Raw genomic sequence first — 57,671 nt, forward strand, 5'->3', positions numbered from 1 at the left:
GCGGCAAGGAGACCCGGGAAGTTCGCGGTTTTTCATCTCACTGGAAGACGATTTGATGCGCCTATTTGGATCCGAGCGCATCGCCCGCGTCATGGACCGTCTGGGCGCCGAAGAAGGCGAAGTAATCGAACACAGTTGGGTGACAAAGTCCATTGAAACCGCGCAAAAACGGGTTGAAGCGCGCAATTTTGAATTTCGAAAACAGGTGCTGGATTACGACGACGTCATGAATCAACAGCGCGAAGTGATTTACGACAGACGCAGACACGCGCTGGAAGAAGAAGATATATCGGCGATGATCAGCGAAATGATCGACGAAACCATCGATGCACTACTCGATATTCATATACCGCCCGACGCACATCCCGAAGACTGGAATTTCGACGGCTTGATGGAAGATTTGCGCAATGTATTTTTGCAAGCCCCCATCATACCCGATGAAGACCTGCCCCAATTGCGCGAAGCGGGTTTGCGAGATCGCGTATTGCGCGGAATTCGCGAGGCCTATGATCGCCGTGAACGGGTCCTTGGGGAAGACCGCATGCGCCAGATAGAGCGCATGATTTACCTGAGCGTCTTTGATGAGAAGTGGAAAGAACACCTCCGCGAGATGGACGATCTGAAAGAGGGCATTGGCCTTCGCGGTTATGGACAAAAAAATCCATTGATCGAATACAAGCGCGAAGGTTATGAAATGTTTGTGGCACTGCTCGAAGACATCAACCGCGAAACCCTGCGCTTGTTATTCCGCATTTCCGTCGAAGAAACACCCGCACAACCGCGCACCCAACAGCCCGCACGCCTGTCATTGGAACACCGCGATGCCACGGGAATGGGCTTTGCCGGCATGCCCGAACCCGGTCAAGATGAATTGACCGCCAATTCTACAGAAGGCGATGCGCCGAAAAAACAGCCCGTGCGCGTTGAAAAAAAGGTAGGGCGAAACGCGCCGTGTCCGTGTGGAAGTGGAAAAAAGTACAAACACTGCCATGGAAGAGCTTAAGCAATGAGGAGATAACCGTATGAAGTCGCGTGAAAATTTGCTGGATGATGCGCGTCAAAATATTCCGGAAATGACAGTACAGGAAGTACACGCGTATTTGAACGAGGGCAAGAATCCCGTATTACTCGACGTGCGAGGACTCGATGAATGGGAGCGCGGGCACCTGAAAGGATCTGTACACATACCCCGCGGAGAATTGGAATACCAGGCAGAAGCGACAATGCCCGACAAATCGCGTGAAGTCATCGTAATCTGCGCAGGCGGCGTGCGATCCCTCCTCGCTGGCGAAACCCTGCAAGCCCTGGGATACGAAAAAGTGATCTCGATGGACGGCGGATACGGGGATTGGGAAGATGCGCATCTGCCAGCTGAAATACCACCGCCACCGGAAGAAACAGGCGCGCCAGAAACCCCTGAACGACTCAAAGAGCAAATTGATCATCTGGAAAAAGTATTGGCCCAGAAAAAAACGAAGTTGGCTGATATGTAGCCCTTTTCACTTGCAAAAATATTAGCGCACTTGTATATTTTCCCGCCTTAGCACTCAAAAGGACGAATTGCTAATAATACATAAACAATTAAATTTATTACACTTAACTGTTTTTCAAGGAGGGCTTCATGAATGTCCGTCCGCTTTCCGATCGCATTCTGGTGCGACGGGTGGATGCTGATGAGCAGATGAAGGGGGGCATAATCATCCCCGATACTGCGAAGGAAACGCCTCAGGAGGCAGAAGTCATAGCCGTTGGACCGGGCAAACGGAATAAAAACGGCGATGTGATTGCGCCAGGAGTAAAATCTGGGGAAAAAATTTTAATTGGCAAATACGCCGGCACAGAAATTGAAGTTGACGGCGATGAGTACGTAATCGTAAACGAAGACGACGTATTGGGCATTATTCAATAACGCGAGGAGATTGATGTTATGGCAAAGCAGATTGCCTATGGAATAGATGCTCGAGAGCGTATTCTCGACGGTGTAACGCTCTTGAGCAAGGCCGTGAAAGCCACGTTGGGACCTGCTGGAAGAAATGTGGTTGTCGCCAAATCCTGGGGATCCCCCACCGTGACAAAAGACGGCGTGACCGTAGCAAAAGAAATTGAACTCGAAGACGCTTACGAAAACATGGGCGTACAGATGGTCAAAGAAGTCGCCTCCAAGACTTCTGACATTGCAGGCGACGGCACAACCACAGCGACCGTACTCGCCGAAGCGATTTTCCGTGAAGGCTTGCGCAATGTGACTGCCGGAGCCAACCCGATGGACCTCAAACGCGGCATCGACGCGGCTGTCGGAACCGTGGTCAAAGCACTGGGAGACCAGAGCCAGCCGGTAAAAGACCGCAACTCAATTGCACAGGTAGGGACAATTTCCGCCAACAGTGACAGCAGCATCGGCGAAATTATAGCCGATGCAATGGACAAAGTCGGCAAAGACGGCACAATCACAGTCGAAGAGGCCAAAAGCATCGAGACGACGCTGGATGTGGTTGAAGGGATGCAGTTTGACCGCGGTTATCTATCGCCCTATTTTGTGACCGATCAGGAAAACATGGAAGCCATACTGGAAGACGCGCTGATCCTTATTCACGAGGCAAAATTGTCAAACATGAACGACCTGTTGCCTCTCCTCGAAAAAGTCGCCGGTGCAGGCAAGCCGCTTCTGGTAATCGCCGAAGACGTCGAAGGTGAAGCCCTCGCCACTTTTGTCGTCAACAAAGTGCGCGGCACCCTCGCCGCCTGTGCGGTAAAAGCACCGGGATATGGCGACCGCCGCAAAGAAATGCTGGGTGATATCGCCGTCCTGACAGGTGGGCGCGTGATAACGGAAGACCTCGGCATAAAACTCGAAAACGTCGAAATTAGCGACCTCGGGCAGGCCAAGCGCGTGGTAATCGACAAAGACAACACCACAATCGTAGAAGGCGTGGGATCCGTAGCTGATATTCAAGGGCGGACGAGTCAGATTCGTCGGCAGATAGAAGAGACCACCTCTGACTATGACCGCGAAAAACTCGAAGAGCGATTGGCAAAATTGGCCGGCGGTGTGGCCGTCATCAACGTTGGTGCGGCAACCGAAACAGAAATGAAAGAAAAGAAAGCCCGCGTCGAAGACGCACTTCACTCCGTGCGCGCGGCTGTTGAAGAAGGCATCGTACCTGGCGGCGGAGTCGCTCTCCTGCGCAGCCTTGGCGCATTAGACGAAACGGACGTGCAGGGCGACCAGAGCACAGGTGTGGATATCGTGCGTCGCGCACTGCAAGCCCCCCTGCGTCAAATCGCCGATAATGCCGGCATAGAAGGCAGCCTCGTCGTGCAAAAAGTGAACGAAGGCGAAGGCGCTTACGGGTTTAATGCACGCACCGAGCAATACGAAGACCTTGTAGATTCCGGTGTAATTGACCCCACAAAAGTGGTGCGCACTGCGATGGAAAATGCAGCGTCCATCGCGGGATTGTTATTGACAACCGAAGCCCTGGTGACAGATATCCCAGAAGAAAACGAAGGTGCAGCGCCCGCCCACGACCCCCATCACGGGCACATGCACTAAATCGAGCTGTCAAAATATGCTCAACCTCCACAAAAGGCTGACTAATGGTCAGCCTTTTTTTTGTGTTTGGTTGAATTTGTGGGCAGTTTTATCTATATTATGCAAAGACTTAAACCAAATTTGACGAAAGGAAATTATGGCAAAAGCGAAAACACAGACTGAAGAACCTCGGGAAACTGAAGGCGCGACATCCACAGCAAAAAAGGCAAAACGTCCGTCAAAAAAGCAGGCAACCAAAAAAACAGCCAAAAAGCCAGCAAAGAAAGCGAACACCAGGTCTTCTACACCGCGTGTAACAAAAAAGCGATCGTCCAAAAAACCTGCGAAAAAGCAGCCATCTAAAAAAACAGCCAAAAAGCAAAAAGCAAAAAAACCTGTGCAAAAAGCAAAAAAACCTGCGAAAAAGGTCGAAAGGCCTGCCGCGCAGGAAGAGCGCACGGTAATCTCATCGCCGCCATCCAGACGGCGTAGAGAAGAGGAAAAGGCCGAAGCAAAAATTGTTGATCAAAATCAAAAAGCTGTAGAAGCCGCGCAAACGCCTCAAGAGACCCCAGAGAATGTGCAAACAGAAGAAATGCAATGGGGGCGTCGAACAAGGCGGTCGGCTCCAATTGGCTGGGAAGATCACGCAGGCGTAAGCACACCTGCTCAACCCACGCGACGGCAGGACGCGAATGCAGAAAGCCAACCCGTTGAAGCATCTGCGGAGCCAGAAACACCACCGCAAGCGCGAACTGAAACGCCTGCTCAGAACAAGCGCGAAGAACCCAAAAAAGAAGACACACGCAATGTGCAAGATACCCGCAAAGTGTCTCGTCCTCCTAAAGGACGCAATCAGAGCGACCAGAACAAACAGCGATCTTCAAAGCGCACAAGCGATCGCGGTCGCAATCGCAGCCAGAAACCCGATCAACCATCGAACAGATTGACACAAATATTGGCACAATCGTGGACCGAAGACAAAACCCGGCAATTTATCAGCGAAGGTTTCCTCGGCAGTTTATCCCCCGAATTGGTCAACAATGGAACACGAGAACCCTTCCCGGACGCCGACGCGCTCAAAGAACCCCTGAAAATGATCCGCAAGATTCTGGCCGATGAGTGTATGGTTGCCGACGATATCACAGATTTGATGTTGCTCGACGTAGTCATGAATGCCCTGTCAGACCGCATTGACGTGTGTCGCCTACAGGCCGAGTCCAACGCACTATCGGATATAGACGCGATCTTAGAGTTGCGCTACAAAGCCGATCGGCGATTGATAGAAGCGGTAAATGCCCTGAAGAACGCCTGAAGCATATACCCGCCAATATTGAAAGCCCCGTCTGACAAAGGTCAAACGGGGCTTTTGTGTGAAGGAACGCAACGATGACTTCAATAATTCGGGCAATTGAGAACAGTCTCAAGCCACTCGCCGCACGGGCGCTACTCACCTATGAACGCCTCGAATCGGGCGTTGCCTACCACCCCGGATCCGACGAAGTTCTCGCCTATCCGTACGACCTGTACGAACAATTGCGTCACAAAGACCCAATTCACCGCATGAGACTGATCGATTCATGGGCGATAAGCAGCTATCGGGACGTGGATGCCATTTTGCGGGATCACGCGCGTTTTTCCAACCAGGGACTGCCCACCGATACCTATGTCCGCATCGGCCCTCTGGGCATGCTCGCCCTCGATCCCCCCGACCACACCCGGCTGCGCGCCCTGGTCTCCAGGGCATTCACCCCCAAATCCGTCGCAGCTCTTCAGCCCAAAGTCGAACAAATCGCCGACGACCTCCTGCACGCCATCGAAGGACAAACCCGCTTCGACCTGATGAACGCCTTCGCATTTCCCCTGCCGGTTATTGTCATCGCCCAAATGCTGGGGGTCCACACCGAGGACCTGAGCCGGTTCAAAGCGTGGTCAAATCTGATTTCACTCAGCATCGAACCGATCCTCGACGACGAAAACATCAAACGGGCGCGACAGGCCCGGGTGGAGTTGGAAGCGTACTTCGAGGAAATCATAGCGCAACGGCGGCGCAAACCACAGGCCGACCTGACCAGTGACCTCGTAGCCGCAGAAGAAGCGGGCGACCGCTTGACGCACGCAGAACTGGTGACAACCCTGATCCTCTTGCTCGTGGCCGGCAACGAAACAACGCGCAACCTGATCGGCAACGGCATGCTCGCCCTCCTGAAAAACCCCGACCAATTCCAGCGTCTCCGCCGCCAGCCCGCCTTGCTGGACCTGGCAATACACGAGTTCCTCAGATACGACCCACCCGTTCAGATGGACCGGCGCATCGCGCTTGAAGATGTGGAAATCCGCAACAAGCGAATCCGCGCAGGCCAACCCGTCATCTCCCTGATCGGCGCTGCAAACCGCGACCCCGCCGTGTTTTCCAATCCCAATACCCTGGACATAGGTCGAAAGAAAACGAGCCACCTCTCCTTCGGACGCGGCATCCATTACTGCCTGGGCGCGTCGCTTGCCGTAATGGAAGCCAAAGTAGCCTTTGCCGCCCTGCTAAAGCGATACGCCTCAATTCGACTAAGCGCCGAACCCGTGCGCCGGCACCAGATCACCTTGCGTGGGCTAAACGAATTGTGGGTGGAGGTGGAAAAAAGTTAAAAGTAAGAAGGAAGAAGTTAGAAGGCCACCCAACCCCCAAAAGGCTGGTACTTCATCTCACACTTCATACTGATTGGATTAAAATAAACGCAAAACAGGTGCATCCTGGCGGATGCAGTGCATCCCAGCGGATGCACTTTTCTTATCTTCCTATAAATCAAATATTTATTTTGATTTCACGTAAATAAGCGGTTATAGGTGCATCCTGGCGGATGCACTTGCGCCAGAATCTCGTAGGCGTAGCACAAATAATTCTTAAATTTTATCTCATTATTTTTCAAGCACTTGAGCACATTCAAGTGCTTTTTTTTGTTTGAAAACGATTGTTGGCACGCATTTTGCATATAAAAGGGTTAAGACAAGTGACCGCATTAAAATTTTCACATTGTAAGGAGAGTAATATGCCGAACCTGCAATCCGTATTGTATTCCATAGCCATAAGTGTTATCCTGGTCTCTGGACATGTTTCTGCCCAATCCCCGTCTGCTCCTGCTGCGGTGACAAACCTCGCTGCGGTAGCAGGGGATCAACAGGTGACGCTGAGTTGGGATAACCCGAATAATGAGAGCATCACCACATATCAGTATCGGCAGAGCACAGATGGCGGCAGCAATTGGTCACCGGACTGGACAAATATTGCCAATAGCAATAAGAACACAACCAGTCACACGGTAGAGAACCTGATAAATGACACCGCGTACACCTTTGAGGTGCGTGCGGTGAATGCGACTGGAAATGGCACGTCCGTCAGCGTGAGTGCCACGCCGACACTGCCGCCATTGACAGTAACGTGGCCTGAAGATATAAAGGGCACAGAAGACAGTTCCATCTGGACCTCATTAACATCTACGCCACCTCAGATAAGTGTATCCGGAGGCCGACCCTCCTATACGTATGAAATAGAAACAGATGAAATAGAAACAGAGGGAGCACCTGATGGTCTTTCTATTGATTCATCGGGAACCCTCACAGGCACACCTACAGAGAATGGGACTTTCACAGTAAGAGTCGTAGTGCGGGATAAAGCAGATCAGAGTATGAGTCAGGACCTGAATATAACGATTCGTCCAGCACTGAACGTCTCACCCATAGCGTATAAAACTGTCGAGCAGGACAGCTCGATTACCCCGATTCATTTATCCGCATCCGGAGGTTGGGAACCCTATACGTATTCTATATCTGGCGCACCTTCAGGTATCTCTTTGTCAGATGATAATCGCATCACAGGCAGCCCCTCACAGGCCGGGACTTCTACAATTACTGTGACGGTGACTGATACGCGTGGTAGCACAGGGGAGCATAGTTTCAAGATGAGCGTTTATTCGATAGAACTTGCCGAGAAATTTTCTCCGATTTTAATTTTGACAGAACATCCAACGCGCAAAAACCGCATCGTGCTCTTTCCCGAACCTGTGGAGATCATGGGTGCAGAGTCTGTTGATAATTTATGGTTTCATTTTGCGGATGCAGCAGGACACAGACTGAATAGCCTTGATTTCTCTTATGACGCCCTAAAATCAGAAATGGCACTGCCGGGTATACCGCAACCACTTACTGCTCTGATTAATGCTTATCAGAATCAATATCTTGATATTGATTTTTCACAGAATCAGTTTGCATCTATACCTGAAGAGTTATATTTGACCTCGCCAATTATAATAGGGATTGTTAGTACATCAAGAGTTTATGCACATTTTGAATATCCCGGTAACGACAAAGTAAGCTGGAACAACACATATACTGGCTCTGGGGCTAAACGTGGGGATAATTCTGAGTTTTCCAACACAGCTTATGTGCATATTTTTGAATCTGGTAGTAATGTCGTCATACAGTATTATTACTTTTATCCCTTTAATGATTTTCAAAACAACCACGAAGGGGACTGGCAACATATTAATGTTATTGTAACATCTCATGAACCAGATATGGCAGAACTCGTTGGAATTGACTACAAATTTCATAACAACGGTCTAACCTATAACAGCATTGGTGGAAGGGTGTTTGACCCTCAGGTAGATTTTGCCCCAGCAGAAGGCGGAACCCATCCAGTTGTGTATATAGGGGCAGGTTCCCATGGTGGTTATCCTACAGGGGGCTCTTATCCGGATCCTGGCAAGCCCGGGCTCTCGCTGGTTGGAGATGAAGATATGACAAAGAGTGGTATTGTCCTGAGTACCAATATTGAGGACACAAATCGTGAGGATGCACAATCTTATGATTTAATATTTCTGCCTAATCCCGACCCTAATCAACCCAATAAGGGTTTGCCACCTGAAATGAGTTGGTTAGGTACTGGAGCAAGGTGGGGAACCTTGGACGTTCCATCCTCTGGCTCTGCGGAAAGGTATGATGAATCTCCTATAGGGCCAACACATAAGGATAGTTGGGGTATGTCGGATAGTGAAAATAGTTATCCACATACTAATGTTCCTTATGGTCAAGTAGTTTCAATAACGGGACCAATTTTACGACATGATGAAAACAGTGAACGGTGGTTCCAACAATTCCCAATTGTGCAAAACGTTACCTGGCAGGATACGATAAAGCTGATTGGTGATATTGTGATCTACCCTGGCGCAACTCTGACGATTCAGGCTGGCACAACGATCAAAGCCTATCCTAATCGAGATATTCACGACAGGCAAGATGCAAATCGCGTCGATATTATTAACTATGGAAAGATAACCGCCAATGGAACAAGCGACCAGCGAGTTGTATTTCGTTCCGACAGTGCAACCCCCGCGTCTGGTGACTGGTATGGCATCCGCAATTACGGCACTTTGACCATGATGAACTGTGATATTCAACATGCGGTGGCCGGTTTAAAACGGCAAGGCACGGATACATTGGTTGATGTGGTTGTGACGAACAGCGAAAACAATACCTCATCGTTCACAGTCGCATCCATAGATGATAAAACTGAAAAGCAATATAAGGGGATTACCCCTATTCAGGTCAATGCCTCTGGTGGGTGGGAACCCTATACTTATTCCCTATCCGGCGCGCCACAAATTATCACGATTTCAGACAGTGGTCTCATCACTGGCACACCCACCCTGAGTGGCACGTTTACCTTAAACGTGAAGGTAGAAAGCCATGACAGCCAAAGTGAGTCGATCTCGTTTCAAATATCTGTTTCCCAGGGCCTAAATGTTGCGCCAATATCAGATGTCACCGTGAAACAGGATCACGCGATTACTGCCATCCAGGTCTCTGTGTCTGGCGGTTCAGGGACATATCGGTATTCTATATCCGGTGCGCCCTCAGGTATCAGTATCGATTCCTCAACTGGTCGCATCACAGGTACACCCACAGAAAGTGGCGCGTTCACCATTGGCGTGCATGTGCAAGAGACGCCAGGTGGAGGGGCAGGAGGTACTGCGGCCCCCATCACGGGTAGCCGTTCTTTCACTATGACGGTAAATGCGCCTGCTTCCAAGCCCGTTTCGTCGGCACTGACAGTCGCAGAGACAGATGATATAACAGTCAAGATCAGTGCTGTGACCAACAGTGCTATTACCCCTATTCAGGTCTCAGCGTCAGGAGGTCAGACGCCATACACGTATGCCCTGTCCAGCAACCCTGCCACAGGTGCCGGTCTTACTATCAATTCGAGCAGCGGACAAATCACTGGCACACCCACACAGACAGGAACTTTCACACTTACTGTGACTGTGACCGATCATGCCAACAAGACTGCAACTGATAGTTTCAGTATGGCTGTCAGTCTGATGGGTGATTTTAACGGTGATGGTGCAGTCAATACGTCAGATCATTTACTTTTTGTAGCCGCATTTGGTCTATCCGAAGGTGAGGATGGTTTTAATAGTGAGATGGATCTGAATGGTGATGGAACCATTGATATTGCCGATTTTCTGATATTTTCAAGTCACTTTCCCAATGCTAATTGACTTTCTTGGTCAGGAGACAGCTTATTGACTTTTGAGCGGAATCAATGAGGTACATTTGTTTCAAAAGGAGAAACTCATGAAAAAATTAGCTGCTGTCTTTATAACCGCGACCCTCTTGCTCAATGTGACTGCTCCCACCCTTGCACATGCAGCCATACACCTGCAAGGCGCAGAGGTCAATGCGAATACGCTGATTCAAGATGCTTATGTTGCTGTCATCTATTGCGATAGCAACGACGAACAGCAAGTGTATAAAGGTTGGATTGATGCCATCGGTGAAACCGCCTTTACCCTTCGTAGCAGAGCCCTTTTCGGCAAGAAGACCATTGCTTATGACAAGGTCCTATCTGTGATCATGAGCGAGGGAGCAACCACACGAGTAAAGCACGAAGTGGACCGACTTATTCCAGAGGTGAGCAAACGCGAAGCAAGAACGCAAGGGATAGCGCAGGCGGTTCAAAGGCTCAATCAAAAGACGGTATGGGTCACGTCAGGGGACCAGATTGATCTATCAGTGATCACAAAGGGAGGGTATGCCCACATCGTCTATACCTCTCAAAGTATCAGAGGAACAGCAACTGGTCGAATTGTCTATAAGGATTCGAGCCGTATCACACTCAGAGATAGGTCTGAGGCCTATAACATCGCCTACAACGACATGGATACCTTGATTGTTGCTAAACAGATGCGAGAGATTGAGCGATACCGAGAAACTGGTGCTCAATACAATGTTCGCGTGCGTGTGCATGCCCCGTCAATTCAGAAGGAACAGATGGTTGGCAGGCTGATTAAAATGATGCAAGACACATTGATTATGCAGGTAGAACCTACAACTTTGCCCCGTCGGATTCGTTCCCAAGGGGATATAGGAGATACAACATTTTATGAAGTACCTATCTCTTCAATTTCTCATATCGAGGTAAGCGTGGGACAGTATAGAAACACTGGCAAGGGCTTTATAATCGGGCTTGGTGCTGGACTTGCCATCTTTACAGTTTCATACGAATATGCGAACAAAGTCGAATCCCATAATCCTGGCAGTATGGATGGTCTGGGCATATTACTATTTGGGGTGGTAGCCGTTCCATCAACCGTTATTATTTCCACGCTGATTGGTGCGAACAAATCAGATAAATGGGTTGAGGTGTCCCCTCAACGCCTCAACCTGAGCCTTGCACCCCTGCCTGCTTGGCCGCGGCAGACAGGCACATCTGCAAAAGGGCTTCGCGCCATACTCACATTCAACTTCTAACGATGCAAATGATTCAAGTATAGAGCCGAAGTGCGTCAAAACAACCCATATCTTTTCATCCTATTCTTCAGAAATATCCTCAAGATATCCAGAAACGCAGTCGTGTGGACCGGGTTTTCCCTATTTATGCAGTGCCCTTTACATTCAGGTGTCAGTATCAGGGGGTCAGACGCCATACACGTATGCCCTGTCCAGCAATCCTGCCACAAGCTCTGGTCTTACTATCAATTCGAGCAGCGGACAAATCACTGGCACACCAACACAGACAGGCACTTTCACACTTACTGTGACTGCGACCGATCATGCCAACAAGACTGCAACTGAAAGTTTCAGTATGGCTGTCAGTCTGATGGGTGATTTTAACGGTGATGGTGCAGTCAATACGTCAGATCATTTACTTTTTGTGGTAGCGTTTGGTCTATCCGAAGGTGAGGATGGTTTTAATAGTGAGATGGATCTGAATGGCGATGGGACCGTTGATACTGCCGATTTTCTGATATTTTCAAGTCACTTTCCCAATGATGGTTGATTTTTTTCGGGCAGGAGACAACTCTTTTTCAGGAGGAATTCACCATGACACATCTAACAGCAATCGTTCTGATTTTGGGACTATGTCTGTCCCAGGTCCTGATAGCAGGAGTGGTTCTTGAAGCTGGTGAAATTGACAGACTTAAAGAGACAATAGATACGCTTTCTGTAAAAAAAGAAAACCAATCTAGACGGATTGTTGGTAAGTTGGCAGGTGGTGTCCTGGGGGGAGCACTTTTCGCTCTTGTGGGAGGCGCAATCGGAATAAATGTCGGGGAGGACGAAACATACGATCCATTCGTAAATTCTTTAATTAGTGGATGGGTTGGCTATCTCGTCGGCGTGCCCGCTGGCATGAGCGTATTTGATCCTTACGATCAATTTAAGTATTCATTGGTAGGTAGCTTGATCGGAGGTGCAGTAAGCCTTCCACTCCTCTACATTGAAGAAGACCTCTGGCCAGCTCTTTTTATTGCCCCTTTTGTCAGCGCGGCGATCATGTCCGAGTTTTCTCGAAAGCCACCGAAGGATCGTAGTGTCTCCATCGGTCTGTTGCCCGGTCCCAATGGCAGAGTATCCGCTGTTGCTACACTTCGATTTTGAGTTAGCTGCCAGTGCATTAGTCTCAAAAGGAAAGACCGCATGAAATTAGCTGCTGTCTTTGTAACGGCGGCCCTCTTGCTCAATGCGATGGCTCCCACACTCGCGTATGCAGCCACATACCTGCAAGGCGCAGAGATCAATGCCAACACACTCATTCAAGATGCCTACGTTGTGGTCACCTATTACGATAGCAAGAATAAACAGCAATGGGAAAAGGGATGGATTGATGCGATTGACGAGACCACATTTCAGATTCGATTCAGAGCACTTTTTGGAAAGAAGACCATTGCTTACAACAAAGTGTTGTCAGTAATCATGAGCGAGGAAGCAACCTCACGAGGAAAACAAATCAATGAGGTGGATCGGTTTATTCAAGAGATGGAAAAACGAATGGAGGACAGCACATCGGTCATCTTTAGTCGCTTTCTTCGAGTGCCTCCAGGTCGGCCAAATCTTTTTGGCGACCAGCAAGACGTTTGTTTTTCACCAGTTGAGGTCGCCCGATATAAAAGACCTCAATGCCGCCATATATTCCCGTTTCCCTGTTTTCTGCTACTTCTTCCCATGAGACACCTGTAATTGACGTAATCAGATCAACACGCACGGGAGGATATCCAAGTTGAATGACATGATCCGGCACGGTAAAGTCTGTCAATGTCAATTCCAGATTTCCGAATCCAAATTCAGATAAAGCATCTAAAATTCGTCGCGCGTTTTCGGTTTCTGCCCGAATCAAAATGTCCAAATCTCCGGTGTATCGCGGTACACCATGATGTGAAAGCGCGTAAGCACCCACGATCACATATTCAACCTCATGCGCGTTTAATAACGCGAGCAACTCTTTGAAGTCTTCCTGTACTTCCATGGTGTTGTCGCCTGAGATATTCTACAGCCAAAACCCGCTCTTCTGCGGGCCGGCTCAGCCAATAGGCCAGATCTTCTTTTGCCTGAGAATGCGTCGTCAGGTTTCGTTTTTGAACGACTTTTTGTATCATGTGCTTTCTCCGGGACCCCATTGCTCTTGTAAAGAAATATAGATTAAATTCCTCAAAAGACAATCATATAAATGAGGAGTGTGCATACTTCCCACCTCACTTCCCCTCACGCCCAACCGTGTACCCCGTGCCCACCCCCGGGGAACCAGATCAAATCCACAACAAACGAAACCAGTACCCCCGTCGCCCTGCCTGCAATAATCCCGAAAAAGAGCGGACGGTATTTTTCATAAAGAGACACACCACCCACCCGAATCACAATAGCTTTAAACAACCAGACAATAATAAGCGACGTAATCTCGTGAAGAATACTCGTCGTAGTAATAATAAAACCCACGGGATGGATGGGCCACCAGGGCAGGCGGTACCGAAGCGCTGTGAGAACCGCAAAAATGAAACCCCCAAAGCCGAACAGCACCATCCGCTCCCATGAAGCCGGCTCGGGAGATTTGATCTTCGTGACAATCGCATCGTAAAGACGGGGCGCGTACCGGGTAAACGGATACTCCGTAAAATTGTACGCCCCGTGTGTATAGCCCAGATAGAGCACCATCGAAATATTGACCACCAGCGCGCCGACCAACCCCAAAAGCAACACCCAGAAAAGCGCGCGCTTATTGCCCGGCACGCGATCAAAAACTTTGGCATTCTGCGACAGAGCCGGCATAAACAGCATCCAGCGCAGCGCGTGAGCCGTAGAACCCACGGCAATCGTCCTCGGATCAATCGTAACCGTACCGATCAATTGAAAACCCATATCCAGAGGCGTCGTGGGAATACCCAGGTACAGCGTACCCGACTCACACACAAAACGGGCAAGCGCAATATAAATAACAATCGCCGCCGGTATCGTAATCATCAAAAGCCCTGGCGCAACCCCCGCCTTCAAAAGATAGGCCACGATATAGGCCACACCCACAATCAAACCAATCACAGCCGTGCGGTAAGAAAGAAGCTCATTCGCATCATCCACACCGGGATCATCATGCCACGCCTTCCTGAAAACCGCCTTCAAATGCCGCCGCGCAGTCCACAGCCCCCAGCCCACAAACACAAAAAGCGCGCCCATACACTGCCACTGCACCAGGGGATCGCCCCATCCACCGCCCTTCTGGTGCATGCGCCCAAACTGAAAACCCGTCTTCCGAATAAGCGCAATCTCGCCCATCAGCAAAAAGTGGAAAAACCAGATCGAAAAAAGAATCTCCAGATTGACAAAATATCCAAAACCAATCGTATAAGTATTAAGATGTGTCAACAGCGGCGGAAAAAGGCGCGCAAAATAAAAAAGCCCGCCATTGGGACTCATGCTAATGCGGGGCACCGTCGTATAAAAATAAGTAATAATATTCCACCCGATAATCCCAAACGCCAGCCCAAAACCAATCCAAAAGAGATACCCCCGAAACAGGATCGGCCAACCGCTTCGACCCGAAGAATCGCGCGTCTCCGCAACCATCTCGAGAACAGGTGCGAGCAGGGGATAATCCAGACGCTCGCTCTCAACCCATTGCTTGCGAAGAATAACCACAATACAAAAACACACCACAAACCCCGCCAAAATCAGCGTAACCCACCAGAAAATCGGACCGACCCAGACCTCCCACGGAATGGACACCCCAGATGGCAAACCCTCGTACAAAAACGTCGTCTGCTGGTGATCATTGGAAGGAAAGAGATACGGCGGAAGAAAGGGCTGAACATTGTCAATCCACCCATTCTCCGGCGTAGCCAGATAATGCGGCGCAGCCATCAGCCCCAGCCAGACACCGGTCAACCCACGCGCGGGAATAATCGCACCGACCAGACCCATCGCAAAAATAACAGCCAGTTCTCGAGGGGCCAGCCCCTGTCTGTCGAACCGAATTTTCAGAAGCGTATTGACAATAAAAACGCACAAAAAAATAGCAAAAATAGAAACCGGCAGATGCGTAATATTAACCGCGGAAGTATTTGCAGCCGTGCGGGAATACGTCACCCATGCACTCGCCAGACAAGAAATCAGAAGCCCCAACGCGACACTGCGAGGCGTAATGCGCGCCGCTCTTCTCTGGGCTTCTTCAGATGTGGGAGACGGGGATTCGGGAAGGGCCATAGTGTTTTAGAAGAATGGGCTTTTCGCATTTGAAGCAAACCCAAATTTTCTTGAATTTGGAAATATGTCATGTAAATTTGCGACCTAATATAGTCACACATAGCGGCAACAAGCCACAAAAATTTATCACTGGTACCCAATAAGGAGCATCGCGATGGGACTGTACACACCCGAAGAAATAAGCAATGCCCGGCGAAACATCCAACGCTACGCCTGGGCAAAAGCTGAGCGAGATGCCACAATCGAAACATGCGCGCCCTGGATCGCGCGAAGCGATGGTGAAATCTGGGACCTGATCACCGGACAATCCATCCCCCGCGGCATCCACGTCAACCCCGACCTCGGCTGTCCCGAATGCGGCAGAGACGTCTATGCATTCGGAAACTACCCCTGGAAAGTATCGTTGGACCGCCCCTACAAATTGGAATGTCCGTCGTGCGGAGAAATCTGGCCCAAAAACGACTTCGAGGCATTTTACAAAAGCGGCCTGGGATCCGGTGGCGTATTCGACCGCAGCCTCGCCGATGAAACCCTGCTATACAACGCCGAACACCCCAACAACCCACACTATGCAGTAGATGACGGCATGGGCTGGATCGACGAATCGGGAAACCGCTGGTGGTTCATCGCTTACTACAGCCATTATTGCACATGGAAGGAACTACCAGCAGCCGCCCTCGCCCTGGGCAAAGCGTATCTCTACACGGGCGACACCACTTATGCCCACAAAGGCGCCATCATCCTGGACCGCATCGCAGACGTCTATCCCGACATGGACTTAACCCCCTACTCGGACCTCGGCCTCTACAACTCCCACGGCGGCACGGGCATGGGCCGCATCACAGGCTGTATATGGGAAAACGGCATGGCCGAGACCCTATCCCTATCCTGCGACATGACCTCCGAAGGAATAGAAGACGACAATGAACTCGTCCAATTCCTATCCGCACAAGCGGAAAAATGGCAGATCGCACAGCCCAAATCGAACATCGCCCACATCCGCAAAAACATCGAACGCGGACTCCTTCGAGAATTCATACGCTCCTGTCGAGACCGGCGCATCCGCGGCAACGAAGGCATGACCCAAACCGCCATGGCCACAGCAGCGGCAGTACTGGACGACCCACGAGAAACGCCCAAAGCACTCGACTGGCTCTTTGAACCCGGAGAATCCAGAGGCACAGGTGGGGGACACATCCCGGCAACCCTGATCGGAGAAGTGGATCGAGACGGCGTTGGCAACGAAGCAGCCCCCGGCTATTGCTTCGGCTGGATGAACGCATTTGCCCGCTGTGCATGGATACTGGATCAATGTCGCAAATACCGGGACTACGATCTATACCGCGACTATCCCCGCCTCAAACGCATGTACAGCGTGCCCTATCGCCTCACCGCACTGGACCGCTACACCCCCCACATCGGCGACACCGGCAACACCGGAGGCGAGGGGATGACAAGCGTAGATCTCGAAACAGTCATCAGTGCCTTCGCCCGACTCGGCGACCCCGACCTCGCGCGCCTCGCGTACAAACTCAACGGAAACAGCGTAGAAGGCCTGCACACCTCCATCTTCGACGCCGATCCCGAAGCAATCCAGAAAACCGTCCTCCACATCGTAAAACAACACGGCGAATTAGAACTCAAAAGCGAAAACCTGAACGGCTATGGACTCACCGTATTCCGGCACGGCAAAGAAAATGACCAGCGAGCGGCCTGGCTGTATTACGGGCGCAACGGCGGACACGGCCACCGAGACCGGTTGAACATTGGAATGTACTACCGCGGAATGGACGTATTACCCGACCTGGGATATCCCGAATACGCCGACAGCAAATGGCCCAAACGGGCAGGGTGGACCACAAACACCATCTCACACAACACAGTAATGGTAAACCAGCAACAGCAAGAAGGGAACTGGATCGGACACTGCCAATATTTTGCCACCTCGCAGGGTGTGGGCGTCGTCGAAATCGCATCCCCCGAAATATACCCTGACGTACAGGACTATCGGCGCACCCTCGCAATGATCGACGTATCCGCCACCGAATCTTACCTCATCGACTTCTTCCGCGTGGATGGCGGAAACGACCACATCATGAGCTTCCACGCCGGAGAAGGCGACGTAAGCACCCGGGGCATTGATCTCACCCCACAGAAAAAGGGAACCTACGCGGGCGAAACCATCTCCTTCGGCACGCACTACGACGGACCACCCGACGGACGCTACCGCGGAAGTGGCTTTGCCTACCTCTACGGCATTCACCGCGCCGAGAACCCCACAGCCGGATGGTCGGCAGACTGGAAACTCGCAGATACCTGGAAAACCCGGCACGGAAAAATCCCATTACACCTCCGCTATCACATCTTATCCAACGCAGAAAACGCGGCCCTTGCATGGGGCGATCCCCCCCAAAACAAACCCGGCAACCCCCGGCGCATCCGCTACGTACTCTTGCACAACACCGGCTCAGACCGAAAAAGCCTCTTCGCCTCCATCATAGAGCCTTACCGCGAGGATCAGCCCCATATAGCAGACGCCACCCGCATCGACCTCGGATTGGAAAAACGCGACCTAACAGCAGCAGCTATAAGAATAACAACCCAAACAGGCCGAACAGATCATATCCTGTCATCTGACGACCCGAACCGCGCATTTCACCTGAGCGAAAACATCGCAGCCGCGGGCCGATTTGCAATCATATCCCAGGAAAACGGACAAACAGCCATCTTCTTAGTCGGCGGAACGCAAGTGAACACCACCTCTGGGACCCTGCGAATCAGCACCCCAGTTCACCGCGGCACCATAACGGACTTCCACCGCGAAGAAACCGGACCCGCCTGGATCGAAATAGAAGGCACTCTCCCCCCGGACAAACGCCTCATCGGCACACAACTTCGGATCTTAAACGACGGCATTCGGGACGCCTGTTACACCATCTCCGACATCGCACCTTTGGAAAAAAACAAAGTGCGCGTAGAAGTGGGCGACACCTCCTTCATCCGGGGACTCGCATCCCGCGAGGATTATACAAAAGGCTTTGTTTATGATATTTCCACAGGCGACCCGTGCGAAATACAAAACGCCGTACACCTTCACATCGCCAATGGCGAAATCGCAACAATGCGCGCAACCGTCGATTATGAATGGACTTGACGCTAAAAGGAGAACCAAATGCTATGCATGACCGACATCACAGACCTGCAGCATCCGCACCTTCCCGACACTGAAAACGAAATGAGTCGCCGTTACCTCCGAATGATCGAACAGTGGATACCAACGGGCATCGCGTACTTTGCCGACTGGCCCGACCGCCCCAACTGCGGGCATTTCTTCGGCGGATGTCACTGGTATGGAATCGAAACCATCAGCTGTGCCGAAACCTTTGCCTACGCCAGTACGTCTCCAGAATACGACGAGACATCCACGGGCGTATCCCGCGACACCCTGCGGGAAATGGCAATCAAAGGCGTGCGCTACCTCTGTTTCACACACGACTCCGGTCCCGAAGACTGCGTGCGTCCCTCAGAAGGACTGGGCCGCCCGGAAAACTGCGGCACCAAATGGGGCGAACGGGGCAAAGGCTTCTTCCGCGAAAGCCAGTGCGGCAGCACCGTTGCGGGCCTGGCGCGCATCTGTCTGCTACTGCGAGAATGGATCGATCGAGAAACCTGGATGATGGTCGCCCGCGTACACGAAGACTACGCCGCGCGATTCGGAAACATGGCACCCAAAAGCGGCGTCTATACAGACACCCAAATGGAAGAAAACGCCTGGACCTCTCACGGGCTCACCTCCTGTTTCCTATTCTTATCCAAACACGCGGACGCCGCAGCCTGGGAAGCAACCGCCCGCAGATGGATGTTCTCCACATGCGCCGCGCCACAAGACGCCAAAGACCTGGGCCTTGTAGGCCGCGAAACCGCGCGAACCCTAACCGCAAAAATATTCACAGCACTACCCGACTACCTCGCGGAAAACCACGGCATGGTCCACCCCAGCTACACGGCCTCGGGCCTCTCTCCCCTCATGAGTGTGGGCTGCCTGTACCGGCTCTGGGGACGCGAACTACCCCCAGAACTCTTCTGGAACAAACAACGCGTGTACGAAAACCTCAAAGCCTTAACCGACGGCGGCGGCTATGCCCAGGCCGTACAGGGCATGGACTGGCATTATCTAAACATATTCGCAACCATAGCCGCACACGCCATAGCCGCCGTATATTTCGACGACCCGGACGCCGCGGCCATGGAACGCCTGGGCCTGGAACATGCCGAACGCCGACAGCGCGGAAATGGAGGACGGATGTACGACCCTCACCTCGCCCAGAAAGCACACGACCAGCAGGACCCCATGATCATGCGCGAAGTCTCGATCTCGGGCGCCGCTGGCCTCTACCTCCTCCATCGCCTCCTTGGACCAGGCCCATCGCCCTCACCCACTGCAGAAATGGAATCTCGTCTCTCGGGCGTACGCCACTTTCCCCACGCGGGATTTGTACACCACAGACACCCACATGGACAAACCTCATTTGCCTGGCGCAACTCCATCATGGCCCTGCCCCTCACGCGGGAAGGCATCTACACCATCGCCCCCTGTTCAGACACATGGCTCGGCACACCCATCGTAAAAAACCGACCCGACAGCCACCGCCTAAAAACCGTGCGCGTAGCCGAATACGACGACAGCTTTGCCGTCGCCCTCGTCATAGACCGCTGCCAGGAATCCCTGCGCCAGCACGTACTCTTTGCCAGCCTGCCAGACGGCCGCATCTTGTCCTTTGAAAAATTCACTGCCCGGGAAGACCTCGTACTGGAAAAACTCAACCAGGGATTCCTGCGCATCACCAACGAACACTTCTCGCACCTGGCCCCCAACTGCCGCGGCGAGCGCGTACTATATCATCCCGACGGCGAAACCCGGTACGCGGGCTGGCACGGCGAATCAGAATCCGATGATATAATCGACAACCTGAGCCATCCCCCCTATCTCAACATAGACAACCGCCTGGGCATACACTTTACCGGAAACGGCGACACAGTCTATCACAACCGGCACTACTTCAACCCCTACCGCGCCATAGCCGACGACCTCACACTATCTTGCCTATCGGACGAAAAACCCCTTCGCGCAGGCGAAGAAGCGGGTCGTCTCACTGCCCTGCTCATCCCCGAACAAACTGCTGCCGACACACCCAACACCCCCTTCGAAATTCTGTCCGCACCGGAAAACAGCGTCGGCCTCATAACCGAAGAATATCTCGCCGCCGCAAACTTTGGTACCGCACAACAAATATGCACATTCACCGCAAACAGAACCGAACAACTCCCCATCTTCCCCGGCACCATCCTCGAAACCCATGGAAACCGTGCCCTCTACCGCATCCCCATCGGCGGCGAATCAGCCTGCCTATTCCGCGCGACCCAAATATTGAACATAGAAGGCGACGTGCGGATAGACGCCATAGCCGACGGGGCACTATACGCCTCCAGTTCCGAACATGCAGAAGTAAAAATCGCAGGAGAAGACGGCACGCACACCATTAGCCGTGGAGAAACCAGACGAATAGCTTGAAGGAGAACACATGCAAAACAAAATAACCATCGCCCCTCGCTACTACCGCTGGCACGTTGACAAAGGCGTCGTCTGGATCGAAAAGAACACGAGCTATGCCCACCTCAACTGGAAAATCCCGATAGCGCAAACAGCACTCGTACTCGTCGATATCTGGTCGCATCACTACCTGAAAGACACCGCGGCCCGATCCGAGGAAATCGTACACAACAACATCGTCCCCCTCCTATACGCCTGTCGAAAAGCGGAAATGCCCATCGTTCACGCCCCGGCACCGCGATTGGCCGAAGCGCATCCATCCTGGGTGAACCTGATCGAAAAAGGAGAAACATCCACCAACGCCAAAAACAACTGGCCTCCCACTGAATTTCGCAACAAAACGGGAATATATAAACAATATGCGAGACCCATAGAACCACGCGAAGAAGAACTCACCAAAATCCGCGCCAGACTCGCAATGCATCCCCTCGTACAGGTCGAGGGACAGGAAGCCGTCATCTCCACAGGAGAAGAACTCCACCGCTGGTGCAAACAACAGGACATACTCTTCCTCTTCTATCTCGGCTTCAACACCAACGCCTGCATCTTGATGAGAGACTACGGAACCCTCGCAATGGGTCGCCGCGGGTATGAAATCATCCTCCTTCGGGACTGCACCACCGGAATGGAATCCTTTGAAACACACCAAACCCTCGGTCAAACCCGGGGCGCCGTACTCTTCCTGGAAATGTTCGGACACTATTCTCTGACATCGGAGGAACTAATCGCGGGATTGCCGGGGTAATTATGCTATCACCCACAGACTTCATCGTCATCTTTCTCTACGCCCTGCTCATGGCCTGGGTGGGCGGGATTGCCAAACGAAAATCTCAGAATATAGATGCGTACTTCGCCGCCGGGCACAACCTCCCGTGGTGGATGGCCGCCATATCCCACCACGTCTCTGGATACAGCGCAGTCGTCTTCGTGGGCTTTGCGGGACGGGCAGCAACCGCCGGATTCAGCATGTGGACCCTATTCTCCCTATCGTGTTTTATCGCCATGATGATCGGCTGCCTCGTCTGGGCACCGCGCTGGTCCCGACTCAAAGTACTCACACCCGTAGAATATCTCGAAGCGCGATACGGCAACTCCGTGCGTTTTCTGGTGGCACTCTCTGGCATCGGTGTCAAATTCATAGACCTCGGCATCAAACTCTACGCAATCTCCGTCGTCGTACAAACCGTCACGGGCTGGGCAGTATTGCCCGTCGTACTGGTCGCAGGCATAATCACCGTAGCCTACGTCCTCATAGGCGGACTGTGGGCCGCGGTATTAACCGACCTGATCCAATTTGTCGTCCAGCTCTTCATCAGCTTAATCGTACTCTATCTCGTACTCGACAACATCGGCGGATGGAACCCCTTGTGGAAACAACTGCCCGCCGAACGCGGCGCATTCTTCAACGCCGAATCCGGCATTGGAATCGATTTCTGGCTGGTCTATCTCATCGTCGTCATCTTCAGTTACAACGGCGCCACCTGGGGATTGGCGCAGCGATTCATATCCGTATCCGACCCGCGGGACACCCAAAAAGCTGCGCTACTCTCCGGATTCCTCTACCTGCTATACCCCATCGTCATCTTCCTGCCCGCCTGGGCCGCGCCATTAATACTCACCGAATACTTCGACCCCGTAACGCTCGCGCCCCTGCCCGGCTTTGACCTCCAGCAAACCTACGTATTGATGGCCCAGCGCGTACTCTCCGGACTCATGCCCGGATTGATCGGCCTATTGATCTGTTCCATGTTCGCCGCCACCATGTCCATGATCGACAGCGACCTCAACGCCCTCGCCGCCGTATTCACAAAAGACATCTATCAGCGCAATATCAAGCGCGCCTGGACACAGCAAGCACTCTTCCGGGTCGGTAAAATCGTCACATTGATCTTTGGAATAGCCATCATTATCACAGGCGTTATCATCGCCGAAAGCAAAGGCGCGGAAAAAGTATTCACCGCAACCGTCCAGATATTCGGGGCACTCCTATCCCCCATAGCAATACCTCTAATGTTCGGCATGCTCTTCCGAAAACCCACAGCGCGGGGCGCGATATTAGCCCTCGCGGGCGGCCTACTGACCTACGCCGTCCTCGTACAAATAACGGACAACTTCGCCATTTATACCGGCGGCGAAATCCTCGTCGGCCTATGCTTGTACTTCGGCGAAGGATGGATCGGAACGCGCACCCAGGAAAAAGAAAAAGAAGTCAAAAATTTGTTCGACAAATTGACTTCTCGATAGGGCGCTGCCGGAATTAAAAAAAAACAAAAAAAAATCTTGACATGTCCATATCAATAGAGCTATCATGGCATATAACTCGTTGTTTTTTTAAGTCTTGTTAAGTTTTATTTTTACTTATTATTAAAATCTCTAAAAAATGGAGGTGAGGCCAATACGCTGAACAGTTCAGGTTAGTACACTCTGTATCTCGTCAACCTTTAACTGAGAGTAGCATCATCTCGAGATGTAGAAAGGAGAGTTTATGACACGCACGTTGACTTCTTTTCTCGCAAGCGTATTACTGGTACTTGCATCGGGTGATTTATTTGCCCAGCAGAACGGATGGGGTCTCGGTGGATTTGCCAATTACCACGTACCCCTGTCCAACTTGCGGGACCGCTACGACCAGGCGGGGAAATACGGCATAAACGTGAACTATGTGGCCAGCGACCTCGTAACCGTTGAAGTGGAATACCACTATTCCAAATTCGACAACGGGAAACTCGCGTCCAAACCGTTTATATACCCGATTGACGGTCGGGAATACACCAGCCCTAACGCTTCATCGACAATGACGTTTAACAGCGTAGCCGTAAACGCGCTCGTCTTTGTGGGCGAAGAGAATCGGCAACACGGATTTCGGGCAAAAGACTATCGCCATTACATAGCCCTCGGCGGTGGTTTTTTCCGTTATAACGCCGAAAACAGCAACCTGGTGTGGCCGGCTCAAACCAGCGATCCAATCGACTTAAACACCGTAATGGATCCGCAAATCGACAAACGCACCACCATAGCACTCACCACGGGTGCGGGTATGGAAGCATTTGTCACCGATAATATCAGTCTGGATGTACGCGGGCGCTTAAACTTCGTCGTGGGCGAATTGAGACCCATGCTCTTTTACGAACTGGAACGCGCTCGCCCGTTAATGTTCTTCGATATAGGAGCCGGAGTTAAGTTTTATTTCTGGCGTTAACCCATTCACCCTTTAAGGAGGTCGTGCTATGAAGCACAGACTGTTGTTTTTCAGTTTTCTGACTGTTGGTTTCCTGCTTGCCGGAACCGGCGACCTGTGGGCGGGTAGCACGGGTAAGATCAACGGGGTTGTGCGAGATAACAGCGGACAACCACTGCCGGGGGCCAACGTAGTGATCAAAGGCACTCAGCGCGGCGCTGTCACCGATGCCGATGGGTATTACGCAATTATCCAGGCAGACCCGGGACGCGTCACCCTCACCGGATCGCTCGTCGGTTATGAGACCGTCCAGGTTCAGGACGTATTGATCATTGTCGATCAGACCGTCACCGTGAATTTCTCGCTCAAAGAAGCCGCTGTAGAACTCGGCGAACTGGTCGTCGTTGCGGATCGTCCACTCGTGGAACCAGACAAAACCACGAGTAAATACACCGTAACCGTCGAAGAAACCGAACGCCTTTTGAGCATCGTGCGCAACACATCCGAGCTTTTGCAATTGCAGCCCGGCGTGGCAGTAGATGGTAGCAACCGCTTGCGTGGCAGCCGAGTCGGCGGCCCCGGATCCGGTTACAGCGATGTTGTATGGGGCAGCGACGTGGCCTATATGGTCGATGGCATACGGATAAACTACAACGATGGCCGCGGGGCTGGCGGACAGTTCCGAACCGTGAACCGCGGGGCAATCCAGGAATTGTCAGTGCTCACCGGTGTAACACCCGCCGAATTTGGCAATGCACAGGCTGGCGTGGTACAAATCGTGACAAAAGACGGCGGCAATCAGTACAATGGCTGGGGCGAATTTCGCTATGAGCCTGCCGGGAAAAAGCACTGGGGTATGAATGTCTATGACGCCCCCCAACATCAGGACAAAATGCAGTGGGACAATCCCAACTGGCTGACGGAACGGCGTCCCGATCTGGGTTTGGACAACCAGATACTGACAGACTTGGCTGGCGAACCCCTGCATATCCGGGAAGACTACACAGAGGTCAGCGGTTGGGATGCAGAGGCAAATCTCACGGGTCCCATTGGCACCAATGTCTCCTTTGTCGCCACGGCAAAACACGGCCGCCTGGCCAATCGCTATCCGGGATCCAAGCAGACGGGATTTTACAACGATACCAACAGATTTATCCCCACGGGTCCAGATAACCTGACGCTTTCCGGTAGCTTCACCTTTAGACCAAGCCCTAATTTGAAGCTCAAATTGGGCGGACTTTACCAGGGATACGAATACTGGTCAGACGGCGTGGCCGATCCCTATATCCGCACGGCAGATTCACTTCCAGGCGTACACCGGGGTCTCGGCAACGGTGGTCGGGATCTGTTTTTGCCGCCAGATTGGTCGGGGGCTGGAAAGCGCATGGAAAGCGAAGAAATGCAATATCTGGTCGTGACCCATACACTCTCGCCCAAAACATTTTACGAAGTGCGCATCTCGCGCAGCCGCTCATTAACAGATACCAGCGGCGTATATCACGCAACATCGGTCAACAACAGGGGCGAAGCCAACTGGTTTAACACCGGGCGAACCGCCGCCCGCTGGAAAGTGGCCGACCGCAACCGCCTGGGCCTGAAGGTAGATCTGACCTCTCAGGTGACAAAGGGCCACCTGCTCAAGGGCGGTATTGAATTTATGCGTCGGGACATCATGATGATGATCATCGCCAATGCCACCCCTGCGGATCGACACCTGATGTTTGTGGCAGATGAAGGTCGATTTGGAGAGGACGGCGTCAAGCCGTATTCCATCAATGCTTACGTGCAGGACAAGATGGAATTTGAGGGCATGATCGTGAACCTGGGATTGCGCATGGATGCTTTCAATCCCAATGCCCGCAGAATAACGCACGGCAGTGCCCGCGGTTCCGAAATGTTCCGCAGACCCACTCTGGCACGAGATTACGCCTATAACGAAGGATCGATCTGGTCAACACAAGCCCCCTGGCACGTGGTATTTAGCCCCCGCATCGGAATTTCGCATCCCATCACCGAACGGGCGCAGTTCCGGTTCTCGTCGGGTGTTTACCTGCAATGGGCTGACCTGTGGTTCTACTTTGGCGAAGACTTCTGGGTAGCGGGCAAAGCCGAAGACAGAGATGTCAACGGCAACGGCCGCATCGACGACACAGAGCGCTACAACAATCTCGAAACCACTTATAGCGGTCGAAATGGCACGCACCTGTTGCGCCCCGCCAAAACCACCGCATTTGAAGTGGGTGCAGACTGGAACTTTGTCTCGGACTATACCATCGCACTAACGGCTTATTATCGCTCTGAGGTCGAGCAATTCACCCACTATCCCAACGAAACCTGGCAGGGACCGCGCATCAGTCGCATTCGCTATTCCCGCACCCTGGACAACGGTGCTTATGGGGATACGCGGGGCGTGGAACTCGCATTGCGCAAGCGGTTCAGCCACAACTTCTCGTTCAATTTGTCCTACAACTACCAGTGGGCGTCATTTACCACGGGCAAGCGCGGCAACGTGATACGCAACATCTACATGGATGAGGAAGGTGTCAGAAGAGCTGCCGTCAACATCGCCTATACGCATCCCGAATTCGGCGTGCCGGTTCCCGATTTGTGGGTACGATGGGATGCCCACTCCTCGGGCAGTGAAGTGCCCGTAATGATGTCGCAGGAAGATATTGATCTGATAGCTGTCCGGGCCAATAGCCGATACGAGTCCGCTACTGTGAATCAGGCTTATGGCAAGACCCTGGGCACGGGCGAATGGGATGGCCTGCGCCCCCTCGAGGGACCGACCAAAGACCTGGGCGTTTACCTGCTCACCGGCGGTTATACCCAGCTATTCCTGAAACCGCGCGGGGGAGATCGACGGCAATTTGGAACCGCCTCAATGCTGGCATCCTTCCCGGCCGATTACGAACGGGGCGGTGCCATCGTCAGCAAAGTATTGCGCAATATGCGCATCAACCTGGTCACGCGGGTTGAAACGGGAGGCTTGTTCCTCTACAGCCCGCCAGAAGGTGGCGTGCGGCCCTACCGCGAACTGGCTATGGATTCTCGAACAGACCTGGCATTGGAAAGGACCTTTGCTATGACGTCCCGGGTTCAGACCTCGGTCTTCCTGGATATACGCAATCTGTTTAATCAGAAAGACCGGACAAGCCCGACCAACAGGAATGACTACACCTACTACGGGGTTGACGGACCCCGACCGACCGACAGCACCTACCTGCAATACGGCGACGTGCGCGATCGCACTTACGCGCACACACCCAGATTGACCCAGGTAGGCGTGCGATTTAACTGGTAGCGGGTTGTGCGAGTGGGTCTCGTGCCCGCTCGCATACCCTTTCCGAAACCCCTGCCTGCCAGTGAATCCTTGGCAGGCACAGGCAGTCATTAAGGAGGGCGAGGAATAATATGACGCGATTTAAAATTTTTACAGGATGGGTCGCAATATGCGCTGCGATGGGAGCTATTATAGCTACTGATGCCACAGCGCAATTCGACCCGAACATAATCCCTTTCAGGGAAAACACCAGAGCATTGATCTCCAATTCCTGGAACAACATGGGTATCCAGGGAGGCAGCCCCGAAATCAACCGCGGCGGCGACCGAAATGCCTATCCCCACAATGGCGTGGGACCGGGTTCCTTCGGACAGGTGTTGTCGCAATTCACGAGCGGACCAAAATCCCAGGTCTATAACGACTACAAAACCTCGATGGGCGATGGTTTGTGGATTTTGACATCCGACGGACAAATCAGTTTGACCGGGCCGCGGCCTTCGCCGTGGATCAGGGATTTTATTCGTCCATTGCCTTATGATCCCAAAGGGAACCCAGAAGAACACTGGGGCATCCCCAACCCACTGCGCTTATTGGGAGACCCGGCAAATGATCTGGGCACCGTGGGCGGCTGGAGCGGCGGTGGATCAGAACCGACCCTGTCCAATTACTGGCCCGGTGTAACACAGGCAGATTTTGGAAGCTATTACGGGAACGAGTTAGATCCCTCCAAAACCGGCCCCCTGGTCATTGCAAACTACAATCTGAGTGGCTATATCGTCGATCTGTCGCTCCCCGAAGAAACCATCATCACCCGCTGGGTACACATCAAACAGGGTATTCAGGTAACGCGGCGGGTCTATAATTGGAGCCACCCGGACTTTGACGATTTTTATCTGGTGGATTTGACATTCACCAACACGGGTGATTTCGACGGGGATGGACTGGTAGATAATCCCGGTGCCACGCCTACCCAGCACGATATCTATTTTTCGTTTGTAAACTCCTGGGTGTCCGCAGCAATGGGCGTTCTGCAAGCCTTTGGCTGGGATGGTTATGTGACGTCGGCTGGTCGCGGTGTGGATGATATTTATTTTTATTCCGATGCGAGCAACTACACAGGTGCGTTTGCCCCCGGGTATAAAGCCAGCATTTTCCGCGATTCCGACAACCCATTGTCGCCATACGACGACACGGGCGACCCGTATTTCAAACGACTGGGCCATACCGATTCGGATGCAATTGATGCATCCGAAGGCCAACTTCGAGCACCGCAACACATCGTGATGGCGCCCATCGCGTTTACCGATGCCCCCGGACTACATGCCTTTAACAGCCGGGACATGGGCAAATACGTCCAGCCACAGGGCGACCAGCCCTTCTCGGCGCAGTGGTGGCAGGCGCGGTCCAAAGACGACTTTGACGATCCCTATACTGAAAAAGACACCGAGTCCCAGATGTATGGTGCCATGTTAAAAGGGGGAGTCAAAGACAACCCGAATGAGAACAATGTAGATGACCGAAAATTTTACATTTTCTCGCAAGTCTATGGTCCGTACACACTTCAGGCAGGCGAAAGTGCCAAGATCGTGATGGCTTATGTCGCCGGTCACCCGGCTCAGATGAAGAACCAGGATATACTGACCTGGGACCGTTCGGATGCGCCGGTAGAAACAAAGATCCAGGAATTCAAAACCCTGGGCGAACAAGCGGCATTTGAGAATCTGCAACTCGCGCACTTTATTTACGACTCCAATTTCCACCATCCACCGGCACCGACGAACGCGTTTATTTCCGCCGATGACCTGACTTCCAGCGGATTTGCCCGCCAACAGATTTCGTGGGCCGACGACGCCGACCGTGCGGTCAATCCCTACACCGGGCAACAGGACATCGCGGGCTACCGCGTCTATCGCTCCACCTGGTTCGGATGGGGACCCTGGAAATTGCACGACACCGTGTTGAAGGGGCAAAGCGGTTCCAGCCTCAACGGCCAGTGGTCGCTCGCCGGTGGGAAATACACGTATGAAGATCTGGATACCGCCGCCGGGTTTGCATATCACTACTCGGTGCGCCCCTACAACAGTGGATATAGCGCCTGGATGGGCGGTGGAATGGCAATAGGAGATCTGCCCACGGGCAGGGCGCGCGCCAATGCCACAGGTGGGTACGAAAGCGGTTGGGGACCTGCCACTGCGCGCACCTACGACGCCGATGACAGACGGCCCTTCCAGCCGACCACTACCGAAACCGATCAGCTCGACCGAAAGGTGACAGTGGTGCCAAATCCCTATTTTGTGGATGACAAGCATAACTATCCGAGAAGCCGAAATCTGCGCTTTGTGGGGATTCCTCAAAAGTGCAAAATCCACATCTTTTCGGCTTCTGGCGACAGGGTCTATACCCTCTCGCACGATAATCCAGACCGGGGCGAAGCCTCGTTTCGGCAGGTGACGTACAATCTGGCTGGCGAAATCCAGACCGGACTGTACTACTTCGTCGTCGTATCCGAAACCCCGGGCAGCGAAAACAAGATTCAGCGCGGCACCTTTGTGGTGATCAAGTAGCCGAAGGAGGTATTCATTGTGAAACAGAAAAATCTCATACTTACAGCGTTCCTGAGCCTGCTGCTGATCGCCAGTCCCGCTCTGGGGCTTGAATATGAAGGCGTAACCGCGATCGAAGGGGTCAAGAAAGTCAACATCGCAGGCATGCAGTTTTTGAAAATTGGACAGGGTGCGCGTGCCGTGGGGATGGGTGATTCATACACGGCAATTGCCGATGATATCAACGCCATCTTCTGGAACGGCGCCGGGCTAACCCATGTAGAAAGATTCTCTTATCAGGCCAACTACACCAAATGGCTGGCAGGCACAGAACTGTATTCGGCGGCAGCCGTCTTCAATACCCACTCGTCTCGGGGCGAAGTTCTGGGTATCAGCCTGATTACACAGCAGGTTGAACCCATTGAAGAAACCACCATCTTCCAGCCGAGTGGAACGGGTCAATTTGTCGATGTGAACTACATGGCGGTGGGCTTGCTCTACGCCATAAAATTCACAGACAAATTCTCGTTCAGCGCCAAAGCCAACTATGTGCAGGAAAAGCTTTACACGCAAAAAACCAGCACATTTACCATAGATCTGGGCAGTCATTTCTACACCGGGTTCAGAAGCCTGCGCGTGGCTATGTCGTTCAAGAACTTCGGCCCAGATCAGAAAGCCAGGGAAGAGGCATTCTCCTACCTGATGCCCCTGACCTACAACATGGGCCTGGCCGCCGAAGTCTATGGCGAAAAAGGCGATCCGACCTATTTGACGCTGGCAGCCGAGAGCGTATTCCCCGTAGATTTCGAGCAACGCTATCACTTTGGAGCCGAACTCTGGGTCCAGAACATGGTAGCTGTGCGCGCGGGCTATAAGTGGAATTACGACCTCGAATCCTTTGCCTTTGGCGCTGGCGTCAAGCAGACAGTGGGTGGGCGCACCTTCGCCATAGATGTATCCTACTCACTGCTGAAGGATATCGACGGCGTGGCCTTGTTTGACTCGCCGCTGCGCATATCAATAGGCGGCACGTTCTAACGAGCGGCTATCGCAGTTTCTGCGATGACCATAGTTTGTACACTTTTTGGGCGACTGCCGGGGTTGCACCCTGGCAATCGCCCTTTGTATTCTGTGCAAAAAATGCCTGTAAATCAACGCGGGAAAACCTGGTCTCTTGTCGCGGTGGGATTGGCGGCCTTTCTGGTATTCGCAAACAGCCTGGGCAACGGACTGGTCTATGACGACCACTTTCTGATTGAGCGCAACCGCTTGCTGCGCGAAGCCGATGTGTGGGGCATTTTAACCACGCACTACTGGGCCGGATATGAAGGCGAAGCCAACGTCAATGGGCAATACCGCCCCCTCACAGTCCTGTCTTTTATGCTGGATGGCCTGGGCGGGATTTGGCCGTTCCAATTTCACCTGACCAATACAATCCTGCACGTGGTCAACAGCCTCCTCGCCTATCTCCTCTGCTTGAACCTGGGCTTGAAGCGGGGCGCGACCCTCGCCGCATTGCTATTTGCCGTACACCCCATCCATGCCGAAGTCGTCGCCGGCATAACATTTGGGCGCGCAGATCTACTGACAGGCCTGTTTTCTCTATCATCCCTGCTCCTGTACATCCTCTGGCACAACCGGGGCACGGAAAAGTACTACGGATTGGCCCTCGCGGGATTCTTTCTCGCCTTGCTCTCCAAAGAAAGCGCGATAACCGTGCTGGGGCTGATCATCGCCGTCGATCTGACCCTGTCCCGCAATGGAATACGCAATCTCCTGTTACAACGCAGCGCGCGCTGGGCTGGCTTCATCGGGGTTTTTGTCCTCTATCTAATCATTCGAAAAGTCGCTGCGAACCTGGGATTCTCAGCCGAAAATATACTCGCTCTCAACAACCCACTCATAGATCAGCCCCTCGACCACAGACTCCTGACAGCCGCCGGACTCTTTTGGAAATATTGTATTCTCATTTTGTTTCCCATCAAATTATCCGTAGATTACTCTTACAACGCCATACCCGTCATCACCTCTATACTCACACCCGAAGCAATAGCGGGCACAATCCTCGGCATCGCAGGACTATTATTGTGGGCAGGTGCTTTTTACAAGCGCTGGCCCTGCGTATTTTTTGCTCTATCATTATTCTTTATACCCTATTCAGCCGTATCTCAAACGCTCGTATTGATCAACGCCATCTTCCAGGAGAGATTTCTATACATCCCCGTCCTCGGATTATTCGCACTGTGTGGCCTGGGATTCGAACACCTTGAAAAACACCGCAAAACAGTCACCATTGCCCTCGCCGCCCTCATCATCATAGCCTATAGCACCCGAACCATTATCCGAAACGCGGACTGGCGAGACGACTTAACACTTTATCAAAGTGCAGTAACAGCGTATCCCGAAAGCGCGAAAATGCAACACGCCCTGGGCGACGTCCTGTCCGAACGCGGTCGAATATCCGATGCCGAAACAGTGTATCGAAAAGCACTATCCATCCGGGAAAGTGCCCTCACCTATAACAACCTGGGAAATCTCTACGCCGCAACAAACCGTTTTAAGCACGCCACAGACGCGTATCAAAAAGCCGTAGAAATAGAACCGGATTACATCGAAGCCTACATGAACAAAGGACTCGCAGCAATGCAGGCCGGACAAATAATCGACGCGCATTCGGCCTTTGAACGAGCAGCTATACTCGACCCAACCAACGCAGAAATCTTCTACAACCTGGGCGTAATCCGCGAAAAACTGGACCGTCCCGGCCAGGCCACTACCGCTTATGCCCGCGCCATAGCACTGCGCCCAAATTGGGCTGAAGCGTATTTTAACCTGGGAAAAGCCCACCGGGACAACGGCGAAAAAACCGCAGCCATACAGGCGTACACGCGCTTTATAGAGCTCTGGCGAGGGGACCCGCAAGTCGCGCAGCTAGCACGCCGAGAATTGGAAAAACTCAATGAAAAACCCCCTTCCCGATAGCCGTGCCATTCGGAAAGCTTTCGACGAAGCCGCCGAAAACCGGGACCGTTGGCGCAGGCGCAACCGCACCTACCACGAAGAAGTCCAGCGATTTTGCCGTTGTGCGATACCCGAAGGGGCGTCCGTCCTGATCATAGGATGCGGCACCGGCGACCTCCTCGCGGGCTTAAAACCCGGGCGGGGACTTGGCATTGACTTCAGCGAAACCATGATAAAACGCGCGCGCAAAAAATACCCCGACCTCGAATTTCGCGTAGGGCACGCCGAAAATTTGCCCGAAGGAGAGCGATTCGAGTGGATCATCTTATCGGACCTGCTGGGTTTCTTGCCGGACATCCAGCGCGTCTTCAGCGAACTGTGGAAAGTCGTACTACCCGGCTCCCGCGTCCTGATCACGCACTACAATCCCCTGTGGAAACCCCTGCTAAAAACCGCGGAAATATTCCGCTTAAAAATGCCCGAACCCGTGCAAAACTGGTTGACACACCGGGACATTCAGAATTTACTTTATCTATCGGGGTTTGAAGAAATTCGACGGGAAAGCCGTCTGCTCTTACCCCGTCGCGTGCCGCTGCTCGCATGGCTTGCCAATCGCGTTTTGGCAAGAGTACCGGGACTGAGACGCCTGTGTCTCATACAAACACTCGTCGCGCGCCCCGTCTTTCCCGCGCGGGAAGCCTCCTCAGTATCCTGCTCGGTAATAATACCCTGCAAAAACGAGCGCGGCACAGTAGAAACCGCAATAGCGCGCACACCTGTGATGGGCGCGCACACAGAACTAATCTTTGTCGTGGGCAATTCCACAGACGGCACTGTCGAAGAAGTCGAGCGATGCATGAACTTGTATCGTGGAACAGACATCCGCCTGATCCAGCAAACCGGTGTCGGAAAAGGAGACGCCGTACGACAGGGATTTGACGTAGCCAGAGGCGATATATTGATGATCCTGGACGGCGATCTAACCGTCGCGCCAGAGGACTTGCCCAAATTCTTCGACGCCCTGATATCTGGCCGCGCCGAACTCGCCGTGGGATCCCGCCTCGTGTATCCCATGGAACAACAGGCCATGCGATTCCTGAACCTTCTGGGCAACCGATTCTTCGGCTGGGTATTGAGCTGCCTGTTGGGACAACGCATCCTGGATACTCTGTGCGGCACCAAAGTCCTGTTCGCCTCGGACTACAAAAAGATGGCCCGAGCGCGTCGAGACGTATGCGATTTTGACCCCTTTGGCGATTTCGACCTCCTCCTCGGCGCGTCCAAACTGGTCCGCAAAATCGTAGAAGTACCCGTGCGATATCGGGACCGGGTGTACGGAAGCACGCAAATCCACCGCTTTCGGCACGGCTTTTTGCTACTGCGCGTATGCTGGACTGCTTTTCGCAAACTGCATTGAAAAAGCGCGAATAGACGAATAGACGAATGGCAATACACACTGTTTTTGGGAGGATGGGCGGGGTTCGTTGATTCGTTGATTCGTTCAGGAGACATACCGTGTCCACTTCACCAATAGTCAGATACGCATGGCTCATAGCTATCGTACTCTGGAGCACCGCAAACGCTCAGAAGGATCTCATCCTCCACACTGGAGCGACCGGTCAGGTGTGGACCTACTCTCGAGAGATGAGCGGCATCGCACTGACAGAGCTGTGGACCGACGGTGCGGAACGGGAACAGTGTCTCGGTATATTCCCCGGGCGACCAGGTCAACTGGGAATAACAGAAAACGGAACCATCATCTACCAATCCATCCCCCTGGTATTGCCCGCACCTGGCGACATCTTGCATCGGGGACACACCATCTCCCTTGCACCATCCCGATACTGGGAACTGACGTCGCCGGGACGCGATATCCTCATGATAGATGATCCGGACATGGAGTCCATTATCTGGACCACTGAAAAAGCGATAAAAGGCTTAAAACCGGTCGCGTCAGCCATCGGTGAAAACGCCCTGTCCAACCTGACATCGGGCTTTAACGCCGCGCGTCTGGCGCAACTGAGCCTCTCGCGCTGGGAATTCAAACAAGCCGCCGCTTATTACAAACAAGCCGCGCGCCATTTTGAAACACTCGCCAGGCAATCCGCGAAAAACGGCCTATCCGAATCCCCCATGCAGGACTACGTGCAGGCATTTCAAAGTGCCGCGCAAGAAATTCAAAAAAACGGATCGCGCTGGGTTTGCCGCGACCACCTCACCGCAATCTCCAGACTATTAACCGCATACCGCCGCGATCACCGCGGGGAAACGCCCGACCAACTGTCCGCCCTTCAAAAATGGGCTGTTGATCAATCCCGGGCAGATCCCGGGACCATCGCCCGCCTGTTCCGCGCACCTGTAGATCGAGACAAAACCCGGTCTATCAGCTATTTTTACAGACCCAACGCCGCGACAGGTGAAGCCATTGTCATAAGCTATTTCTACCCCGGTCGCCTCGTAGAACTGGTCCGACACACCGAAAACTATCGCGTACAGGACCGCCTCATTGGACAAACACAAATAGATTCCCTTCTAACAATAGGCAAAACCCTCCTATCGCAAAACGACACCCTCGCCGTACCAATACTCACCGCACTCACCCATGTCGCGCCCGATCTGGAACTGGGGCATTGCCTCCTGGGCTATGCCTATTTAGAAATAGAGAATTACGACCGCGCCCGGGACGCCTTTGAGCGCGCCATCGACCTCAACCACCGCCTATCCGAGGCGTACAACGGACTGGGCCTCGTCTTCCAAAACCGGCCCAAAGGCCTCTACAACGCCATCCGCTATTTCAGAAAAGCCCTCCAGTGGCCTCCAGATGAACGGCTATCGCAGCTATACAATATCCACCGCGATGCCCGTTTCAACATGGCGCAGACGCGATATAAACTCAAAGAATACGACACCAAACGCGACCTCGACCACGTCATCACACTGGACCCGACCTATGCGCCGACCTACAAACTGCTGGGCAAATGGTGGGAAGAACAGGAAGAAGACTATGAACAGGCGGCCATGGCCTATGCCCGCTACATAACACTCGCGCCCGAAGACCCGGAAGGCAGAGCGTTGCTCTCAAGAGCCTATTTGCGAAGCAAAAACTTCGACCGCATCGTCCAATTGCTGGAAGACCACATCCGCGAGTACCCCGAAGAAATAACATCCCTGCCCATCCTGGCGCAGGCGTGTCTCGAACTGAAGCGCCCGAACTGGGCACAAACCTATTTCTCCCGCTATGTGGCGCACCTCAATCCGCAACACCGCGCACTATACGAAGACATCCAATTCCTCGCATCCGTCGAAGAACTGGAAGAATACAACAGCCTCGACACAGAAGCGGCGCGTTCGTCATATTTGCGACAATTCTGGGCACTGAAAGATCCAAATTTGATCACCGCGACCAACGAACGCAAACTGGAGCACTACAGGCGGGTGTGGTATGCCCTGACCAATTTCTCAGAGGGAAAAAAGCCCTTTGACCGACGCGGCGAAGTCTATATCCGCTTCGGAGAGCCTGATTATCGGTCGCGGTCCAACATGTTAAACCTGCAACAAAGCCTATCAGTACAGCGGGTAAAAGAGCGCGTAGCACAAACGCTCTTTGGTGGCGAAGCCGCACAACAGACCTACTTTGGTCCGGTATATCCCGTGCGAGGACTTCAAACCCGACTAAGTGGCGCAACCCCAATCAGGATACAACGCGAGGACGCATCCATACAGCAGGCCATCGAACAGTCACAGGAACGGGAGCGACAGGGACTCGAGTCGGGAGACGAAGAACAGCGCACCGTGCGTTCGGCACAGGCAACAGGCGATGACCAGACCGGAGAGGACATCAGCACTTACGAACGGCTGGCGAATACAGTCGTCAACGCCGGGAACATGGGAAGTGAATTTTTCGATCTCCAGCCGGATTTCAACGCGGTCTCTGTTCCGGAAGACGCCTCTATGGTGCGGTGGGAGACCTGGATCTACACCGATGTGAACGGCGGCATCGAAATAACCTTCACCGACGAAGCCATGACCGGCAGTTTCGACTATGCGCCCGCGCCTCTGGATCCCAACATCCCCATCCGCACACTGGCCCTGCTAAACCGGTACAATCCCCGCAGAGTCACCGAATTTGCCGCTCGGGTAACACCGGATTATTACGCAACCCCGGAAAACACCCGCCCCCTGGAATTCTATTACGACCTCGCGGATTTTCAGAGCCTCCAAAATGACGTAAGCGCGCTGGAAGTCTATACCGGAATCCCGCAGACACTGGGGCGGTACTTCGCCGAACACAATACCACCGAGATGGTCGTAGAGCGAACTGTATCCCTCTTAAACGAACAGACCGGCGATGTGTATCGACGCACAGGCGATGTGCGATATCGCAATGAAGGCGATCAAACCGGCATACAGGGCGCGTTTATCCCCGACGTCGTACGCCTGGACGCCCCGCCGGGATATTACAAGCTGGAAGTACATCTCCTGGATCGCCTATCCGGGCGGCAGGGGCGGTATCGCCAGATTATCGAATTGGAAAAATATCAGACCCGCTCCATGAAAGTGAGCGATTTGGAACTCGCCTGGCGCGTCGCAGAAGGCGGTCCTCAGGACAAATTCCGCAAAGGCGAGTTGCACGTCGTCCCCATGCCCACGCGAACCTACCCGAAAGGACAGAGCATCTTTGTCTATTACGAAATCTACAACCTGAAACGCAATGAATTCGGTCAGACCAGATACCAGGTAGAATACACAATCGCACCAAAAGGCAAAGGCGTGGGTGGTGCTGTATCTCGCCTGGTGAGAACGCTCGGCGGCAAACGAGAAAAAGTATTACTGGGATATGAACAGGTCGGAGCAATGGACCTGGAAACCGTCTATACAGAACTGGAATTGGGCGACCGCGAACCGGGACGCTACGCGCTGGAAGTCGTAATAACCGATTTGAACAGCGAACAAACCGCCTCTAAAAATGCCCTTTTTGTCGTAGCACAGTGAGATACTTATGAATATTCGCTATTGGATACACTTCCTTCTATTTTTCTGCTTTATCGGACCTGTCTCCGCCGAAGACACGGACCTGGACGCCGTATATCTCAAAGCCCAGGCGCTCGGACGAAAAACCCTGATCAAAGAAGCACTCAACACATTAAACGAAGCCGTGCCGAGTTCTGCGGACTCCACCTTGCTACTGGCCCGTATCGGCCATCTCTATCTCCGACTCCAACTGCCCGACAGCGCCGAAGCCGCATTTGTTCGCGCCCTGAAAAACGACCCGCATCAGGGAGACGCCCATCTGGGAATGGGGCGCGTACTCCTGGAATATCGCAACAAACTCAAGCGCGCGACCTCCCACCTCGAAAAGGCGATACAGGCCGACTCCAACCGCGCTGAAAGCCGCGAAGTCCTCGGCAGAACCTATCTGGCGCGAGGGAAAGAAAAAGACGCAATAGAAGCGGCCAACAAAGCCCTTCAAATCAACCCCCGCTATGGCCCCACCCACCTGTTGCTGGCGCGTCTTTATCGCAAAAAAGGCGATATCCACCAGGCACTATCCCACTACAACACCTACCTGTCCCACGGCGCGCAGGACGAAACACCCGCACTTGAATTTGCCCTTGAATTCCTGGCCGAAAAACGCTACAACGTCGTAACCCAGATTGCCGCGCACATGACCGATGCGCGAAGACTTCCGCTATTGGCGCAAGTGCTACTGGCCTCGCGGCGTTATGAAGACGCCCTATCCGTATTTCAAAAATATCTGGAAACCCTATCGCCACAGGAAAAAGCAATCTATGAAGACATCTCCCTGATCGCCACCCCGGAGGAAATCGCATCGTATCGCGCGATCTCAAACGAAGACCTGGACGCCTTTCTGAACGCCTTCTGGATTCGCAAAGACCCCTTTGGCACAACCGGAGGAAGCCAGAGACGCGCAGAACACTACCGCCGCGTCTGGCATGCGCGAACCTTCTTCGGGCGTTACAAATATCCCTTTGACCAGCGAGGCGAAATCTATATCCGATACGGCGAACCGGACTACCGCTCAACCTGGCGAGCACCAAATGCCAGCATACCGATCCCCGTGCAGCGCATCCAGGAAAAACTGGCATTTCAACTCTACGGTCGCCCCGGCACAACCGCGACCTACACCGGACCCGTATTTCCCGTCCGCATCGCGCTTCGAAATGTCGAAAGCAACCTCCCCCTCGAAGAAGACGACGGCACCCTCGGCTTGCGCGGGTGGAAACCCGTCACAGCCGGAAACGATTTCTCCAGCGTACCCTGGGAAGTGTGGATCTATCCCGACATCAACCACGGCATAGAAGTCGTATTCACCGACGAAATGCACACCAATATCTACAACTATGCACCCGTGCCCTCCATCGACAGAGAAGACGCTTATGACGTCGCTTCCCGCGGGTCCCCACTCAGATTCCTCAGACTCATGAACGACTTCTCGCCCGCATCGCAAGTCGCAGAAGCAGCGGCAAAAAAACCCGAACGCTACGACACATCCGACCTCGATCCCCTCAACTTTTATTACGAAGCCCTGTCGTTCCGCGGGGAAAATGGCAAAACAGACCTCCAGATCAACATCGGCCTCCCAATAGATGAAGTCGCAATGTCCAACGACCCGGACACCACAGTCGTAGTCGAACGCCGCATCGCCCTCGTCGATGATCAGAATCGCGAAGCAAAACGCCTTCGGGAAGACGTCGCCATACCCCTTCCCCCAGGACTCCGCGGAAAAAGCCTGATCGCCAGAGACCGCATCGACATACCCCTATCCCCCGGCGAATACGACCTCGCCGTGCAAATGTGGCGAATTCACACCAACCGCCTGGGCAATTATCGAGAAAAAGTTCGCCTGCACGACTTTTCCGGTGACAGCTTGATGCTCAGCGATCTACAAATCGCACAGCATATTGAAGAACCGACTTCCGTATCCCAGGACCAGAGCGACACCCTGCCTGCGCGCGACAAATGGCGCATCACCACATCGCCGTCCCGCACCTTTTTCTCCGGCACCCCAATATTCGTCTATTTTGAAATTTACAACCTGACGCGAGACACCTTTGGGCAAACGCGCTACGAAGTCGCCTTTGCAGTTGCCCCGGAAAAAGGCCACGAACTCGCCTCGCAACCCAGAATACGGCGAAGAGATGGGGAACTGATCACCGTACAATACGCACAAACGGGCCGCGAACTCTGGATCGCCGACTACGTCGAACTGGACATCGGCCGCGTTGAACCCGGGCGGTACCGCTTGCTCATGACAGTCAAAGACCTCAACAGTGCCCAGATCGCTATTCGGGAAAGCATATTCCGAATAGGAAATCGGTAAGCAACGCCAGCCCCCAGCCCCTCCCTTTTCATGTCCGCACAACAAACATATCCAATTGCAGATTCGCCAGATCCTGCGAACAAAGGGGTCACTGTCCGATCGCTGATCTTCGGATTTGTGCTGGTTGTTACAATCAACGCACTGGCCACAGTCGCGCGATACATCATGCACAGCTCTTTCATGGCATACAGTCACATGCCCATGGGCAATCTGATGCTCACACTGCTGTGTTTGATCGTCTGCAGTGTGCTCGCGCGGTACTTTGGCAAACGCTTTGCCTTTTCCCCGAGCGAATGGCTCGCGATCTTTTCAATGGGCTTCATCTGTTCGCTCGGTCCCACCTACGGCGTAAGCGGATATCTGGTCGGCGTCATCGTAACCCCCTACTATTTTTCCTCGCCCGAAAACCGGTGGGCAGAGTTTTTACACCCGCACCTCCCCGAATGGATCATACCGTCCAATCGCGATGGCGCAATGAACTGGTTCTACGACGGCTTGCCCGCCGGTGCGCCCGTACCCTGGTCTGTCTGGCTCGGTCCCCTCTTCTGGTGGTTCACCTTTATATGTGCAGTGGCACTCGCCTGTTTTTGTGCCTCGGTCATCATGCGCAAACAATGGGCGGAATACGAAAAACTGGTCTATCCCGCCATGGAACCCATCGTCGAACTGACCACACAGCCCGGCACGGGACGGACCTATTTGCCCGAGTTTATGCAGGGACGGATGTTCTGGACCGGATTTGGCGTGGTAGGCGTGATATTCGTCTGGAACATCATCGCGTGGTTTCATCCCGCGCTGCCAAAATTTCCAACCGCCGCTGGCACCTGGGTGCCCATTGGCCGGAACTTTCCGCCGCAATGGGTATTCATAAGCACCGTGGGAATATGCTTTTCGTATTTTGCGAGCCTGGAATTATTGTTCAGCATGTGGCTCTTTGATCTCATATTCATCGTAGAATCCGGCATCCTCGACCAACTGGGCATAGCGGCCTTTAACCGCTACTACGCCTCCAAACGCTACCTCTGGCAAACAACGGGCGCATTTGTCGCCCTATCTCTGTGGTGGGTGTGGATAGCGCGGGCGCATCTAAAAGAGGCATTTCAAAAAGCCCTCCATCCAAAAAGCGAGCACATAGACGACAGCCGAGAACTCATATCCTATCGCGCAGCCTTCTGCGGCCTCGCCGCTTCAGTCGCCTACGCACTGGTCTGGCTGTCCGCAGCGGGCATGGCGTGGAAAGTCCTCGCCATCCTGTTGCCATTCATGTTCTTGACCTACGGTGCCTTATCGAAAATCCTGGCCGATTCCGGACTTATTTACGTCATGGCACCATCCAGGGCCTGGACACTGACAACCGCGCTTATGGGCGGTGCCCGCGCCATCCCAGCAGCATCTCATGCCCTGATCTATCCGGCATCTGTCGCCATCGATCACTTCCGCGGATTTACCTTTTCCGTGGGCACGCACCTCAACCGCCTGTCCGACTTCATCACCGGCAACAAACGCCCCCTCTTCGGCGGCCTCTGCGTGGCTTTTGTGGTCGGCATCGTCTCATCCACTCTCTTTACAATCTGGCTGGGCTATCGCATTGGCGGGTACAATTTCTCGCCAAACTGGCTCATCATTCGCGCGGGCATAGGCGGATATCAAAATTCCGTCAACGCGATCATCTCGCCGCAACCGATGGAAGAGATCGACTACGGGTTCTTTCTCATCGGCGCATTCGCCATGTACGCCCTGTTATTCCTGCGATACCAATTCACCTGGTGGCCCCTGCACCCCATTGGCCTCGCCCTATCGGGCACCGGACTCGCCCGCCTCACCAGCTTCACCATCTTTGTCGCCTGGCTCATCAAATTCACATTATTGCGCATTGGCGGAGCGCCCTTTTACCGCCGCTCAAAACCATTTTTCATCGGCATGCTCGTGGCATACGTCCTGTCAACCGCACTCGGCCTCGTCGTAGATGCAATCTGGTTCATGCCCCAGGGACACACCGTTCACAAATGGTATTGATCGAAACTATTGCTGCATAAAACTGTATAAAGGTAATAACCTGGATTATTCAAACGTGTGCCAATAGGAGGATGACATGACTGGCAAGAACCGTTGGTTGGTGCTCTGGATCTTCTTATTTCCGCAACTCCTGTGGGCACTTGAGGATCAGCAGACACTTGATGCAGCGCAGTATGAAATGGCGCTGAATTACGCAAAGGACTATCGGTATAAGCCAATTTTGGAGATTATTGAACAATTACCTGCAAGTCACGCGGACAAGGACAATTGGTTACCTCTTCAGGCACAAGCCTATGCAGCCCTGGGTGATGTAAAGGTGGCTGATTATTTATTTCAAAAGTTCCTGCGTATGATACCAGAAGATGAGCGCAGATATTACGAGGACATCACATTGATGATGTCGCCTGAAGAACAGAATACCTTTAGCAGCTTAAAAGAAGAAGAACGAGGCCAGTTCATAAACGAATTTTGGAAAAAGCGAGATCCCTTATTGAGTGCAGGGGCTAATATCAGAAAAGTAGAACACTATAGAAGAGTATGGTATGCACGCCAGTTTTTTAATGGGAAACACCCCTGGGATCGGCGCGGCGAGGTGTATATCAAGTTTGGTGAACCGGATTACAAATTTGGCGGGAGTTATGGAGGCAGAGTTCCTCCCCTATCTGTTGAATTTTTAAAAGAAAGATTGGCTTACGAACTTGCTTTGAATTTGCAAAGGGCTAATCGCGTAGAGCAAGTTCCCGAATGGAACACCTTGAAGCGCAAGCAGAGCAAAGGTGCCCTGACAGATCCCATTTATCCCATAGATCGCCATCCCGATGGTTCGCCCAGATTTCCCTGGGAATCGTGGATTTATCTCGGTATTGGCAAAGGCATAGAAATTGTATTTACAGATCACTTCATGAATGGCAGTTGGGATTATCCAATCCCTCCTAAGAGTCCTCTTTTAGCAGTAGCGTCGCAAAATTTCCATCCTCAAGTTATTATTGGGCACCATGCCAAAGAGACACCTGATTTTTATAATGGAATACCCGGCACTGAAATTTTGAACTTTTACTATGATCTGGCAACATTCCGGGGAAAGGACCTCGAAACAGATCAGAATATTTATCTCGGATTATTGCCAAAGGATATTTTTGCCCAAAATGATACCTCAACAACCGCTGCACTTATTAACTGGACAGCATCTCTCGTGAATGACGAAGGCACGGTCATCAACAGCGCTCAACACACTGTATCTTTGTCAAGTATGCAAAGTGGTATCGCTATTGATGCGATGTCTCTTAAAGCTTTACCGGGAGATTATCGGCTCATCGTTCATCTCACAGATCAAAATTCTGGAAAATGGGGGTTCTATCAACAGCAAATTCACATTCCGAATTATGCTGTCGATTCACTGAGCATAAGCGATATTGAAATGGCCTATCACATCTTCACTGAACCCCAATCATACAAGTTTCAAAAGGGCGATGTTTGGGTCATTCCTATGCCCACGCGAAATTATCTGAGAAATCAGGCAGTCAATATTTATTATGAAATTTACAATTTGCAAAAAGATACATTTGGACAAACGAAATTCCGCATTAAATACACGATCTGGGAAGATGTACGAAAAAATGCCAGTCTATTGGGCAGCATATCATCTTTCCTGGGTAAATTAGTTACCGACAAAAAGCCAGAGATCTCGATTAGTTCTGACTATAATGGAAACAGCGCCACTGAGCCGATATATATTGAATTGGATACAAAAAAATTAAAACCGGGCCTATATCAGCTTGCAGTTGAGGTTCATGATTTGATAAGCCAGCAAACAAGCTCTCAAGAGGCCCTTTTTATTTTAAATAAAAATGAAATCAATGAACGCGTAACAAAGCGAGAAGAAGAATCTCTTTCAGATAGATACCAAAGGGCCATAGAAAGAAGTATGGAACAATAATTCAGAGGTGTATTCATTTCTCTATTCGCAAATATGGCTATATCATGTCGAGATTTATTCCCTTGCTTTCAGATATACGCTTTGCTAATTTATTTCACCTTGTCATCGTTTAATTTTACTTTATACACTTGTGGGCTTGTGAAGTGGGGTAGCTGTGTGGTATTACCAAGAATATCAAAGTAAAAACGGTCGGCTTCCTGTCACTGACTGGTATCAGAGATTATCTCCGAACAACAAATCGCGCCTTAAACGATTTTTGCGTATTGTAAAACAACTTTCTCAACCTCAAAGACCTTACTTTGACAAATTTCAAGCACTGCACGAAGCGCGTTGGCCCGGTGAACACCGCGTACCACATCGAATATTCTGTTACTTTCCATCGTTAAGGCGAGTAACATTTTTGTGTGGTTTTACTCATAAAGACAACATATATAAACCACCAAACGCATATAAGACAGCGGTAACACGTCACTCCGAAATACAAAGAGGAGAAGCTCATGAACTTGAATTCAAGCTCTGAACTTTGGGAAGAACTACAAGATAAGGAATATCGGGAAGGTTACGTCGAAGGACAGTTTGAAATTGAGGTACCTTTCCAAATCCGAGCACTTCGGAGGGCGAGAGGGTGGACACAAGCGGATCTTGCAAAGAACAGTGGCATTCCCGAGAGCCAAATAGCCGAATTGGAGGACCCTGATAGTGACCCACCATCAGTACAAATATTGCACAAGCTTTGTGCAGCATTTGATGTGGGACTGCTTGTTCAATTTGTCTCATTCAGCGAGTTAGTCCGCCGAGAATCAGAATTTGATCCAGAAACCTTTAACGTTGTAAGCTTTTCAGATGACAACATCGATGCAGAGCCACAAACTGCGGCTATATCCACAATGGTGCCATAGGGACGCACTCAAACCAGCAACCCGGTCTGAGGAATAATCTCAGACGTTGGTAAATAAGGCAGACTTGTTCGCACGGATCATCAAATCGCGACCTGGACTGCCTTTTTTATAAAGGTTAGTAGCCTTAATTTTATTTGGCAGAAGTTGTCTTTTTATGCATAATAGTGTTTGAATTTTGGATTATCCGCCTTTTTGAAAGGACCCTCCATGTATCGTCGCATCGGATGGTTGGCATTAATCGGGATTGTCGTATTTGGGTTTGGCGCAATCATCTCAGGACCCGATACGGTTGACCCATTGCTGCGCAATGTGCTGGGATTGCAAACCCCCGAACCCGTAGAACCAGCCCCAGTGCCGGGAGCCGAAGTCGTAGCAGATCGCGTAAAGCGCAAAATCACAGAAGCAGAAGTACGCGCATTAATGGCGACCTTTACCCAATACAAATCCCGCGTACCGGGCTATCCGGGACACGATGCCGCCGCGCAATTCATCGAACAACGCTTCCGAGCACTCGGCTTAAAAAATGTAGAAACAGAAACCTATGGCGTAACCTCACCCGTAGATGAAGGCAGCCAACTGACCATCGTCTCCTCTGGCGAAATCTTTCCGCTCTACGGGCTATGGCCCAACCTGGTCAAAACCACCACCCTGCCACCGGGCGGCATACGAACGCGCCTGATCGACGGCGGCGACGGCGAATTTAAAGCCTACGACGGCAAAGACGTGGAAAACACCGTCGTCCTCCTGAACTTCAACACCTGGAACAAATGGCTCAACGCCGCAGTCCTGGGCGCAAAACAAATCATCTTCATCGCCCCAGATACCACATCCTATACACAGGCCGAAACAAAATTCTTGCAAGTACCCAACACCGTAGAGCGATTCTGGATCGACCGCGAACACGGCGAGAAATTACGCACGTTGTTGGCAGACCAGGGCGAAATAGAAGTACAACTCGAATCCCGGATGCCCTGGAAGAAAGACGACGTCGCCAACGTACTGGGCTGGGTTGAAGGATCAGACCCGGAAATGAGCAAAAAAATCGTCGTCATCAACGCCTACTACGACGCCATGTCTGTCGTACCCGCACAGGCACCCGGTGCTGAAATGGCGTGTGGCATTGTCGCACTCATGCGTCTGGCAGAATACTTTCAAGCACATCGCCCCAAATACACCGTCCTCTTCCTCGCATCATCCGCACACCACCTGGGATTCCGGGGCATCTGCGACTTCCTGAACCGGCACTCGCGCAAAGAAGAACACTTTGCCGCACTCATGACCGAACCCATTGACATCGACCTGTTCATCGGATTGGACCTCTCCAGCCAGACAGACGAAATAGGCGTATCAACCCAGACCGCCGGGTTTGGCGTCAACACAGCGGTCAATTATTTCTCCACGCGATTCTTTGCCACATTTAGCAAATCCTTTGTACGCTATGCAACCGCCATTGCCGAAGGCATGGGCGTACCTTCAAAAGACGTCATGGTCGATGGGATCAACCCCAAAGGCGGCATGACCTGGGACATGTACATCCCCGGCGAAAATATCAAAAGCGACAGCGAAGTCGTACTCTATGCGGGCACCCCCGCACTCTCATTGACAACCATAAACGACGCGCGATTCCGCGTAGATACCCCTCTAGACCGGGCAGAGTACATAAACTACGCCAACCTGACCAAACAGATTCGCGTACTCGCGGGCATGCTGGATCTGTCCTTCAACGATCGGGAATTTTTACCCGATTACAAACTGGATCCCACCGACCGCATGCGCGGCCTCAAAGGATATGTGCGCACCTTCCCTCGGCGCAGCATCACACCCGATAAATCGCGACCAGGTGCAATAGCCGCCATGCGCATGGGCCTGGAAAAATCAATCAAAGGCGTGCGGCGCATTTACTACGATCTCGCAGACGAAAACGGCGAATACTATATCCCGGGCGTGGCAGAGCGCCGCGTACACGTGCGGGCGTACTATATCGATCCCCACAGCGGCGAAATCACGTACGCGCCCAACCAGGGGCGGCAGGGCAAAATCTACAGCGGCCATTTCAACATGAACTGGTGGATCACAAAACAAACCGTCATCCTGTTCCCCTGCGTGGCAACCGATTTCTACGACACAGTCGATCCCCGGTATCTGAACACCTTATCCGACATCAGCGTCTATGGTGCGGGCAATACCGCACCGCAAGAATACGGTTATGACATCGGATTTGGGCCAGACGAACCCGTCGGCGTAGTCTATACATCCCCGGGAGAAAAAGTAAAAATAGCCATGCGCGCAGGCGCAATCGGCGTGCGCTATTTGCTACTCAACTCAAAAAGCGCCGATAACGAGTGGGATGCCCGGGGCGAGGGATTTCAAACCCTCTCATCGGGCTCCTTAATCCGCACGCCCTATCAGGCGGCGCGAGATATGTGGATGCTGAACGAGTCGCGCATGCGAAAACTGCGCCAGTACTCAATTGAAAATCAGCGACTGGAAGTATTGCACGCGCAGGCCAAACAACACTTAGATGAAGCAGAAACCGCACTGAAAGAAAAACAATGGGATGCCTTTGTAAAACACACACGCGCGGGCATGGGCATTGAATCGCGGGCATACCCAGACGTAAAAACAACCCAAAACGACGTCATCCGCGGCGTAATTTTCTTCATGCTCCTGGTCATCCCCTGTGCGTTTTTCCTCGAACGGTTGATCTTTACCTTCTCCGATATTCGCATGCAAATCGGCGGGATCGGCGCGGTCTTTCTGGTCATTTGGATATTCCTCTCACAGGTACACCCCGCATTTGACCTCTCCAATCCCTTTGTAATCTTACTCGCTTTTGTCATCCTGGCACTGGCGATCTTTGTCATCTCGATTCTATCGGGCCGGTTCAACGAAAATATCCGACGACTCCGCAGCGCCGAAGTATTATTGCACGAAACCGACGTGGGGCGCATCAGCGCATCCGTGGCGGCATTCCAACTGGGCATTGCCAACATGAAAAAGCGCAAAATGCGCACATGGCTGACATTTGCAACCCTGGTCCTGCTCACCTTTACCGTGCTATCCTTTACCTCTATCAAATCGGCACTGGAATTTCACCAGCTTCACCGCGATGTGGAAGGTCCATATCCCGGCATACTGATCAGAAGCAAATTCTGGGGACCACTGGAAGACACGGCTTATGATTATGCGCGGATAAATTTCAAAGACAGAGGCACCGTAACGCCTCGAAGCTGGTATATTGCGACAAGAGAAGACAAAAAATCAAAAGCCGTGGTGCGTTATGGAGAGAAAAATTCCCGCGTCCAGGGGATCCTGGGACTGGCGCCAGAAGAAGCCCAGGTAACGCAGATCGATACCCTGCTGCGGATCGGACGCTGGTTTCAACCGGGCGAGTCAGCCTGTATTTTGCCCGACCGAACAGCGGAACTCCTGGGCATAACAGAACAGGACATCGGCAAAGCGCACATTCGCCTCTTTGGCAAACAACTCACAGTAATCGGGCTGATCAACTCTGAAAAAATGCGTCGATTTGTCGATCTGGATGAAGAAATCTTAACACCGGCAGATTTTCAAGTCACCGAAGACGAGTTTATCACCGTCATGTCGCAGACTGAAACCCGCGAGCGGCAGGGATTGGAACGCCCCGAAGTCGAGACCGTGCCATTTGAGCATCTGGACCCCGATGATACGCTGATCGTATCCTATGCCCTGCTGCGCGATGTGGGCAGTCCATTGCAATCCGTGGCCGTGCGATTTCAAGAAGAAGTGAATGTCGAAGCCGAGATCAAATCATTTCTATCCCGGTTATCCGTGGTATTATTCGCCGGCATCCCGACAGCAGATGGCGGCATACGCGTCGCGGTTTACAGTTCACTGGGCGATACGTCTTTGCAAGGCATGGCCAATTTGTTTATCCCCATTCTGGTCGCTGCGCTGATCGTACTCAATACCATGATGGGATCGGTGTACGAGCGATTCCGCGAAATCGGCATTTATTCTTCCGTGGGATTAGCACCCGTACACATCGCCTTCTTATTTATAGCCGAGGCCTGTGTTTACGCTGTTTTGGGAACCGTTGCCGGATATCTTTTGGGACAAAGCGTCGTCAAAATTTTACTGTGGCTGGATGCCCTGCAGGGACTTACTGTGAACTACTCGGCACTCTCAACCGTGACCTCCTCCATGCTGGTCATGCTGGTGGTTCTACTCTCATCAATCTATCCCGCGCGCCAGGCATCACTCCTGGCCGTGCCCGACGTAACGCGCCGCTGGAAATTCCCCGATCCCGAAGGCGACCGCTGGCATTTTGAATTTCCATTTACCGTAGGCGGCAAAGACGTATTTGGCCTATCCGTATTCCTCGTCGATTATTTTCAAGCGCACGCAGGTGAGAGCCTGGGCACATTTTACACAGATGGCGCGCGATTCGGCGCGGTTGAAACCGAAACCGGACAGGGGCACACAATTGACACAACAATCTGGCTGGCACCTTATGATCTGGGCGTAAGCCAGCAAGTGCATTTTGAAGCTTTACCCACAGGCGAGTACAATATTTTTGCCATGACATTGACCATAGATCGGCTCTCTGGCGACGCCTCATCATGGCGGCGCGTCAACCAGAATTTTATGAACGCGCTGCGCAAACAATTCCTCATCTGGCGCACCGTCGCACCAGAAGATAAAGCGCAGTACACAGAAAAAGGACAGATGATACTCGCCGGGGCTACAGTCTAATATGGAACTTTTTTTCTGAAAAAACGTTGACTTCTGAGATGATAAAGGGTATCTTTGCCCATGCATTAAGAATGTGTTGTTTTGTTTCCTGTACAATCGGCCTGAAAAGACGGTATGGCAAGAATCGAAACTTCTGATTCTTGCCTTTTTTTCGATTTTTTCGATCTGATAGTGCAATTTACGATGTAGAAAGGTGGTGAAGTACGTTGGCAGAAGGAAGAGTTAAGTGGTTTAACGACGCCAAGGGGTTCGGCTTTATCGAGCAAGAAGATGGCGAAGATGTTTTTGTCCATTTCTCTGCGATTCAATCTGAGGGCTTTAAGTCTTTGTCCGAAGGCGATGTCGTCGAATTTGAAATCACCCAGGGACCTAAGGGCCTCCAGGCGGCGAATGTCGTAAAGCAATAATCTGAAAATAAATTCAGAATTAACCAAAAAGCACCACCTCTTTTGAGATGGTGCTTTTTTTATACGCGCCTGATACAAAAATCCGAAAACCGTATCCAGTGGTCACCTTCCTCCGGACCATTATAGCACTGAATACTCACCTGATCATCCCCCGGAGGAGGCAATTCACCCGAAGCCGCAGTCTGAAACGCGGACTCACCCTCGGCGCGAAATTGCGCCTCCCATGTATTCGCGGTAACAACAAGCCGCAAACGAACGCTCTGCGTCGGCATCGGTTGCTTCCCTGGAATAATGTACAGATCGCCGTCAATGAGTTCCTTCACCTCTTTGAACACCGGTTCCCCATTGTGATACCACGTAATACCCGCCTGCTCGTATTGCTGCGTCGGCTCGCTGTGATTCGCGATCGTAACCTCGACCGCATAAGCACTCTCACCGCGGTCCGGCGCGGACCTGAGCAAAGCATTTTGCACCGTATCCTTCACACCGGGACGCACGCAAATCTCCAGACCCCCATCCCGAATCCGCCAATCATCGGGATGTTCCCGCAACCACGACCAGCCGCTATCCAGCCCACCGTCAAATGTATCCTGAAAAATGATTTGTCCATCGCTCATCATAAATCTCCTATCCTGAATGATCGGATAACTACGCGCGCTCATGGTCGATAAAATTCAAGTGTTCTTCAAGTATTTTCCTGACCCCTCCCCCGGATACCGACTCCTTATTGATACATTTTGAAGAAGTCAATTTTTGCGTATAATTAAACCCATCGCAAACCGCGACCTGTCAGAACTTTAATGAGATCGGACGATTAAAATGAAGAAATACCTTCTATCCTGTATTCTGCTCTTGTTATTCGGTTGCCGACCACAAGTCTCTGACGAACAAATCACAATCTGTTCTTTCAACATCAAATTCCTCGGACTCTACAAAAAGAAAGACAACGAAGCACTTGCCCAACTGGTCGGAAAATACGACATAATCGTCGTCCAGGAACTCGTTGCCCCACCTGATAATGGCCGATACTGCGATGGCACATCCTATAGCGAAGACCCTGAAGCCGATGCATTCTTCGATGCCATGAGCGCACAGGGCTTTGATTACTCCCTATCTTGTGAAGACACGGGAAGAGGCGAAAACATCCACAAAGCCGGATCGAGCACCGAATGGTCCGCAGTCTTTTACAAACCCAACAAACTGAAAATTGCCCATGACCTGCCCAATGGATACCTCGCAGAAGACCGCTCTGCCCATCCCGTATATCCCCGCGTGCCACACGCCCACAGCTTCCGCACACTGAATGGCAAAATGGATTTCGTCGTCATCAACGTCCATTTATCTCCCGGTCGAAACAAGAAAAAAGAACGCAAAGCCGGACTTTTGAGCATAGCCCAGTGGATTGACCGCCACGACGCACAGGAACAGGACTTCTACATCGTAGGAGATATGAACATCGAAAACGCCGCAGAACTTAAAGCAGTAACCCCGCGGGGATTTATCTCGCTCAACGACGAATGCCGAAAAACGAACACAGCAATCAAAAGCAGCAAACCCTATGACCACGTCATGTACCGCCCAGCCAGGTTAGACGAGATAGACGAGGCATTTGATTTTCAGGTCATCAACCTCATCGACCAGATGCGCAGCACCTGGCGAAGCTCCGAAACCTATCCCGGCGACCCGTACAATGGGAATCTATTTGCACAGCACTACTCGGACCATCATCCCGTGTTATTCCGCCTGAACATTCCGGGCAAGGATGACGACTGACATTGCCTGCTCTGATCAATCTCCCGGACAAAAAGGAAACGGGTAGAGAACACAACAATCCTCTACCCGTTTTTATGCCCACTCGCAACCCGCTCATGCATCTTCCGACAGAGCCGGAACCCGGGACTCGAAAAAATCGGACGCAAGCATAATTTGATCTTGCTGGCGCACCACAAGCCCCTTAACGCGGGGCAAATATTCATTAACCCATCGGGGATCGCTGCGCACGGCCTGCCGCGCCTGATCAAAATGGGTATAATCGCGATACGCCCAGATATGAACAACGCGATTTAACTTCCCAATATCGGTATAATACCACCCGGCAAGTTTGATACCATAATCTTCGCGCAAGGGAAGCGCCACATCGCGCACCGCATCCATATAGGCTTGCAAAGCACCGGGATTCAGGTCATAGGTACGCATATCGTAAATCATAGAAAATCTCCAAAAAGGGTGAAAAGGAATCACTCATGCCACACATAACACGAGAATTTCTGGTATTATAATTTAGTGAAAAATCCCACAAATACTCAGCTTTTTTATACCTCTCCATATTTTTGCACCAGAATCCATTTTTTTCCTCCAAATTTGACACCAAAAGCGTTTGCAGCCCGTCTAAGTGTTCAATCAGCTTAATACAGATCCCCATGAACACAACGACCGGGCCGAGATATCCCTTCACTCCAGCCCGGTCTTCGGGGGCGGCAAGGTAAATGGATTCCCTCCCTGCCGTCCCCTCATTTTTTTTCAACAACGCCCACATTCGACAAAATATGCCCCAGCACAACGATGCTGGGGCATTCTATTATTAAAAAAATTGGTTGCCCGACTGATGCACTCACTGAACTTTTTACCGTATGGGATCACTTTCCCATCTATCACATTCGCAGAAACAATAAGCACATTATCGCAATCGGACATAAGCCACAAAAACAATTACTTACTCAAAAACTACAACATCCCAATTATATCAAAAAGGCTCTGTACTATCACGAGCTTCTTAAAAAGGGGCATGTTCAATCTCAGAGAACACTTGCTCAACAGGTGGGAATCTCACAAACCAAAGTCCACTTGATTCTACAGTTACTCAAACTGGATGAGAAAATTAAAGATTTTATCTTGGGATTGGATGATGCAGACCCAAGGCTAAGTTTCCTGGCGGTCTATCGGTTGCAGCCGTTACTCCAGCTTAAAAGTAAGGAGAGACAAAGGAGAGAATTTTGGAAAATGATTGAGGAGCAATATCCAGACCAAATTAAACGGTCTGCGATACCCCTCCCGAATAAATAAACTCGGTGTTTATCGGTATTACTCTGTAGCGGTTTTGAAGTCACACATCGCGTAGATAGATATGTTCAACAATTAGTCCACCTATCTTCCTCATTCATGAACTGCTGGATGTCTTCTCCATAGCGCACTAAATACTCTCGATGTGCGCCCACTAAATTGTACTCAGAGTGAATTGGTGGACCTGCGTGGCTTGAATAGAAACGGCCAATAGGGAAGTATGACCGTAGCCAATAGATCCGGCGGCCATCTCCTTTTAGACTCACGATACGTGCGATGGAATTAGGGATACCTTGTACTGACTGGACTGCGGTTTGCTGGACAATTTCATCAAAAACATGCTGTTCTGCCTGATCGTGTGCCTTATTGCCTTGGGTAACGATCACATCGGGCTTAAGAATACGCAATTCCTTCCCGAGATAAGGACCACAATTCTGGTACACTCTGTAGGATTCTTGATTTGTTCCACCCGCGCTGGAACAACACTTCGCTGTTCTCACATGAACGAAGAGTTGCTCAATTATATTTGTACTTTGGTCCCCAGCATCTCCTGCTCGATCTAGTTCGATGAAGGGATGAAGAAGGCTCCGGACTGTCGTTGTTGTTCCCCGCCAGTGCGGATTCAACGTCTTCCTCTTTGTACTCTCCGCATTCTCTGCAGAAGAAAAATCTGGTTCTGGAGCGGACAAGGAGACAACCACGATACGGGGTATGCGATGGTCTCTGTAATTTCTGTTTTTATAATATTGGCTAACGGTAACGCCCTCTGTCCGCGCTAAAAAGTGAACGTTTTCTTGTGCGGCTTGGCAAGCATCCCGACAACTCTTTTTCTTTTTCTTAGGACAACGGTAGGCATCAAATATGGCGTCGAGGTTGCCAAGCGTAACAGGTATATTAGTAATAGGTGCTATACCAACGTCCTCGTAATACTGATTGAGTTTTCTTTGTATTTTATTCATAGCCAGAATTGCTCCGGTCAAGTCCAAAAAGTTCTGTAAAAAGGTAGCTTCGTGATAGGAGGCAGTGATTTTGTTTCAAGTACGTCATGTCCCGATAATTTCCGCATCTCGGACCCTCTCATTATTCTTAAAAATTTTGTCGTATAAGAAATTTGAGAGTAGGTTGAGAGCAACAGGACTGAAAATATAAATGACTATTCCATCGAGGATATCGAATCCACCAGATAGGTGAACCAAGTCTGGACATTCAGAATACGTTAATCCAAGCTCATCTCGACCAGCACATTTTGTACCTTTCGCTTTTAATATCTCCACAAGAGCAATCGACGCGATAGGGTAAGACATTTCATCTGCGTGTTGTATAGGGAGGAGTGCCATGTCGTAATGGTGCTTGATATTCTCCCAATCAATTTTTCGTAATGTGGGGTAATATTCATCTATCTTTGTCGATTGTTTATATATTAGACTCATTTGGTCCTCACTCGTTCAAATGGAACAGGATAATTAGGGTGAACCTTCTGCATTATACACTAAAACGGGTCAAGTCCCTGGCATGGGATGATTGGGTGAACCTTCTACACTATACACTCAAGCGGGGTAACTCCACAGGCATTAAGCAACTAATCGGAGAGTTATAATTATGGTCCATTAAATTGTTGAGGAGGCAATAGATGTTATCTAACATATCATCATGGGTCATTGCACTTATAGGCACTTCTTTTATAATCTTCTCCACAATTATAAGTGCCATATTTCTTTATCAAACTAGAAGAATTATTACAGATGAACAAGGTAAGATAGAGGAAATCCGGCGAAAAAAAGATAACTTATGGCTCAACCACCAGCGAGGAGAACAAAGATTAAGGGATGCGGAAATCTTTTTCGCCTTTCTAAGAGATAGCTTTATACAAAAAACTGTCACCGCGCCCAATATACACTTTTTAATGGATAGGTCAATTTACTACTTTCGGGGGGCTGCTTTATCAATGCTGGTAGCATCAGGAGCCTCTGGTGAGGAGGAATATTCTAAAACCAAAAAGGAAGTCGATAATCTGCTTCATGATTTTTTTGTAGCTGACAACCCAAAGTCATACGAAATCTTAATTACAAAGATTGATTCTCTAAGAATAAAATCAGCTAATAAAATAAATGAGCTTGCTGGTTCTGTCTCTGATAAGCAGTCGCAAATCTCGTCTTATAAGAATAGAGAATATGTAATATACTTAGCGTATGTTTTTCTTAATCTATTAGGTATCTCTTTAACCATGTGCAAAGACCTTCCTATATGGAAAAAGCAAAACTGATAGGAGGTGATGCCCATGTTAGAGCAGACAGAAGACGGCTCTGATCGTTTCTATTTCGTCCAAAAACTCACCCGAATAGTAAAAAAGGGCGGCTTCTCGAACTTCATCTGAGAAGCCGTCCTTGATTTGTTCACTCCAACAAGGAGGTCCACCATGCAATCCCGCGATCCCAAAAAATCTTCGCGTTAGTCAAAGCGCATCGGGAACTTTGGCCAATCGCCACGCAATGCCGAGTACTGGGTGTCTCCTTCAGCGGGTATTATGCTTGGCGAGCACGTCCACCCTCTAAACAAGCAAAGGTTGATGCAGACCTCAAGAAGCATATCAAAGCCTTTCATACCCGATCAGATAGCACCTATGGTGCCCCTCGCATCTTTAAAGACCTGATGGATATGGGCATCCGAGTAGGGAAGAAGCGCGTAGCGCGTCTGGTGCGTGAGATGGGCATTTGTGGCATCAGTCGCAGAAAGAGCACCACAACGACCCGTAAAGCGCATCAGGCTGTCAAGGCTCCCGATCTGGTAAAGAGAGACTTCACTGTGCCAACGGTCAATAAACTCTGGGTGGCTGACATCACCTATGTACCCACTTGGTCGGGCTTCTTGTATCTCTCTGTCGTCTTGGATGCCTTCTCCCGCCGCGTCGTGGGCTGGGCAATGGCGAGCCACTTGCAAAGTGAGTTGGTCTTGTCAGCTTTAAATATGGCCCTTTACCAGCGCCATCCCGAAAACGTAATCCACCATTCTGACCAGGGGGCGCAATATACCTCCATCGCATTTGGAAAGCGTTGTCGTGAAGCAGGCGTACGTCCCTCAATGGGGGCTGCTGGCGACTGCTATGACAACGCGCTATGCGAGAGCTTCTTCGCCACCTTGGAGTGTGAACTGATCAATCGCCGATCCTTCCGTACGCATAAGGAAGCGCGCCTGGCTATCTTCTCCTACATCGAAGGGTGGTATAATCCGCATCGCAGGCATTCTTCCATCGCCTATCACGCACCGATGGCTTATGAAAAACTGCATCTATCACAGGCTTGAAACACAAGCCCTAAACTCTCCACCGAAGCGGGGTAACTCCAGGTGCAACTGTCTATACAGATGGGTCACGCGCCTATAATGGCCTGCGTGCAGACGGCTTTGAGCACGAAGCAGTCATCCACTCGCGGGGTGAATATGTGCGCGGAAATTGCCACACAAACGGGATCGAAGCCTTCTGGTCTATGATAAAACGCGCAATCATGGGTGTGTACCACAAGGTCAGCAGGAAGCATCTGGGGAAATATGTCGCAGAGTTTGTAGAAAGGCAGAACATGCGCGCACAGGACACGCTGGATCAGATGAAGATGATCGTGCAGAGATTTGAGGGACAACGGCTGAAATACTGCGAGCTGGTAGCTTGACTTTTGCGGCGACATGTCGCATGAATAGGAGCAGGCCCGTAGTTCAATCATGCCTGTGGCCCAGACATCTATACGATACGCCATTCAAAGGAGAAGAGAAAATGTATGAAAAAGATATAGTTTTCGAGAGATTGAAGGAATTAGTAAGGTCAGGATTGTCTCGTAAAGACGCTACAACGCAATTAGTAATAGAGCGTGGTGTCAAAGATGGATCTACTATTAGCTCTCAATGTGGAAGAGATCAGGGATTTTCGGGCATGCCGGAATTGGACGAGCATTTAAGAAGTTTGGGGCTTGACCCTGAAAAAGGGGGCTATCTATAAATGAATAAGGAGATTATGTAGCATAGTGACCATTTGACACACAATCCATTATGTGCTATAATTCTTTCACCCATAGGCTCCCCAAGACTCCCCAGTCAAAAAGGAGACCGTCATGCTGAGTCAGCCCGCATTTCAGCCATTTCTGCCGAAGGTGGCA

The 57,671-nt window shown here is 51.6% G+C and carries 41 protein-coding genes and 1 pseudogene (2 of these 42 cut by a window edge); 34 read left to right on the top strand and 8 right to left on the bottom strand.

What is annotated here, in order from left to right:
- The 4 genes from secA to groL all read left to right on the top strand — a co-directional run.
- A protein-coding gene (gene secA / locus OXH16_07375) for a preprotein translocase subunit SecA (protein MCY3681201.1) crosses the window boundary here: on the top strand, positions 1 to 1,003 show its 3' portion. Its footprint begins 2,216 nt before the window's first position; 1,003 of the gene's 3,219 nt are visible here — the last part of the coding sequence; its start codon lies off the left edge, out of view; its stop codon occupies positions 1,001 to 1,003.
- A 19-nt stretch (positions 1,004 to 1,022) separates the two neighbouring features.
- Entirely contained in the window at positions 1,023 to 1,493 is a 471-nt protein-coding gene (locus OXH16_07380) for a rhodanese-like domain-containing protein (protein MCY3681202.1), read from the top strand.
- A gap of 128 nt (positions 1,494 to 1,621) precedes the next feature.
- Positions 1,622 to 1,909, top strand: a complete 288-nt coding sequence (locus tag OXH16_07385) for a co-chaperone GroES (GenBank protein ID MCY3681203.1) — start codon at positions 1,622 to 1,624, stop codon at positions 1,907 to 1,909.
- Between the two features lie 18 nt (positions 1,910 to 1,927).
- Positions 1,928 to 3,553: a chaperonin GroEL gene (gene groL, locus OXH16_07390; GenBank protein MCY3681204.1), complete on the top strand. Its 1,626-nt coding sequence runs from the start codon at positions 1,928 to 1,930 to the stop codon at positions 3,551 to 3,553.
- Between the two features lie 48 nt (positions 3,554 to 3,601).
- On the opposite strand, the gene OXH16_07395 is transcribed toward groL, so the two are convergent.
- A complete protein-coding gene (locus OXH16_07395; protein MCY3681205.1) occupies positions 3,602 to 3,868 on the bottom strand; it encodes a hypothetical protein in 267 nt (88 codons plus the stop codon).
- Between the two features lie 61 nt (positions 3,869 to 3,929).
- On the opposite strand from OXH16_07395, the gene OXH16_07400 reads away from it, so the two are divergent.
- From OXH16_07400 to OXH16_07425, 6 genes are all read left to right on the top strand, one after another.
- Complete coding sequence (locus OXH16_07400) at positions 3,930 to 4,847, top strand: hypothetical protein (protein ID MCY3681206.1); 918 nt, start codon at positions 3,930 to 3,932, stop codon at positions 4,845 to 4,847.
- Between the two features lie 74 nt (positions 4,848 to 4,921).
- Positions 4,922 to 6,175: a cytochrome P450 gene (locus tag OXH16_07405; protein ID MCY3681207.1), complete on the top strand. Its 1,254-nt coding sequence runs from the start codon at positions 4,922 to 4,924 to the stop codon at positions 6,173 to 6,175.
- Positions 6,176 to 6,576: 401 nt separating this feature from the next.
- Positions 6,577 to 10,086 carry a putative Ig domain-containing protein gene (locus OXH16_07410; GenBank protein ID MCY3681208.1) on the top strand — a complete coding sequence of 1,170 codons (3,510 nt, stop codon included), beginning with the start codon at positions 6,577 to 6,579 and terminating at the stop codon, positions 10,084 to 10,086.
- Between the two features lie 76 nt (positions 10,087 to 10,162).
- The gene (locus OXH16_07415; GenBank protein ID MCY3681209.1) at positions 10,163 to 11,338 is read left to right on the top strand and encodes a hypothetical protein; all 1,176 of its coding nucleotides are present in this window, start codon (positions 10,163 to 10,165) and stop codon (positions 11,336 to 11,338) included.
- Between the two features lie 334 nt (positions 11,339 to 11,672).
- Positions 11,673 to 11,867: a dockerin type I domain-containing protein gene (locus OXH16_07420; protein MCY3681210.1), complete on the top strand. Its 195-nt coding sequence runs from the start codon at positions 11,673 to 11,675 to the stop codon at positions 11,865 to 11,867.
- A 44-nt stretch (positions 11,868 to 11,911) separates the two neighbouring features.
- The gene (locus tag OXH16_07425) at positions 11,912 to 12,469 is read left to right on the top strand and encodes a hypothetical protein (protein MCY3681211.1); all 558 of its coding nucleotides are present in this window, start codon (positions 11,912 to 11,914) and stop codon (positions 12,467 to 12,469) included.
- A gap of 415 nt (positions 12,470 to 12,884) precedes the next feature.
- Here OXH16_07425 and OXH16_07430 read toward each other — a convergent pair whose 3' ends face one another.
- The 3 genes from OXH16_07430 to OXH16_07440 all read right to left on the bottom strand — a co-directional run bounded on the left by OXH16_07430 (position 12,885) and on the right by OXH16_07440 (position 15,559).
- Positions 12,885 to 13,334, bottom strand: coding sequence for a hypothetical protein (locus OXH16_07430; protein ID MCY3681212.1), 450 nt, complete (start codon positions 13,332 to 13,334; stop codon positions 12,885 to 12,887).
- Entirely contained in the window at positions 13,282 to 13,464 is a 183-nt protein-coding gene (locus tag OXH16_07435; protein MCY3681213.1) for a hypothetical protein, read from the bottom strand. The genes OXH16_07430 and OXH16_07435 overlap by 53 nt, the downstream gene beginning before the upstream one ends.
- Before the next feature lie 106 nt (positions 13,465 to 13,570).
- Positions 13,571 to 15,559, bottom strand: a complete 1,989-nt coding sequence (locus OXH16_07440; protein ID MCY3681214.1) for a hypothetical protein — start codon at positions 15,557 to 15,559, stop codon at positions 13,571 to 13,573.
- A gap of 154 nt (positions 15,560 to 15,713) precedes the next feature.
- On the opposite strand from OXH16_07440, the gene OXH16_07445 reads away from it, so the two are divergent.
- From OXH16_07445 to OXH16_07525, 17 genes are all read left to right on the top strand, one after another.
- Positions 15,714 to 18,713, top strand: coding sequence for a heparinase II/III family protein (locus OXH16_07445; GenBank protein ID MCY3681215.1), 3,000 nt, complete (start codon positions 15,714 to 15,716; stop codon positions 18,711 to 18,713).
- An 18-nt stretch (positions 18,714 to 18,731) separates the two neighbouring features.
- Entirely contained in the window at positions 18,732 to 21,131 is a 2,400-nt protein-coding gene (locus tag OXH16_07450) for a hypothetical protein (protein ID MCY3681216.1), read from the top strand.
- A gap of 10 nt (positions 21,132 to 21,141) precedes the next feature.
- On the top strand, positions 21,142 to 21,915 hold the full coding sequence (locus tag OXH16_07455) for an isochorismatase family protein (GenBank protein MCY3681217.1): 774 nt from the start codon (positions 21,142 to 21,144) through the stop codon (positions 21,913 to 21,915).
- 2 nt (positions 21,916 to 21,917) lie between these two features.
- Positions 21,918 to 23,414 carry a sodium/solute symporter gene (locus OXH16_07460; protein ID MCY3681218.1) on the top strand — a complete coding sequence of 499 codons (1,497 nt, stop codon included), beginning with the start codon at positions 21,918 to 21,920 and terminating at the stop codon, positions 23,412 to 23,414.
- A gap of 241 nt (positions 23,415 to 23,655) precedes the next feature.
- Positions 23,656 to 24,369 carry an outer membrane beta-barrel protein gene (locus OXH16_07465; GenBank protein MCY3681219.1) on the top strand — a complete coding sequence of 238 codons (714 nt, stop codon included), beginning with the start codon at positions 23,656 to 23,658 and terminating at the stop codon, positions 24,367 to 24,369.
- A gap of 28 nt (positions 24,370 to 24,397) precedes the next feature.
- On the top strand, positions 24,398 to 27,652 hold the full coding sequence (locus tag OXH16_07470) for a TonB-dependent receptor (GenBank protein MCY3681220.1): 3,255 nt from the start codon (positions 24,398 to 24,400) through the stop codon (positions 27,650 to 27,652).
- A gap of 110 nt (positions 27,653 to 27,762) precedes the next feature.
- Positions 27,763 to 30,195, top strand: coding sequence for a hypothetical protein (locus OXH16_07475; GenBank protein MCY3681221.1), 2,433 nt, complete (start codon positions 27,763 to 27,765; stop codon positions 30,193 to 30,195).
- 18 nt (positions 30,196 to 30,213) lie between these two features.
- Positions 30,214 to 31,212, top strand: a complete 999-nt coding sequence (locus OXH16_07480; GenBank protein ID MCY3681222.1) for a PorV/PorQ family protein — start codon at positions 30,214 to 30,216, stop codon at positions 31,210 to 31,212.
- A gap of 102 nt (positions 31,213 to 31,314) precedes the next feature.
- Positions 31,315 to 33,156 carry a tetratricopeptide repeat protein gene (locus OXH16_07485; protein MCY3681223.1) on the top strand — a complete coding sequence of 614 codons (1,842 nt, stop codon included), beginning with the start codon at positions 31,315 to 31,317 and terminating at the stop codon, positions 33,154 to 33,156.
- Positions 33,134 to 34,552: a glycosyltransferase gene (locus OXH16_07490; protein ID MCY3681224.1), complete on the top strand. Its 1,419-nt coding sequence runs from the start codon at positions 33,134 to 33,136 to the stop codon at positions 34,550 to 34,552. Before OXH16_07485 ends, OXH16_07490 begins: the two co-directional genes overlap by 23 nt.
- Before the next feature lie 98 nt (positions 34,553 to 34,650).
- The gene (locus OXH16_07495) at positions 34,651 to 38,127 is read left to right on the top strand and encodes a GWxTD domain-containing protein (protein MCY3681225.1); all 3,477 of its coding nucleotides are present in this window, start codon (positions 34,651 to 34,653) and stop codon (positions 38,125 to 38,127) included.
- Positions 38,128 to 38,134: 7 nt separating this feature from the next.
- Positions 38,135 to 40,477, top strand: a complete 2,343-nt coding sequence (locus OXH16_07500) for a GWxTD domain-containing protein (GenBank protein ID MCY3681226.1) — start codon at positions 38,135 to 38,137, stop codon at positions 40,475 to 40,477.
- Positions 40,478 to 40,507: 30 nt separating this feature from the next.
- A complete protein-coding gene (locus OXH16_07505) occupies positions 40,508 to 42,493 on the top strand; it encodes a hypothetical protein (GenBank protein ID MCY3681227.1) in 1,986 nt (661 codons plus the stop codon).
- A 76-nt stretch (positions 42,494 to 42,569) separates the two neighbouring features.
- Entirely contained in the window at positions 42,570 to 44,429 is a 1,860-nt protein-coding gene (locus OXH16_07510; protein ID MCY3681228.1) for a GWxTD domain-containing protein, read from the top strand.
- A gap of 497 nt (positions 44,430 to 44,926) precedes the next feature.
- Positions 44,927 to 45,328 carry a helix-turn-helix transcriptional regulator gene (locus OXH16_07515; GenBank protein MCY3681229.1) on the top strand — a complete coding sequence of 134 codons (402 nt, stop codon included), beginning with the start codon at positions 44,927 to 44,929 and terminating at the stop codon, positions 45,326 to 45,328.
- A 207-nt stretch (positions 45,329 to 45,535) separates the two neighbouring features.
- A complete protein-coding gene (locus OXH16_07520) occupies positions 45,536 to 50,062 on the top strand; it encodes a hypothetical protein (GenBank protein ID MCY3681230.1) in 4,527 nt (1,508 codons plus the stop codon).
- A 206-nt stretch (positions 50,063 to 50,268) separates the two neighbouring features.
- On the top strand, positions 50,269 to 50,469 hold the full coding sequence (locus OXH16_07525) for a cold-shock protein (GenBank protein MCY3681231.1): 201 nt from the start codon (positions 50,269 to 50,271) through the stop codon (positions 50,467 to 50,469).
- Between the two features lie 59 nt (positions 50,470 to 50,528).
- On the opposite strand, the gene OXH16_07530 is transcribed toward OXH16_07525, so the two are convergent.
- Positions 50,529 to 51,089 (bottom strand): hypothetical protein, encoded by a 561-nt coding sequence (locus tag OXH16_07530; protein ID MCY3681232.1) that lies wholly within the window; start codon positions 51,087 to 51,089, stop codon positions 50,529 to 50,531.
- A 199-nt stretch (positions 51,090 to 51,288) separates the two neighbouring features.
- On the opposite strand from OXH16_07530, the gene OXH16_07535 reads away from it, so the two are divergent.
- A complete protein-coding gene (locus OXH16_07535) occupies positions 51,289 to 52,242 on the top strand; it encodes a hypothetical protein (protein ID MCY3681233.1) in 954 nt (317 codons plus the stop codon).
- 93 nt (positions 52,243 to 52,335) lie between these two features.
- On the opposite strand, the gene OXH16_07540 is transcribed toward OXH16_07535, so the two are convergent.
- Positions 52,336 to 52,677: an NIPSNAP family protein gene (locus tag OXH16_07540; GenBank protein MCY3681234.1), complete on the bottom strand. Its 342-nt coding sequence runs from the start codon at positions 52,675 to 52,677 to the stop codon at positions 52,336 to 52,338.
- Positions 52,678 to 53,031: 354 nt separating this feature from the next.
- Between OXH16_07540 and OXH16_07545 the strand changes: the two genes are divergently transcribed.
- The gene (locus OXH16_07545) at positions 53,032 to 53,532 is read left to right on the top strand and encodes a hypothetical protein (GenBank protein ID MCY3681235.1); all 501 of its coding nucleotides are present in this window, start codon (positions 53,032 to 53,034) and stop codon (positions 53,530 to 53,532) included.
- Positions 53,533 to 53,597: 65 nt separating this feature from the next.
- On the opposite strand, the gene OXH16_07550 is transcribed toward OXH16_07545, so the two are convergent.
- Both OXH16_07550 and OXH16_07555 read right to left on the bottom strand, forming a co-directional pair.
- Positions 53,598 to 54,488 carry a hypothetical protein gene (locus tag OXH16_07550; protein ID MCY3681236.1) on the bottom strand — a complete coding sequence of 297 codons (891 nt, stop codon included), beginning with the start codon at positions 54,486 to 54,488 and terminating at the stop codon, positions 53,598 to 53,600.
- 84 nt (positions 54,489 to 54,572) lie between these two features.
- On the bottom strand, positions 54,573 to 54,959 hold the full coding sequence (locus OXH16_07555) for a hypothetical protein (GenBank protein MCY3681237.1): 387 nt from the start codon (positions 54,957 to 54,959) through the stop codon (positions 54,573 to 54,575).
- Positions 54,960 to 55,159: 200 nt separating this feature from the next.
- On the opposite strand from OXH16_07555, the gene OXH16_07560 reads away from it, so the two are divergent.
- The 5 genes and pseudogenes from OXH16_07560 to OXH16_07580 all read left to right on the top strand — a co-directional run.
- Complete coding sequence (locus OXH16_07560) at positions 55,160 to 55,792, top strand: hypothetical protein (GenBank protein MCY3681238.1); 633 nt, start codon at positions 55,160 to 55,162, stop codon at positions 55,790 to 55,792.
- Positions 55,793 to 55,950: 158 nt separating this feature from the next.
- The gene (locus tag OXH16_07565; protein MCY3681239.1) at positions 55,951 to 56,829 is read left to right on the top strand and encodes an IS3 family transposase; all 879 of its coding nucleotides are present in this window, start codon (positions 55,951 to 55,953) and stop codon (positions 56,827 to 56,829) included.
- Positions 56,830 to 56,873: 44 nt separating this feature from the next.
- A pseudogene (locus tag OXH16_07570) lies at positions 56,874 to 57,191 on the top strand (IS1595 family transposase).
- Between the two features lie 101 nt (positions 57,192 to 57,292).
- A complete protein-coding gene (locus OXH16_07575; protein ID MCY3681240.1) occupies positions 57,293 to 57,514 on the top strand; it encodes a hypothetical protein in 222 nt (73 codons plus the stop codon).
- Positions 57,515 to 57,547: 33 nt separating this feature from the next.
- Positions 57,548 to 57,671, top strand: the 5' portion of a protein-coding gene (locus tag OXH16_07580) for a hypothetical protein (protein ID MCY3681241.1). Its footprint extends 170 nt past the window's final position; 124 of the gene's 294 nt are visible here — the first part of the coding sequence; it begins with the start codon at positions 57,548 to 57,550; the stop codon falls past the right edge of the window.

This window comes from Gemmatimonadota bacterium, from assembly GCA_026705765.1.
In the GTDB taxonomy this organism is placed as follows: domain Bacteria; phylum Latescibacterota; class UBA2968; order UBA2968; family UBA2968; genus VXRD01.

Bases quoted from the DNA above. Each gene is read 5' to 3' on its own strand.
- OXH16_07380 (MCY3681202.1), top strand. From the start codon at position 1,023: ATGAAGTCGCGTGAAAATTTGCTGGATGATGCGCGTCAAAATATTCCG.
- OXH16_07385 (MCY3681203.1), top strand. From the start codon at position 1,622: ATGAATGTCCGTCCGCTTTCCGATCGCATTCTGGTGCGACGGGTGGAT.
- groL (MCY3681204.1), top strand. From the start codon at position 1,928: ATGGCAAAGCAGATTGCCTATGGAATAGATGCTCGAGAGCGTATTCTC.
- OXH16_07405 (MCY3681207.1), top strand. From the start codon at position 4,922: ATGACTTCAATAATTCGGGCAATTGAGAACAGTCTCAAGCCACTCGCC.
- OXH16_07410 (MCY3681208.1), top strand. From the start codon at position 6,577: ATGCCGAACCTGCAATCCGTATTGTATTCCATAGCCATAAGTGTTATC.
- OXH16_07415 (MCY3681209.1), top strand. From the start codon at position 10,163: ATGAAAAAATTAGCTGCTGTCTTTATAACCGCGACCCTCTTGCTCAAT.
- OXH16_07420 (MCY3681210.1), top strand. From the start codon at position 11,673: ATGGCTGTCAGTCTGATGGGTGATTTTAACGGTGATGGTGCAGTCAAT.
- OXH16_07425 (MCY3681211.1), top strand. From the start codon at position 11,912: ATGACACATCTAACAGCAATCGTTCTGATTTTGGGACTATGTCTGTCC.
- OXH16_07430 (MCY3681212.1), bottom strand. From the start codon at position 13,334: ATGGAAGTACAGGAAGACTTCAAAGAGTTGCTCGCGTTATTAAACGCG.
- OXH16_07435 (MCY3681213.1), bottom strand. From the start codon at position 13,464: ATGATACAAAAAGTCGTTCAAAAACGAAACCTGACGACGCATTCTCAG.
- OXH16_07440 (MCY3681214.1), bottom strand. From the start codon at position 15,559: ATGGCCCTTCCCGAATCCCCGTCTCCCACATCTGAAGAAGCCCAGAGA.
- OXH16_07445 (MCY3681215.1), top strand. From the start codon at position 15,714: ATGGGACTGTACACACCCGAAGAAATAAGCAATGCCCGGCGAAACATC.
- OXH16_07450 (MCY3681216.1), top strand. From the start codon at position 18,732: ATGCTATGCATGACCGACATCACAGACCTGCAGCATCCGCACCTTCCC.
- OXH16_07455 (MCY3681217.1), top strand. From the start codon at position 21,142: ATGCAAAACAAAATAACCATCGCCCCTCGCTACTACCGCTGGCACGTT.
- OXH16_07460 (MCY3681218.1), top strand. From the start codon at position 21,918: ATGCTATCACCCACAGACTTCATCGTCATCTTTCTCTACGCCCTGCTC.
- OXH16_07465 (MCY3681219.1), top strand. From the start codon at position 23,656: ATGACACGCACGTTGACTTCTTTTCTCGCAAGCGTATTACTGGTACTT.
- OXH16_07470 (MCY3681220.1), top strand. From the start codon at position 24,398: ATGAAGCACAGACTGTTGTTTTTCAGTTTTCTGACTGTTGGTTTCCTG.
- OXH16_07475 (MCY3681221.1), top strand. From the start codon at position 27,763: ATGACGCGATTTAAAATTTTTACAGGATGGGTCGCAATATGCGCTGCG.
- OXH16_07485 (MCY3681223.1), top strand. From the start codon at position 31,315: ATGCCTGTAAATCAACGCGGGAAAACCTGGTCTCTTGTCGCGGTGGGA.
- OXH16_07490 (MCY3681224.1), top strand. From the start codon at position 33,134: ATGAAAAACCCCCTTCCCGATAGCCGTGCCATTCGGAAAGCTTTCGAC.
- OXH16_07500 (MCY3681226.1), top strand. From the start codon at position 38,135: ATGAATATTCGCTATTGGATACACTTCCTTCTATTTTTCTGCTTTATC.
- OXH16_07505 (MCY3681227.1), top strand. From the start codon at position 40,508: ATGTCCGCACAACAAACATATCCAATTGCAGATTCGCCAGATCCTGCG.
- OXH16_07510 (MCY3681228.1), top strand. From the start codon at position 42,570: ATGACTGGCAAGAACCGTTGGTTGGTGCTCTGGATCTTCTTATTTCCG.
- OXH16_07515 (MCY3681229.1), top strand. From the start codon at position 44,927: ATGAACTTGAATTCAAGCTCTGAACTTTGGGAAGAACTACAAGATAAG.
- OXH16_07520 (MCY3681230.1), top strand. From the start codon at position 45,536: ATGTATCGTCGCATCGGATGGTTGGCATTAATCGGGATTGTCGTATTT.
- OXH16_07530 (MCY3681232.1), bottom strand. From the start codon at position 51,089: ATGATGAGCGATGGACAAATCATTTTTCAGGATACATTTGACGGTGGG.
- OXH16_07535 (MCY3681233.1), top strand. From the start codon at position 51,289: ATGAAGAAATACCTTCTATCCTGTATTCTGCTCTTGTTATTCGGTTGC.
- OXH16_07540 (MCY3681234.1), bottom strand. From the start codon at position 52,677: ATGATTTACGATATGCGTACCTATGACCTGAATCCCGGTGCTTTGCAA.
- OXH16_07545 (MCY3681235.1), top strand. From the start codon at position 53,032: ATGCTGGGGCATTCTATTATTAAAAAAATTGGTTGCCCGACTGATGCA.
- OXH16_07550 (MCY3681236.1), bottom strand. From the start codon at position 54,488: ATGAATAAAATACAAAGAAAACTCAATCAGTATTACGAGGACGTTGGT.
- OXH16_07555 (MCY3681237.1), bottom strand. From the start codon at position 54,959: ATGAGTCTAATATATAAACAATCGACAAAGATAGATGAATATTACCCC.
- OXH16_07560 (MCY3681238.1), top strand. From the start codon at position 55,160: ATGTTATCTAACATATCATCATGGGTCATTGCACTTATAGGCACTTCT.
- OXH16_07575 (MCY3681240.1), top strand. From the start codon at position 57,293: ATGTATGAAAAAGATATAGTTTTCGAGAGATTGAAGGAATTAGTAAGG.